Raw genomic sequence first — 57461 nt, forward strand, 5'->3', positions numbered from 1 at the left:
ACACCTACACGCCCAACAAGGACTGGAGCGGCCCGGGCACGGACAGCTTTGAAGTGATCGTGGACGACGGCAAGGGCGGCAAGACCACTACCACGGTGACGGTCGAGTTCACGCCGGAAGTGGACGTGAGCGATGACACGGCCAGCACCGGCTACGGCAAGCCGGTCACCATCGACGCGCTGCTCAACGACCACTTCGAAGGCGACAACGTCAAGATCACGCAGGTCGATGGCAAGGCCATCACCGAAGGCGGCGCTGCGGTGGCTCTGACCGACGGCAGCGGCAGCGTCAAGCTGGTGGGCGGCCAACTGGAGTTCACGCCCAAGGCGGGCTTTGTGGGTGACGCCAAGTTCAGCTACACGGCACAGACCGATGGCGGCACGCCCGAGACGGCGGACGTTACCGTGACCGTGAGCAAGCCACCGGTGTTTGTCGATCCAGGCGACCCGGGCGAGTCGCCGGTGACGGATTACACCTTCAGCTATGACGAGAACAGCCCCGTAGGCACGGTGCTGGGCCAGGTGAAGGCCATCGATATTGACAGCATATCGTTGACCTACAGCATTGACCCGGCCAGCGACCCTAATGGCTGGTATGCGATCGACCCACTGACTGGAGAGATCACGCTGACAGCGGCTGGAGCGGCTTCGGATGCCAACGACTTTGAGAAGGGTAGTAATAGCCAGCAGATCAAGGTGGTGGCGACCGATACCGAAGGTGGCAAGACCGAGATCACAGTCACGCTTCAGGAAAAGGATCTGAACGACACCGCCCCTGTGGTGGAGATAGCTCTTGAAGACAAGGTACTGCAGGTTGCGGAAGAAGCACTGCCCGGCGGCATCAAGGATGACCTGAGCAGCACGACCACAGCCACGGGCAAGATTAGCTTTACCGATGCGGACAAGACGCCGGACATCAATACCTTCTCGGTGGAGATGGAGGGCCCTGTGGACGGTAGCGTCAAGTCGGGCGGCGTTGATGTGACCTGGCACTGGGATGCCAGCACCAGCACGCTGACCGGCATGGCCGGTGCCAAGGAGGTCATGACCGTCAAGGTCGGTGCCCTGACCGAGGTTGGTGGTAAGTACGAGGCAAGCTATACGGTGACCCTCAAGGGCCCTCTGGATCATGCAGCCGGCGGTGGTGAAAATACGCTGGACCTGAACTTCAAGGCCATCGTTCACGATGGCGAGCACGACAGCGAAATCGAGTTTGCCGTGGAGGTCAAGGACGATGTGCCGACGCTCAGCGATGATGCCGAGCTGGCGATCAATCTGTCCAAGCTGCAGACCAATCTGATGATTGTGCTGGACCTGTCGGGCAGCATGAACTTCGTGGGCAGCGGCAATCAACAGCGTCCCAATGACCCGAACAACCGCCTGAATCTGGCCAAGAAGGCGCTGGAAGATCTGATCAACAAGTACGATGAGTATGGCGATGTGAAGGTCAAGCTGGTGACTTTTGGGGATGTTGCACGCACGAAGGCCTACGTCACTTGGATGAGTGCTTTGGACGCCATCGCGACCATCAAGGCTCTGACGGCTAATGGAGGCACATCCTATAAAGACGCTCTCGACAAGGTAATGGGCACTGATGGCTTTACTGACGATAGCGGCAAGCTGACCGGGGAGGGGGTGCAGAATGTCTCGTACTTCATCACCGATGGAGTACCTGCCCAGGGCCCGGTGTCTGAAACACAGCAGGCAACTTGGGAGGCCTTTGTGAGGGAGCACCACATCAACTCCGTGGGCGTGGGCTTTGGTGGTATTTTGGAAAAAGACATTCCCAATATCGACCCGATTGCCTATAACGGCGCTGAAGGAAGGGAGAGTACCGTCGTCGTGGCTGCCTCGGCGGAGGAGCTGAATTCCACGCTGCAGAACCTGATCCAGCTGCCCAGGCAGGAGGGCTCACTGCGCGGTGAACTCGACAGCACCGTGGAAGGATTTGGTGCGGACGGCGGCTTTGTCAATGTGCTCAATGTCGATGGCAAAACCTACACCTATCTGCCCGGACAGGATTTGCAGGTCACGGGCGGCGCCGTGGAGGGGGTGGACTACACCTATGACGCCGTCAAGCACATCATCACCGTCAAGACTGCCGCAGGTGGCTCGTTGACCGTGGAGTTCGATACGGCCAAGTTCATCTATGAGGGCAAGGCGCTGAGTTCCTATTGGGACAAGTTCGGCTACACCATTCAGGACATGGATGGGGATACCGCATCGACCGTCAAGGATGTGAAGGTGGTCTATGACGGTGTGGATCCTGGGCCCAAGCCTACGCCGTTTGCGTCGCCGATGATGGCCATGAGCCTGGACCTGGAGCATCTCGATGCCCTGCATGCGGATGCGGACGAGCCTGCCGCGCTGCCTGCGCTGCACGATGTGCTGCAGCCCCAGAGTGAGCTGGGCGAGGCTGCCGGCAACATCGCCGGCCTGAGCTCTGCGGATGCGCCTGCCTCACCCACCGCGCTTGCCATCGCGCCGCAGGACCTGGCCCTGTATATGCCAGCTCCGCTGCCCGAGGAGGAGTTGCACCAGCCGGTGCACGTTTGATATTTCATCAAACTTGATAGCTGCTAGCGCCTTAGATACGTCGTTTCAAGTATGAGTAATGCTTGAAACGACGTACTAAAAGCGCAGCAAGCTATATAAATAATAGCAATCAGAAAAACAAACAATCCGTGTCGCTGGCCTGCGTGCTGCGATGCAGAACGGTGATTGCGGCATAGCGCCGTGATGCCAAGCTGTGAAACAGCAACACGACTTACGCAAATCAGGTTAAGGCACGTGCTTCGTCTCAAGGACGCGGTCCTGGCGAATCCTGATCTGCGTAAGTCCCCAGCGATAGAGATAGCGATGGATATGTTGATCAAGTCCCCACTTCCTGTGCCTTCCATGCGCCAGGCCGCCGCGGCGGTCGCGCTGGTCTGCGCGATGGGCGCAGCCCATGCAGCAGAGCCTGCAAACCAGGCCAGGCCAGGCCAGGCTATGGATATGCGTGCAGCGGTACAGGCGGCTGTGGCATGGCACCCTGCCGTGCGTACGGCGCAGGGGCAGTTGCTGGGTGCTGACGAGGGAGTGGCCTCGGCACGCGCCGGCTACTACCCACAGGTCAAGGGCGGGCTGGGGGCGCAGGTGAACAACCGGGATGTCTACCCCTATACCTCGCGGCGTGTCTATGACGCCAGCGTTTCGGTGTCGCAGATGCTGTATGACTTCGGCAAGGTGGACAGCGCCGTGAAGCAGGCCGAGGCCAGCATCGAGGTTGCCCAGGCGCAGGTTTATCTGTCCACCGACGATGTGGCTCGCGAGGCTGCGCAGGCATGGGTGGAGCTGCGCCGCCAGCAGGCCATGGTGGCGATTGCCAAAAGTCAGCTCGAAGGCGTGGGTGCGTTGGCGGAGCTGGCACGGGAGCGTCAGCTCAAGGGCGCTAGCACCCGTTCGGACTTTATGCAGGCACAGTCGCGTATGGATGGCGCGCGTGGCCAATTGATCAATTACGAGGCGCAGGCACGCCGCTGGCAAGCGCGGCTGATGACTTTGACCGGGCTGCAGACGCCACCTACAGTGAGTGAAGCGAATACAGGAAAAGGCGGTGTGCCCGATGTTCTGCCCCAGGCCTGCGCTGCCGCTCAGGTGCAGCCCACGGCAGCGGTGCGCCGGGCCCAGGGACAGCGGGCGCAGGCCCAGGCCGAATTGAAGGCAGCCGATGCGCAACTCATGCCGACGCTGTCGGTGGATGGCTCGGCTTCGCGCGGGTTGAACGCTGCCTCGCGTCCGGCAGGTTACCCGGATATGGACATGCGCGTGATGTTCAATGTCTCGGCACCGCTGTTCGAAGGCGGGCGCAACCAGGCACGCCAGCGCGCGGCCGGCCATGCGCTGGAGGCCGCCGATGCGGCCGTGGCCAACGCCGAGTTCCAGGCGCGTCAGTCGCTGCGCGACGCGCAGGACCAGAGCCTGGGTCTGTTGGAGCGTCAGCCAGTGGTTGACCAGCGTATCGCCAGCATCCGCATCACGCGTGATCTGTATCGTGAGCAATACCTGCAACTGGGTACACGCTCGCTGCTGGATCTGCTCAACGCCGAGCAGGAATACCACGGCGCGCGCTTTGAACAGGTGGATAGCGCCCATGACCTGCAGCGGCTGGCTGTGGAGTGTTGGTACCAGAGCGGGCGGTTGGCCGATGAGTTCGCGCTGGATACCCGGCTGCGTGACCGGGGCCAGGGAGTGATGCGATGAACGGTACGATGAACCAGGTAGCTGCCGAGCAGGCAAGCGCCAAGCAATTGCCGCCATTGATGCAGGGCTGGCTGGACGCCGTGCTGGCAGTGGCAGCGCATTACCAGATCGATACCTCGCGCGAGCGTCTGCGTGTGGACGCAGCCTGGGCGGCCGATGGCATGTCTAGCGAGGATTTGCGCCACTGCATGCGCCAGATGGCCCAGCAGGCGGGTCTTGCCCTGACCGAGGTGGCTCCGGACCTGACGCGGTTGACGGCCTGGCGTCTACCCGTGGCCGTGCAGCTGCGCGGCGGGCAGGTAGCGGTAGTCACCGCCCTGACCGAAGGCGGCTTGCGCCTGCTGCTGAGCGGCGACGAGGGCGGCGAGAGCACGCACACGCTGGCCGAGTTGCAGCCCGAGGTGGAGACCATGGCGGTGCTGCGTCCGTTGCAGTCGGCACCCGATTCGCGCGTGGACAGCTACCTGCGCCCCGTGGAGCGTCACTGGCTGCGCGACATTGTGTTTGCCGATCTGCGACCTTATGGCCATATTCTGCTGGCTTCGTTCATCACCAACCTGATGGCCTTGGGCGGCATTCTGTTTTCCATGCAAGTCTATGACCGCGTGGTGCCGTCCCAGTCCGAGCCTACGCTGTATGTGCTGTTCGGCGGTGTGCTGCTGTCCATTGCGTTTGCCTGGGCCATGCGTGCCGCGCGCATGCACATTACCGACATGCTGGGCAAGCGGGCAGACCTGCGCATTTCGGACCGCGTCTTCGGTCATGCGCTGCGCGTGAAGAACAGTGCCCGACCGCGCGCCACAGGAACCTTTGTGGCCCAGATCCGTGAGCTGGAGCCGGTGCGGGAGATGTTGACTTCCACCACGGCAGCGGCCGTGGCCGACCTGCCATTCTTTGTCTTGTTCTGCTTCATCTTCTGGATGATTGCGGGTTCGCTGGTGTGGGTGCCACTGGCGGCCTTTGTGCTGCTCCTGGCGCCCAGTCTGCTGGCGCAAAAGCGTCTGCGCAAGCTGGCTCAGGCCAGCATGCGCGAATCGGCGCTGCGCAATGCCATGCTGGTGGAGACGGTGCAGGGCATTGAAGACATCAAGCTGCTGCAGGCCGAGCCGCGCTTTCAGAATCAGTGGAACCACTACAACGCTGTGAATGCCGAGTCGGGCCTGAAGTTGCGGGCGTTGCTGCATCATCTGAGCAACTGGATGCAGACGGTGCAGGGCAGTGCTTTCGCCTTTGTGGTGTTCTTTGGCGCTCCCCAGGTGATGCGCGGCGAGATGAGCACTGGCGTGCTGGTGGCGTCTTCCATTCTGGTCAGTCGCATGCTGGCGCCCCTGTCCAGCGTGACCGGTGTGCTCAATCGCTGGCAGCAGGCCAAGATGGCCAGCGATGGGTTGGACCAGCTCATGCACCTGCCCGTGGACCACGCGGAGGACGGCAGCCGCGTCCACCGTCCTGTCATCGAGGGGCGTTACGACTTCAGCGAAGCCGTGTTTAGCTACGACGGCAAGACCCCGGCACTGCAGGTCAAGAAGCTGCAGATCGCAGCCGGTGAGCGCATCGCCATCCTGGGGCGCAACGGAGCGGGCAAGTCGACGCTGCTGCAGGCGCTGTCGGGTCTGACCGAGCCCGTGAGCGGACGCCTGCTGTTGGACGACGTGGCGCTAGCCCACATAGACCCGGCCGACGTGCGCCGCGATGTAGGCCTGCTGACGCAGAATGCCCGCCTGTTCTACGGTTCGCTGCGTGAGAACCTGCTGTTGGGCGCTCCTCATGCCAGCGATGCGGAACTTATGACCGCGCTGCTGGACGCTGGCGCCTGGTCCTTCGTACAGACCCTGCCAACGGGGCTCGATCACATGGTCATGGAAGGGGGCTTGGGCTTGTCGGGGGGGCAGCGCCAGAGCCTGTTGCTGGCGCGCCTGCTGTTGCGCCAGCCACGAGTGCTGCTGCTGGATGAGCCTACGGCAGCGCTGGACGATGTGGCCGAACGCGATGTGATCGCCCGGTTGCGCAAGCTTGCACCGGGGCGCACTCTGGTCGTGGCTACGCACCGGCCCGCGGTGTTGCAGGCGGTGGACAAGATCATTGTGGTGGACAAGGGCCAGGTGGTGTTGCAGGGCGCGCGCGATGAGGTGCTCAAGCGCCTGAATGGCGGTGTCCAACCGGCAGCTCCACAGCAAAATGTTCGCGTCGTGCAGAGTGGGCGCATGAAGGTTGCGGTACAGCCGGTGAAAAGACTGGTCTCTGCAGAGGAGGGGCAGGAATGACGGAGACAGCAGTGCCCGGTGATACATCGAAGGCCAGATCTACAACAACACCCGCGATGACGGCTGAGTCCGCGCCCATGCTTTCGGCCATGCCCGGGTCTGCGCGTCGGCGCGCGGCCATGCCGGCCATAGGCGACTTCGACGAGGTACGCGCAAGCCACTCGGATCGCGTGGTTTGGCTGGTCACGGCCTTTGTGCTGGCCTTTCTGGCCTGGGCCTGGTTCTTCGAGATCGACGAAGTGTCCAACGGCGGTGGCAAGGTGATTCCATCCTCGCGCGAGCAGCGCATCCAGTCTCTGGAGGGCGGTATTTTGGCCGAGTTGCTGGTACGCGAGGGCGATATCGTGGAGAAAGGCCAGGTGCTGGCCAAGCTGGAGCCTACGCGTGGCGAATCCAGTGTGGAGGAGACGGCGGCCCGCTACCGCGCAGCCTTGGCCGCCAGCATACGCTTGCGCGCCGAGGTTGAAGGGCGCGACAACCTGCAGTTTCCTCAGGAGCTGGATGGTCATGCACAGCTCAAGGCTTCGGAGAGTGCACTTTTCCGTTCTCGCCGCATGGCATTGAGCGATACGGTGGCCGGTCTGAACCTGGCGCTGGCATTGGTGCGCAAGGAGCTGGGCATCACGCAGTCGCTGCAAGCCAGCGGTGCTGCCAGCAGCGTCGAACTCATCCGCCTGCAGCGCCAGGGAGCGGAGCTGGAGCTGAAGATCGCCGAGGCGCGTTCTGGCTACATGGTGCGCAGCCGCGAAGAACTTGCCAAGGCGGATGCGGAGGCGAAGTCCCTGTCTTCAGTGGTGCGCGGGCGTGCGGATTCACTGGATCGCCTGACACTGCAGTCGCCTGTGCGGGGCGTGGTCAAGAGCCTGCAGGTCACTACCATCGGCGGCGTGGTGCCGCCCAACGGCCTGCTGATGGCCTTGGTACCTCTCGATGATCAATTGCTGGTGGAGGCCCATATCTCGCCGCGCGACATTGCTTTCATTCGCCCCGGACAGGAGGCTCTGGTCAAGGTGACGGCCTACGACTACGCAGTCTATGGCGGCCTCAAGGGCCAGGTGGTGACGATTGCCCCGGATACCCAGCGTGACGAGGTCAAGCCCGAAATCGTCTATTACCCGGTTCTGGTGCGCACCGATTCGGACGTGCTTGTGAACAAGGCCGGCCAGCGTATGCCCATTGTGCCGGGCATGGTGGCAGCCACCGATATCCGCACGGGCCGCAAGACCGTCTGGGACTATTTGACCAAGCCGCTGAACAAAGCGCGCGAGGCCTTGCGTGAGCGCTGAAGCCCTGCAGCGCGTGACTTTCGATTTTGATGAAAGAGGATGCCATGAGCATGTTTGAATCCACCTTCCGCCTTTCCACTCTAGTGCTGGCTGCAGCCGCTTGCATTGCCATGCCGGTCGTGGCTCGTGACAATCCGGAGGATGCGGTCAGCAATCCCGACAAGCTGCAGTATTCCGACGTCAATATGCGCTATGCCGATATGAAGAAGGACTTCGTCCGCGACGGCGTGCTGGCAGAGCAGCTCGAAGGTGTTCGCGCCATCCAGCCTGGCATGGCCCAGGACAAGGTGAAGCAGACGCTGGGCGCGCCTCTGACGCAAACTACAGGCCCGAGAGGCCAAGAGTGGGACTACAACTTCAAGCTCCGTCAAGCGCAATCCGGTAACCTGCTGGTGTGCCAGTACAAAGTGGTGTTCGATGAGGCCGGAGCCGTACGCGAGTCTGTCTGGCGCCGCCGGCAATGCCAGCAACTGATGCAGCGCTGAGGCGCTGTTGGAACGCTTCCAACTCCGTCAACATTTGTGTAGTGGTGTCTGGCCGGTGGCCATATATCCAGCTCTATGTGTGAGCGAGCGCGGTCACTCTAAGCATCAGCGAAGCCAGGTATTTCATCTATACGGAGCCAAGGCTGATGGCTGTGGGATCTATCGTTCTGCGACGTCGGCAGAGGTGCTCAAGCGCGTGATCGCCGGTATCCGGAGCATGTGAACTGCGCTTTGCCAATTGACGGGCATTGTCTGCTGCTCGCCCGATCCCCCGTTGGTTGGTCTTCAAGAGCGGCTCAGGGGGCGGTGTCTGTGGGGAGATGATCAATTGAAGGAAGCGGATAGAGGCCTGGATTGGGTGATGTCGGCAATCCAAGCATTGATCATCGCAACTCGGCTGGCAGCAATGGGGCAGTTGCTGCCGGTGGTCAGATCACGCATGCCGGTCATCGCATCGCGCAATACTGGTCAAGGAAGACCTGCGACCCCAATAAGGCCCCTATAGGCATCAGCGAGCGATGAACTGCAAACGAGCTTCCCGCGCTGCTGGAGATTCGCGCAGCAATTCGTTAATCACTTCTTCGCGTGTTTTACCGGGACCTGCAGGGGAGGCAAAGTTGGGGAAGTTGCTTTCTCCATACGACAGGCGGCCGTTTTTCATCGCGTCTGCAGTTTCGGCCCTGACTTGATCACGTGTTTTACCGGGACCTGCAGGGGGGGCAAAGTTGGGGAAGTTGCTTTCTCCATACGACAGGCGGCCGTTTTTCATCGCATCTGCAGTTTCGGCCCTGACTTGATCACGTGTCGTCTGGCTCACGAAATGTTCCGGATGAATAGTCACACCTTGCTCGTTATTGGCTGGGTGTTCGTGGGCTGCCGAAGCCATCCCCGGCATGGCTAGTACAGCTACTGCTGCTGCGGTTGCAAATACGGACGCGATGGAGAGAGGACGTCGAGACATGGTGGCAGCTCCTAAGAAAGTCAGTGAAACACAATCTCCCAGGCCTTGAGAAAGGTAAGGAGGAGATGTGTGGATCTTAGAAATCCGACCCCAACAGAAGCGGGACAGCGAGGTGACATTGTTGTCAGCTTCTTCTTTTGCCGACCTGGACTGTCCTTTAGGCAGGTAGGCATGTCCGGTCCATCTTGGTGAACGAGCCCCGCATGGGGGACTGTCGCCTCTTTTGAAAAGCGGGTGCAGGTCACCAGGCTACCCGCACCCGCGGTATCGGCACCGGTTTTAGAACGTATGGCGCAAGCCTATGCCAAAGCCAGTCTGGTTGACGCCAGGCAGCGGTGTTCCACCAGCTTGAGCGCTACTTGCTCCAAAGGCAGCATTGCCGCTGTTTTTCATATAACCCAGCGATGCATAGGCCGCAGTGCGCTTGGACAGGTTGTAAGTACCGCGCAGTACCAGCAGCTGACCCTTGTCCACGTTGTCCTTGTACTTGAGCTGGTTGTACTGGGCGTCCACGGTCCATTGACCAAGGGGGTAGGTCACGCCCACAAACCACAGGTCGTTGCGCGGCGATGCGATATAGCCGTCATTCTTGCGACGCATATAGCCACCACCAATCTTTGCGCCACCAAGCTTCACATAGCCGTTGAGCATGGTGCGCTTGTCGATTTTGTCGCTGCTGCTCAGCCCCGCGAAAGCACCGGGGCCGCCGCGCAACTCGTCATGCGCCAGAGCTGCCCCCCATGCCGCTGTGTCGTACTTGAGCATGGCCGACCACTCGCGACAGGTCTTGGAGTCGGTGCTGCTTTCTCCCGCGCAGTTGGTTCCGCCGGGGCTGGGGCCCGCATTGACGGCGTCGCGACCAAAGCTATAGGTTGCGCCGATCGTCAGGCCCGAGAACGTGCCTTTGTAGGAGATCGCATTGTCGGCACGTGCATTGGGAAAGTAGTTGTCCAGACTGGCCATGCTGTGCAGGCTCGGACCGATCACGTCAGCGTCGAGTACGGACCAGAACAACATGGTGTACTGACGGCCCAGCCCCAGCGACCCCCAGGGGCCATTGAGGCTTACGAAGGACTGGCGGCCGAAGCCGCGACCGCCCTGGTTGAGAGCTCCGCTGTCGGGGCCGATGCCCATCTCCAGCGTGAAGGATGCGCTCAATCCTCCTCCCAGATCCTCGCGGCCGCGAAAGCCCAGGCGTGATGGAACGCTGCCCGAGAGATTGGGCATGCGCGTCAAGGTGGCGCTGCTTGCGCCCACATGGTTCATGGTCTCCACGGCCGTGTCCATGATGCCGTAGATCTGCACCGACGATTGTGCATGGGCAAAACCTCCCACCCCTAGTAGCGCAACAGCGCCTGCTATTTTTTTCAGCATGAATGTCTCCAGTTTCTAATTTCGTTTAGTTATTTGCATGCGTGGCTTGATACGATTGGTTTTTGGGTCTTAAGCCTCCTTCCGGGTCTATGGAGAAAAGCGCTTACTTCTGCAGCGACCGGAGCCATTCCCGGCATTCGGACGCAGCCGCCACAGGCCACTCCACACAGATCGTCTTGTCCAGCTGACGTACCTCTACGCGTATGAGCTGGCCGGAGTTGCGCGTGTTGCGGGCAGCGCCGAAGATGCGCGCCCACCAACCGGCATCAGGGCTGGCGTCCTCGGTGCTCGCCGTGATCGCCGTATCCATGGAGTCTCGCGGCACCGGGCCGGGAGCCGGGGCTGGCGCAGGATCGGGCGAAGGAACAGGAGCCACTTCTGGCCGGGTGACGGCCTGCCTGGCCACTGAAGGCGCAACCGGCGTCAGCGAAGGTGCACCGGGCGCATCGAGAGCCTGGCCACCGGCCTCTATGCGCGCCGCCAGATTGCTGCCGAACTCCTCCCACAGGCGATCGGCCTTGGTCTTCATGACCGACAGGCCAAAGGCGCCCAGGCGGCCCAGCACATCCACCTGGACCTTGATGCGCAAATCCGTGCCGCCGTTGGCAGCGGGCGTCAGAAACACTTCGCTGGTCTGCTTGAGCGAACTGGCCACCGAGGCATCCTCGCCGGTGCCTTCCACGCGCATGTATTCCGGTGCGTTCTGCTCGACGATCTTGGTCTTGAGCTTGAACTTGGCGCTGATGAAGGAAATCTTCTGGTGCATCTCCGCCACGTATTCCGTGGGGCTGATGACATCGATGGACTTCATCCCGGGCACGGCGCCGGCCATGATCAGGGGATTGAGGAGCAGATCCCAGACCTGCTGGGGAGGGGCCGAAACGGTCAGTTTTTTCTCAATTTCCATGATGCATCTCCTGTGCTGCATGCAGCACGGATTCCACGATTTGGGTGTAGCCGGTGCAGCGGCAGAGGTTGCCGCTGAGGCCGTGGCGCACTTCCTCGCAGCTGGGCTGGGGCGTGTTCTTGAGCAGGTCGCAGGAGGCCATGATGAAACCCGGCGTGCAGTAGCCGCACTGCAGCCCGCCGCACTGCATGAAGTTCTTCTGCAAGGGATGCAGCTCGTCCCCTGCGGCCAGCCCTTCGATGGTGGTGATGCTGCGTCCGTGGACCTGCACGGCCAGCATCAGACAGGATTTGATGACCTCGCCATCCAGCAACACCGAACAGGCGCCGCAGGTGCCGGTTTCGCATCCCCGCTTGGTGCCTGTCAGATGCAGGTCGTCCCGCAAAAAGTCCGATAACAGCCGCCGTGACGTCAGCTCGACGCTATGTTGCTCGCCGTTGATCTGGCATTCGATGCGATGCGTGCTCATGCGGTAACTCCTTCATTGATATCGATTCCGAACAGCGTGGCCACTGTGCGGCGGGTCACCGTGCGCACCATTTCTCGGCGGAACTCGCTGCTGCCCCGCAGGTCAGAGACCGGTTGGATGTCCTCGGCCACGATGCTTGCGACCTCTGAAGCGAGCTGTGCATTCACGGTCTTGCCGCGCAAACAGTCTTCGGCACGGCGCAGCCTGGTGGGAATGGGCGTGGATGCCCCAACGGCCAGACGTGCCTGGTGACATATCTGCCCTTCTCTTTGCACGACCAGGGCCACGCTGACCAGGGGACGGTGCTCTGCTGCCGTGCGCAGAAAGCGCGTGTATTCCCCCTGGGTGCCGGGCGCCTGCAGCGGCACCTGGATTTCCAGAAGCAGCTCATCGGGCTCCATGGCAGTGGTGTAGTAGTCGACCAGGAACTCTTCCATCGACAGCACGCGTTCTCCGCGTGTGCTGCCCAGAACGACCGAGGCGTCGAGGGCCATCAGACAGCCGGGCGGGTCCGTGGATGGGTCGGCATAACAGAGATTGCCGCCAATCGTGCCCTGGTTGCGCACCTGCGGATTGGCCACTTGGGCGGCCATCCGGGCTAGCACCGGTGCATGCGCTTTCACAATCTCGGAGCGAGCCACATCGATATGGCGGCTCATGGCCCCGATACGCAGACCTTGGCGCGGATCAACATCGATGCCATGCAGCCGGGGCAGCCCTGCCACCGAGATCAGGTGCGTGGGCGCAAGCATGCGTTGGCGCATGGCCAGCATCAGCGCCGATCCGCCCGCGATGATGCGTGCATCGTCGCCGTACTCGGCCAGCATCTGGCTGGCCTCCGCTACCGAGCGGGGCTCGGAAAAATCAAATTCACGCATGGCTTGCTCCTTGCTGCTTGTCGCGCCATGCAGCCAGCACTTTTTCCGGGGTAATGGGCAGATCGGTGATGCGCACGCCTATCGCGTCGTAGACGGCGTTGGCTATGGCTGGTGCGCCTGGCAGGATGGCGGTCTCGCTGGCCCCCTTTGCGCCATAGGGGCCGTTGGGATCGTTGGATTCCACAAGGCCGCCACGCAGCATGGGAACCGCATCGGCGGTGGCCATGTTGTAGTCCGCGAAATTGCCGTTTGCCAGGCGCCCGCCCTCGTAGTGCAACTGCTCATACAGCGTCCAGCCGATGGCCTGAACGGTGGCGCCATTGGTCTGGCCGTGAATTGCAATGGGGTTGAGCGCCTTGCCGCAGTCATCGGCGACATAGCTGTCGATGATGCTGACCTGGCCGGTCTCGATATCCACCTCGACTTCGACGGCCTGGGCGGCGTAGGAGTAAGCAGCGGCAATATTGCCGTAGAGCTTGTCGTCATGCATGACGGTCTTGGGGTCCCAGGTCCCGGTGACCTGGATGCCACCTCCGCCATGGCGCCAGATATGCTGGCGTGCCAGTTCGGCCACGGTGCTGCGGCGTTCAGGCTCCGCGCTCACATAGACGGCGCCGCCTTTGAGCGTCAGCGCATCGAGCGGCGTATCAAGGCGCTCGGCAGCCAGGCTCAGCAACTCTTGTCGCGCCTTGCGCGCGGCGATGATGGCCGCATTGCCTCCCGACATGGTGACGCGTGAAGCCAGAGTGCCCACGGCCACCGGCGAGACATCGGTATCGGGCGCAAGCACTTGAATATCGGCCAGAGGCAGGTCCAGTTCATGGGCCACGATCTGGCTGAGCATGGTGCTCGCCCCCTGGCCCATATCGCATTCACCGCTGATGAGGAAGACGCGACCGTCTTCGTTGATCTTGATGACCAACGTCGATCCATCCCAGTTGCCTATGGTGCGGTTGCCGCTCACATGCATGGCCGCCGCCATGCCCACGCCGCGACGCTTGATGCCACTGACCTTGGCGCATTGGCGTTTGTGGGTCCAACCTATAGCCTCGGTTGCCATGTCTATGCATTCCCGAAGCCCGGTGCTGCCGATATGCCAGCCGTGAATCGAGACATCACCGGCCTTGAGCGCGTTGATCTTGTGCACCTGCACCGGGTCCAGGCCCAGTTTCTCCGCCATGGTGTGGATATGGCTGTTGAGCGCAAACTGCATCTGGGTTCCGCCAAAGCCCCGGAAAGCACCGCGTGGCGGATTGTTGGTGTAGTACAGCGTCGCTTCCGAACGCACATTCGGATTGCTGTGCATGTTGTCGCTGCGCATGGCACTGACGTGCATCACATCACCGGCAAGGCCTGCATATGCACCGCATTCGGCAATGATGCGAACCTGCTTGGCGACAATGCTGCCGTCCTTGAGCATGCCCAGCTTGAGGGTGATGCGCTCGGGCACGCTGGCGCATGCGGCCTGGAAGTCCTCCAGGCGGTTGTTGACCAGTCGCACCGGACGCCGGGTATGCAAGGCGAGCAGGCCGGCAAGCAACTGGTTGTCGTCCTCTACGATCTTGCCGCCGAAGCCGCCACCGGTCGCCGCCTGCACCACGCGCACGCGGGAAATGGGCAGACCGAGGGTCATGGCCACCTGCATGCGCACCAGATTCACTGCCTGGGTTGAGGTGTAGAGCACAAGCCGGCCATCGGGGTCCAGCGAGGCCACAGTGGCCATGGGCTCCATATAGCCGGGGTACTGAGAATGCGTGGTGTAGGTGGCTTCGTGGATCAGATCCGCGACGGCAAAGCCTGCATCCACATCCCCGCGCTCGAACTGGATATGGTGGCCCACATTGTTGCGCCCTGGATGGATGCCGAAGGCTTCCTCATCCATGGCTTCCTCGGGCGTCAGAATGGCGGGTAGTTCTTCATACTCCACCCGGATTAGATCCAGCGCGTCGCGTGCGATCTCATCGGAAACAGCGGCCACCGCGGCTACCTCTTCGCCGCAATAACGCACCACGCCTTTGGCCAGAACGGCGCGTTCCTTGTGATGCGCCCCCCAAAGATTGGCGGGAGCATCCTCGCCGGTCAGAACCGCCTTGACGCCAGGCAGCGCGCGCGCCTCGGTGGTGTCTATGCGAGCGATGCGCGCATGCGGGTAAGGGCTGCGCAGAACCTTGCCGTGCAGCATGCCGGCAAGCTTGAGATCTCCTGCGTAGATGGCCCGGCCAAGCACCTTTGCCTTGGCCGTCACCTGTGGAGTGTCCATGCCCAGCGTGGATTGAGATGAAAGAGCAGATGTCATATCCGTACCTCGCGGCAGAAGGCCCGGGTCGCTGTGGACCACGGGCTTGTGCCGCGTCAGTCATATAGAGGTCAGTTCGAATCGCCCAGGCCTGCGCCTGCGCGATTCATCGGTTTCACTCGGCCACGATGCCGAGTTCCTTGATGGCCTTGCCCATCACCATGTACTCGCGCTGATTGAGATCGCTGAGCACCTTGGGAGAGCCGCCGGCTGGCAGGGCTCCGAAGACGGCGAGCTTTTCCACGACTTCGGGCTCTCGCAAAATGGCATTGAGGTGCTCGTTGAGCAGATTGATCACCGCTGCCGGAGTCTTTTTCGGCGCAAAGAAGCCGTTCCAGGCGCTGACCACCACATCTTTGTAGCCCAGCTCGGTCAATGTCGGCACCGCAGGTGCAAGCGATGAGCGCCTGGTATCGCCGATGGCCAGCGCCACCAGCTTGCCGGAGTCCAGATACTGGCGCACAGGCCCGAAAGTGACCCAGGCAGTATCGACATGTCCGGCCACGACATCGGTCACCGAGGGGCCGACGCCGCGGTATGGAACATGGGACAGCTTGACGCCAGCGGCCTTGTTCAGCCATTCGCCGGCGATGTGCATGGGCGAGCCGGCGCCCGGACTGGCATAGGAGACGGAGGCTCCACCCTTGGCTCTGGCAATCAGTTCGGGCAGGTTTTTGACGCCCAGCTTGGGGCTCGTGACCAGCACCAGGGGCTGGGTGGCGGTGTTGATGATGGCTTCGTAACCGTTGAGTACGTCGTAGGCTGCAGCGCCCGATAGCTTCATGACCAGGGGGGCGGTGGTGAAGGGGTTGGGAGTGAACAGCAAGGTGTAGCCATCGGAGCGTGCACGCCCCACCATGCCGTTGCCTATCGCCCCGCCAGCACCCGGGCGGTTGTCGATCAGCACTGTCTGCTTGAGTCTGTGACTGAGCTTGTCGGCAAAGAGGCGGGCGATTGCATCGGTATCCCCGCCTGGAGGGTAGGACACGATCACCGTGATGGGCTTGCTGGGATAACTTTCTTCGGCAAGCACCGGCTGCGCAAGCAGCGTGCCGCAGGCAAGAGCGGTAAAGCAAAACTGGCGTCTATCAACTGACATGGTCGCCTCTCCTTGGGCCGTGGGTATAAATCTTGTGTGCAATCTCAATTGTTTCATTAATGAAACATTGGATCTCAAGAGAAACAATGGAAAGGAGTTATACGCTTGTAGTTGATCGATCAAATTGCTGTTTTCACTATTGACATCTGATTTTGTTATTTAAAGTGAAACAATGGCGCATGGATAAAAAAACATGCGAAACGCCTTGGTCGCACCTCAATGCGCAGGGCGATGGGCTGACGGTGGACGACTTCATCACCACCTTGATGAGCCAGGTGGGAAATGCTCTGCGGCGCACGATTACCGTGCCCTACGCCGAGAAACACGATCTGACGGTCTCGGAGTGGCGCCTGCTGGCCTTGATTGCCCACGCCAGACGGCTGGCCTTCTCGGATCTGGTCATTCAGTCCACCTCGGACAAAGCCTTGGTGAGCCGCGCTCTCAAGCGGCTGCAAGCCAAAGGCCTGGTGGATCTGCAGGGTGAAGGCAATACGCCGCGCAAGAAGATTTTTTGTCAGGTCACCGAACAGGGCGAGGCCCTGCATGCGCAGGTCATGCCCTTGGCGCGTGCCAGCCAGGCTGCTGCCATTCGGGCATTGCCTGAAGATGAGCGCAATGCCATGTACAGCGCGCTGATGCGCTTGCGTGCACATTGCGAGAAAGCAGGCGCTTTGACCAGCGATGATGAAGCAGGTCTGGAATAGTTCCTGAGGCCCTGTGTTGGATAGCCGCCTGGATGCTGTTGCAACACATATAGACGCACGAAATTCCGCATGCTGCAGGCGGGGTCATCCGCATATTGCATGTGTTTCGCCGGTTGATGCGCCATTTTGAGAATGAGGGCCTGGGCCAGCAACCTCCAAAGCCGCTGCCGGCAGTCACAGGCCCACACCTTCTCGCCTGCTTCCGAGGCAGCTCGTCACCGTCCTCGGACATGTCTTGCAAGTCTGCAGCGCTGGGCAAGATCCGGATCCGCCATGGCAGGATGCACTCTCGCAGGCACCTGTCATCTTGCTCATGGATAGGGGCAGGCCCATGCAATGGGCCAAGCAACGCATGGGCGCCTGCCAGCCATGCACCATGGCTTTCCGCCAGATGCCGACAGCGTCACGATGCCCGCTCCAGACCGGACCATAGGCCCCAGAGGCGCTGCGCAGGGCAACACTGCCAGGGTGTGCTGCCGCTCAGATGGAACAGGCAGCGGGCTAGGCCGTCAAAGCAACTTGCCACGCGTCATAGCCATAGACCCAGTCGGCATTGCCTCCGGCACGCAGCCAGTTATTGCCCCGCGAGCCGATCTGGATCTGACTGGTGCGCTGCTTGCGCATGGCCTCGTAGTTCTGCAAGGCTTGCGCAACGCCTTCGGAACCCTGCACTGCATCAAGATTGCGGGCCAGCACCACGGCATCTTCGATCGCCATGCCGGCACCCTGGGCCATGAACGGCATCATGGGATGGCTGGCATCGCCGAGCAACGATATGCGGCCCTGCGACCAGTGCGGCAGCGGGTCGCGCTCATACAGAGCCGTCTTGAGCACGCTGTCACACGCATCCAGCAAGGCCCGTGCATGTGGATGGAAGCCTGCATAAAAGCCGCGCAGTTCGGTCACGCTGCCCTCGGTGGTCCAGGATTCCTCATGCCAGGATTCCTGCGCCGTGGTGGCGAAGATGAAGGTGTCGCGGCCCTGATTGAGCGGAAAGGTCACGATCTGGCTGTCAGGAGTCGGTCCCCACCATTTGGTGAAGGCACCGATATCGGGAACATGGCGCACGCGCTCGGTTGGCACCACGGTGCGAAACGCCACCACACCGGTAAAGCGCGGGCTCTCTGCGCCAAACAGGGATGTGCGCACCACCGAATGAATTCCGTCCGAGCCTATCAGCGCGTCCAGTCCGTCGACTCGCGCGCGGTCGGAAAATTCCACAGCAACACCGGCATCGGTTTGCACAATCCGGTTGACGTGTTTGGAGAACTTCACCTGCTCATGGGGAAAGGCATCGGCCAGCGCAGCCAGCAGGTCGGCGCGATGGATGGTGAGTTGGGGCGCACCGTATTGACGCTCGGCCTCATTGCCCATGGTCAGGCGCGATGTTTCCTCGCCGTTGTCCCAGGTGCGGCTGATACGGTGCGTTGGACGGGCAGCCGAAGCCCGTACGGCAGCCGCAATGCCGTCGCCCAGTCCGTCTAGCGCGCGTACAGCATTGGGCGTCAGATTGATGTCGGCGCCCACGCGCAGGTATTGCCGGCTCTGCTCGAACACCGTCACCTCGTGTCCGTTGCGGTGCAGCGCGTTGGCGGCGGCCAGGCCACCAATGCCGCCTCCCACAATGCCTATTTTCAATCGTGTCTTGGACATGTTTGCTCCTTGATATGGGTATGGTTTGCGCGTTCCGGGCTGCGCTGGTCGCCCGCTTCCGGTGCCAGCCAGTGTCGACAAGGCCGCTTGTCACGTGAAGCGCAAAGCATCCATAAAATGGCACAAATCGTCCGGAATCCTCCATGAAACAAAGTAGCGACCATTTAAGCGACGTGCTGGCCATCTGCCGAGCCGAGCGCGCAGTGACGGCCAGCTTTTCATTGGGTGAGCCTTGGGCGCTCGCGTCTGAAGGAGTGCCAGGGACCATGATCCGCGTCGCCCAGGGGCAGCCGTATTGGCTGCAAGTACAGGGCCAGTCACCGTTGCAGGTCTTGCCTGGCGATCTGGTGGTGCTGCCGCAGGGCAGTCCGCACGTAATTGCGTCGGACCTCGCGCTGGCTCCGGTTCCGTTCGCACGCATGATCGAACGCTTTGCCCAGGGTCCAAAGGACGAGAATCCTCTGACGTTCGAGCATGGCGGAGGTGGGGACCAGACCCGCATCGATTCGGTGCTGCTCTGGATATCGGCCTACTGCCGGCACACCATATTGACTCTGCTGCCGCCGCTGCTGCACATACCTGCAGCGCAGGCCGCACCGCCGGCCATGCTGGGCAGCATGCTGCAGACTCTGATAGAGGACTCGCTGGCGCGACGCGCTGGCTGGCGTTTGGCAGCCGCGCGCTTGGGTGAGCTGGTCCTGATCCACTTGCTCAGCAACCATTTCGCCGCACAGCAGCAGCGTGGTCAAGGCTGGGTGCGCGGCCTGGCTGATGTACAGATTGCCAGGGCCATGGCCGCCATCCATGGTCGCCCCAGCCATGGGTGGACTTTGCAGGCCCTGGCCAGGGAGGCGGCCATGTCGCGCTCGCTCTTTGCCGAAAAGTTCAAGACGCTGGTTGGAGAGTCGCCCATGGCCTATCTGCAGCAGCAGCGCATGGCACATGCCGCCCAGCAACTGGAATCGGGTTTGCCGCTGGCCCAGATCGCCGAGGATTGCGGCTACGAGTCAGAGCGCGTTTTTGCTCGCGCCTTCAAGCGCTGGTGCGGTCTGCCGCCGCGCGCCTATCAGCGCAACACCAAGGCGCTCAGAAACGAATTCGCTGCGCTGAAATGAGGTTCTCCAGCCGCTTGCGTGCGGCACCTCAATCAAGCGCAGTCTGCCTCGCCAACTGCCCTCGCAAACTGAAGAGCAGGTGCCCTTGACACCTTCGCCTCGGATTTCATAGTGGCGGCTGGACATTGTTCGCATTGCCTGTCTGTTCAATAACGATAGGTGGCAGTCAGCAGGAAGTTGCGGCGTTCGCCGTAGAAGCAGTCGCCGCGCGACAGGCATTGGGTGATCACCACCTTGTCGCCGATATTGTTCGCATGCAGGGCAAGGCGCCAGTCGCCAGCGTCATACGCCACCATCGCGTCTGCCAGCAGGGATGATGGCGTGTCAATGGCAGAAGTGCCGCTCCACTGCGGTCCGAGATAGCGCACGCCCGCGCCAACGCTCCAGCCGCCGCGGCCCTGGGCCGCAAAGCGGTGCATGAGCCAGCTCGATGCCATATGGCGTGATACCGCGGCCACGCGCTGCCCCTGATCACCAGCGTTGCTGCGGCTGATCTTTGCGTCGGTATAGGCGTAGGCCAGTGTCCAGTCCCAGTTTCTGGCCAGGCTGGCGATCAGCTCGGCTTCAAAGCCCTGGGTTTTGACCTCGCCCAGCTGCAGGCTGTTGAGAGGGTTGGCAGGGTCATTGGTCTTGCGATTCTGTTCACGCAGGCCGTATACCGCGGCATAGCCAGAGATGCCTTTGCCCTCGGGAATCCATTTCACACCGGCTTCCAGCTGCTTGCCGCGTTGGGGCTTGAACGGCGTGCCGTAGAAGTCCACACCGCCCAGTGGCTGGAAGGATTCCGTATAGCTGACATACGGTGCCCAGCCGCCGCCGGCCTGGTAGGTCACGCCCAGGCGCTTGGTGGTGGCAGAGTCGTCGGCAGCCGCTGCCGGGCGACCTTCGGTCTCGGTTTTGGCCTTGTCGTGACGCAGGCCCACCGTCGCGGTCCAGGGGCCCCAGCGCAACTGATCTTGCAGATAGAAGCCGAGCTGGCGCTGTGCCACGTTGGGCGCACGTACCAGCTGGGAGGCCGAGGGCGGCGTGAACGTGCCATACACGGGGTTGTAGACATCCAGGGCTGTGCCTGGTCCGCGCCAGTTGGACTGGTTGCTGGTGTTGCGCTGCCAGTCCATGCCGGCCAGCAACTGGTGTTGCACCTCACCGGTCTGCAGCAGGCCTTCGAGCTGCGTGTCGACCAGCAGCATGCGTCCGCCGTTGATCTGCCATACGGCATCGCGCTGTACGGTGCGGCCATTGGCGTCAAACACCGGACGTGCAGGGCGGCCGGTGGCTGCATTGGCTGCAAAGCTGGTGTAGAGCGTACGGTAGTCCACCTCGCTGATGGTGCGGCGCAGGTTCTGGCGCAGTGTCCATTGCGAGTTCAGGCGGTGGCTGAACAGATAGCCAAAGGATTTGTTTTCGGAGTCGTACTTGTCCCAGCCTGGTTCGCTGATAAAGGTGCGGGTAGGAATCTGTCCGTAGGGGCTGGGCAGGCGCGTGCCCTGCCAGGGAAAGAACTGGGTGATGGAGCCGCTTCTGTCCTTCTGGTACAGGGCTTGCAGCGTCAGCGAAGTATCGGTGCTGGGACGATAGGTCAGGGAGGGCGCAATCACCACGCGGTCGTCCTTGACATGATCGACCTGGGTGTTGCTGTCGCGGCCCACGGCCACCAGGCGATACAGCCACTTGCCTTCCTCGTCCATGGCGCCGGTCATGTCGCTGGCAATCTGCTTGCGGCCGTGGCTGCCCAGCTGTATCTGCACCTCACGCATGCGCTCGGCCTGGGGGCGTTTGCTGGTCAGGTTGAGCACACCGCCCACGCTGCCCTGGCCGTAGAGCACGGAGGAGGGGCCGCGCAGGAATTCCACGCGCTCCAGCGTGTAGGGCTCGACCTTGATGTTGTTGTAGGTGCCGTAAGTGCGTAGCAGCCCGTCCTGGTACTGACTGACATCACCGCCGCGGGCCTTGAAAGAGTCCACGCGGTTGTCGAAATAGCTGGAGTTGATGCCCGCTGTGTAGCGCGTGGTTTCGCGCAGGGTGGTCACGCCCTGGGCTTCGAACTGGTCGCGCGTGACCACGCTGATCGATTGGGGCGTTTCGATCAGGGGCGTATCTGTCTTGGTGGCCGAAATCGCCCGCCGTGCGACAAAGCCGGTGACCGGGCCTGTGGCGGTTTCGCCGGCCAGGCTGTCTTGCACGGTAACGGGGGCCAGCATGACTTCGGCACTGCCGTCTGCGCTGGGTGCGGGAAGCGAGGTCTGTGCCTGAGAGCCCAGGCTCAGGCAGGCCAGGGCGCTGAGCAAGGTCAGCGATGCTCGGCTGGGGACGCCGGGGAATGGGTGGTTCATGGTGCTGTTGTCAAATAGATGGTCACGGACAATGACCACCAGGGGTGGTCGGAGCGGTTGCTGGAGTGAACGGGAGGCTCTGCGTCAGGGCTTGACGGCGGACGGCAGGGCGGGGGAAGGCATGCCGTCCTTGACGCTGAAGCTCAACGTGGTCACATAGCTGGCCTCGCCATAACTCTTGCCTTGCGCCTCGCCGCCTTGCTTGTCGCTGTGATGCACTTCGGCCACGTACAGGCCCTTCCAGGGCAGGGCAAAGTTGACCCGGCCTTGCTCGTCGCTTTGCGCCTCGCGCGACCAGCCCGAGGGGGCGACGATTTGCACTTTGGCCTTGGGCAGTGCCAGACCGTTGAAGCTCACCATGAATTGGCCCGGCTGGCCCGTGGGCACCAAATCCAGGGCCTGGGCATTGACGGCCACGGCCTGTGCCGGCGTTGCCACCCAGCGGGCCGCAGGTACCCACAGCAAGGCTGGCTCATTGCGCTTGCTGCGGTCGATCAAGGGATAGGCGGCGCTGGCAAAAAGGGTTTGGGCCTGGCTTGCCGCGTTGTAGCTGAAGCCCGTGGCGTTTCGCTGGCCGCTTAGTTGTTGCGTGCCGCCGGCTGTTTGCTGGGCCAGCGTGGGCGTGGCCAGGAATTTGTCCAGCGCCCCAGGCGAGGTCTCGCGCAGGTTGTCATTGAACTCACCAAAGAACAACTGGGCCTGGCCGCCATCGTTTTCCAGCCAGACTTGATGAGCTTGGGCTGTGCCCAGGCTGGCAAGCAGCAGAGTGGCGAGAGCACTGGGATGATAAAAACTGCGCACGAAAATCTCCTTGGATGCTGGATAGGTGAATGAATTGCTCTGAGCGAGTGAAGGTCTTCTGCCCGATATCCGGACTCAAGCGCCGGCCCGGACTCCAAGAAAAGAGAGCCTGTTGATCTCTTGTATGGCCCTGTGCTCTTTCCTCGCACCTCTTGTTCAATCGATTGGCTACGGCCAGCCATGCAAGTGCCGTAGCGGTTGGTGCATCGCGATGCGCATGCAATGTCCTTGCCCGGTCATGATCGGGATTTCTTTCGCATCAATAGCTGCTTGGGTTCAGTCATTGATGCTCAGCGGCTCTCTGATTCGTGACCCCTGCGGGTTCTGAGTGCAGTCCGTCAAGGGCCGAGGCGGTCGAAGGTAAAAACCAGTACTCCCAGTGCCAGTGCCATCAAGCCAAGCAGGGGCAGGCGCTGCGCCTGCCAGGTCGCCATGCTGGTGGCAGCCAGAGCCGCCAGGCAAAGAGCGGCCGTCCACACCGTGGCCGACATGGCTGCGGTGGTTGCGCCCGCAAAGCCCAGAGCAATGCCCAGTGACAAGGCCAGCAGGATCCAGCCGGCTTGGAACAGGCGCTGGCGGCGCAGTACTGCGGCGGGAGCGTCACTCTCGACACCCGGCCAAGCGTCTTCATGATGTCGGTCCATGGCCAGGGCAAGAGCCGTCCAGGCGGCAAAGCACAACAGAAAGTCGAGCAGCATTGCTATGCCTCCTGCGCAGTGTTGTCGCCAGGGATCCGCTGGGAGCCGGGCTTTCGTCCGGGGGCAGCCGCGGCCTTGACGTGGGCTGCATGTCTGGCTGCGGGCTGGGGCCTGTGTTTCAGCAGATGCCGGGTGAGGGCGGCAAGCATCAGCCCCGTGGCCGCAAAACTCAGGTCCATGCCGGCCCAGCTCCAGTCCATGGCCGGCAGGCTGATGCCCAGATGAGTTGAAGTGGTCAAGGCATTGACCAAAGGCAATAGCAGGTATGCGGTGGCGGCCATACCCAGCACCAGCGCCCATCCTTCGCGCACGGGCCGGATCAGACCCAGCAGCAAGGCCAGCGCCCAGGTGCCGAAGAAGCAGGACAGTTCGGCATCGGGGCGGCCTGGCATCTCCAATGGCAGCAGCCGGTTGGCCAACAGATAGGCCGCGATCGCCAGCGGCAGGCCGCCCATGAGGCCGATATTGAAACTTGCCACCAGCCGTTCTCCAAAGGGCAGGGGAGCGGCAGGTGTCTTGCGCAGCGCCTGGGCGCGGCGCTTGACCGACCACAGTATCAGGCCCGAGGCAATCATCAGCGAACCCATGACGCCAAAGCCAAACAGCACCCAGCGCATCCCGATATCGGCGAAGCGCCCCAGATGCAGGCCATAGAGCACGCCATAGGTTTTGACGGCCGGGCTTTGCGGATCGACCTGGGTTTGCAGCTGGCCGGTGCTGCCATCGAAACGCAGCCGCGCTGGTCCGTATTGCAGCCTGTCGCCGTCGTGGCGGGTGATCTCCACCACAGGGCCCTGGCTGTCGCTGCGCACGGCGATGCTGCCGACACGACCGCCACGCCACAGCTGACTGGCCTGGTTCAGCATGGGGGGCAGATCCAGCATAGGCAGGGGTTCGGCCTGCGCGTTGCTGCCACGCCTGGCGCTTCGCGCGCCGGGAGCATCGCCCTGCAGTTCGGAAAAATAGCTTTGAGTGTCCGTTCCTTTCGCGCCAGGGTAGACGGCAGCGATGCCGGCCGGCATATACAGGGCGTGAAAAATCATCAGACCGCTGAAGGTGATCATCAGATAGAACGGCAACACCAGTACCCCCGAGACGTTGTGTGCGTCCAGCCAGGCGCGCTGCCCGCCCTTGCGCGGGCGAAAGGTGAAGAAGTCCTTGAAGATGCGGCGATGTGTGACCACGCCGGTCAGCAAGGCGATGAACATCATCAGCGTCGCCACGCCCACCACCCAGCGGCCCTGAATCGTCCAGCGGCCCTTGTGAGCGGTGCGAAGCTCGAAATGAAAGCGGTAGAAAAATTCTCCGCCGGCGGTCTCGCGGGCTTGCAGTGTCGCGCCGGTTTGCGGGTGCAGCAGCAAAGTCTCGAAGCGGCTGTTGGGCTTGTCGCGCCACAGCACATTGACGGCCGGCGTACGTTCATCGGGCAGACGCATGATGAAGTTGCTGACGCCTGGCGCGTGCCTGTGCAGCGCAGCCTGCGCACGTTGCGCAACATCACTGTCGGGTAGTGGCAGGCCATGAAGTTCGGGCCGCATCCACAAATTGAATTCGTTCTTGAAGAAGCTCAGCGTGCCGGTGACGAAGATCGCAAACAGAAGCCAGCCCAGAATCAGCCCCGACCATGTATGCAGCCAGGACATGGCCTGGCGGAAACCCTCTTGTTCGGGCTGGCGCGTGGTTCTGGCGCTTGTCTTGGTTTGAGGGTGAGGGGGGGTCATGCTTCCACTCCCAACCACAATGGCCCATACAGCGCTGCGCTTAGGGCTAGGGCAGGAAGGAGTACACCGGCCCAGGCAAGCCAAGCCGTGCGTGCATAAAAGGCCCAGGCGATCGCCATGGCATAGATCAGCCAGGACAGCAAGGTGGCTGTCATTACCGCCTCCACGCGGCTCATCAAGGAACTCAGCAGCAGACTCAGGGCAGCAGTACTGACTGCGGCCAGCGCATAGCCTCCAAGGACGGCAGCCAAACTGCGCGAGGCAACCGCAAGGCGGTAGTGAATAAGGGGCGATGTGGCTTTCATACCGCCTCCTGATGCGCTGGAGCTGGGCGGCAAGGATTGCCGCAGACAGGAGCTGCAACGACAAAGCGCGGGTGAATCACCCTTGGCGAGGAAAAGCAGGTATACGGAGAGCTCAGCATGACAGACAACCAAACGATGCAGTCGATTCGCTGGCTGGCTTGTGTCAAGAAATCATGCTGGCATGCGAAGAAATGTAAAGCCGATTATAGATATTGTTGAGAATGATTTTCATTCATTCCTGTTCGGCTTGCAAAAAAAAGCATCATCAGCTCTTTCGACCATCGGAGCATTGCCAGCATCAGCTGATGCCTCAAGACCTCCATGTAGCTCTGGCAGATTCATCGCCAAGGGCCAGGTCGGCATTCCCTTGAGCCATACATGGATAAGCATGGCATGTGTTTCAAATGAATACAATTGAGAATGATTCTCAGTAATTAAATTTGAACCGTACGGAAATCATGAGTCATGGTTGGTGTGCAAGCTAGTTCCTCTTCTCTTTTACACACGCTTTATTGCGACCACCATGGATGGCTGGTGAACTGGCTGAGGCGGCGAGTGCATTGTGTGCAGGATGCGTCGGATCTGGCGCAGGATACCTATATGCGCCTGCTCAGGCAGTGCCCGGAGGAGTTGCAGGAGCCGCGGGCCTTTCTCGCCACGGTGGCACGCAGCGTGCTGATCGATCATTGCCGGCGCATGTCTCTGGAGAGGGCCTATCTTGAAACCTTGGCCCAGATGCCAGAGCCCGTATGTCCTTCGCCTGAAGAGCGGGCCATTGTGCTGCAGGCATTGGAGCAGATTGATCGCATGCTGGACGGGCTGGGCGCCCGCGCGCGCAGTGCCTTTTTGCTGGCGCAGCTCGATGGGCTGACGTACAAGGAAGTAGCAGCGCGTCTGGGTGTTTCCCTGAGCTCGGTCGAAAAATACATGGCAGCTGCCTTTGCACACTGCTACCGCATCGTTTACCTGGATGCAGCGGCATGAGCGCAGGCCCGAACGAGCCGTCGCCGGAGGTGGTCCAGAAGGCCATTGCATGGCTGGTGCGTCTTCAGGCCGGCAGTGCATCTGCGGCCGTCTGGGATGAATGTCGGCTTTGGAGAGAGGCCGCGCCCGAGCATGCCCTTGCCTGGGAGCGGCTGCAGGGGATTCAGAGCCGCTTCGCGGCCATGCCCCCAGTACCGTCCGCTCTGGCGCAACAGACCCTGGATGGCGCGAGCAAGCACATGGGCCGTCGCAAGGCTATGGGCCTGCTGGCCATTGCGATGGGTACCGGATGCACCGTGCTGGTGGCGAATCGGCAATGGGGCGAGACCGCCTTGCTGGCCGATCTGCGTACCGGAGTCGGTGAAGTGCGTCGCTTGGTACTGGCCGACGGCTCGGTCATGTTGATGGACACTTCGACGGCCGTGAACCTGCGCTTCGATGAGGCCGAGAGACGCCTGGTTCTGATCAAGGGGCGTATCGCGCTGACCTCGGGGGCCGACAGCGAAGCGCAGCGTTATCGTCCTTTGTTCGTGCAGACGCCACACGGCCAGGTGCGAGCGCTTGGAACCCGCTTTCAGACGCAGGTGCAGGAGGATGGAACCCAGGTGCAGGTGTTGAGCGATGCCGTCGAGCTCAGACCTCAAGCGGCTTCGCAAGTCCAGCTTTTGCGTCAGGGCGAGCAGGCCTGGTTCGACGCCTTGGGAGTTCATGAGCTGAAGGCCGGCGACGGTGATGGCGACGCGTGGACGGATGGGCTGCTGGTGGCCCGAAGCATGCCGCTGTCGGTCCTCGTGGCGCAGCTCGGTCGATACCGGGCCGGGTATCTGGCTTGCGACGAGCGTGTGGCGCAACTGCCTATCTCCGGAGTGTTCAGTCTGAGGGACACCGAGCGCAGCCTGGATCTGCTGCAGAAAACATGGCCCCTGGAGTTGCGCCGACGCACGCGTTACTGGGTCACGCTGGTGCCGCGCGGCTGAAGCTTCCTGGCTGGTCGCACAAGGCACAAAAAAAATTTCAAAAAAGACATTACGGGTTTGGCGAGCTGCTTCGTCCTTGTTAACAGTAGCGCCGTGAAAAAGACCTCCATCTGGCGGGTCTGACGCGGCGGCTTTCAGAAAGGACTTATCCATGCTCCCCCGTCGCCTGCCACGCATGCGTGCACCAGCTCCTGGGCATCCCGCCGCACTTGCCCTGACCGCTGCCGCAGTCAGCCTTGCCTGGGGCACGCTGGCGCCGGTGGCTGCACATGCGCAGATCGCGTCCCAGGTGAGCAACCAGGCGTTGCGCTCGTATTCGATTCCCGCAGCTCCGGTGGAAGCGGTGCTGAATCAACTGGCCCGTGAGGCTCAGGTCATGATCGCGTTTGATCCGGCCCTGGTGCAAGGCAAGCAGAGCCGAGGATTCAAGGGCATGGCAACGGTTCAAGGTGCGCTGGATTCGCTGCTGGAGGATCATCCGCTGCAAGCGCAAAGCGAAGGGCCGGGCGCATGGCGTGTTCGGCCGGCAGTTGCCCGTTCCCAGAAAGCGGCGCAAGGCGCACGGGCCGGTGTGCAGGAGCGCAACCTGGACGAGGTGCTGGTCGTCGCGAAAAAGGACGCGCGCCAGCAGGTGTTCGAGACGGCTGCCTCGGTGGCCGTGGTCACGCGCGAGGAGATCGACCGTTTGCCACCGCGCAACACTGCGGATGTTCTTGCTGAGGTGCCGGGTGTCTACACCTCGCAGAGCCGCAGGGATCCTGGAGTGTCGGTGAATATTCGCGGCATGCAGGATTTTGGCCGGGTCAACGTGATGATCGACGGCACGCGCCAGAACTACCAGCAAAGCGGGCATGGCTCCAACGGCTCGGTGTATCTCGATCCGGAAATGCTGGGCGGTGTGGATATCTCCAAAGGACCGACCTCCACGGTGGGCGGCGCAGGGATGATTGCGGGGGTTGTCAACTTCCGCACGCTCGAAGCAGACGACCTGATAAAGGACGGCAGCACCCGCGGCGCCCGGCTGAATCTTTCGAGTGGCAACAACGGCTATCACTTTGCCGGCAGTGCGGCTCTGGGCCTCAAGCCCCGTGAGGATCTCGATCTGGTGATGTTGGTCAGTCGCAAGAAAGTCGGTGAATTTGAAAAGGGCCGCCGCGGATTCATGACCGACGATGTGGATGGTCAGGTGCATGGCGTGAGCCAGCTGACCTCTCAGGATCAGACTTCGGTATTGCTCAAGAGCACCTGGCGTTTCGCGCCTGAACAGCAGCTCAAGTTCAGCTATATCGGCATGGATGCGAAGTTCGGCGAGAAGCCGCAGTCGGCCAGTGGCGGGGGCATTCTCAACCATGTTCGCACCGACACCTTGCTGGCCAACTACGCGTGGAACCCGTCCGCAAGCGCTCTGGTGGATCTCAAGTCCAGTCTCTACTACACCCGTACCCGCAATCAGGCGCATCGCTATGCGGGCGGCACGCTGGATCCCTATGCCTATGACCTGCAGTACCAGACCAGTACCGTGGGGGGGACGCTGGAGAACACCTCCCGCCTTCAGTGGGGAGCCAGGGATGCCGCGCTGGTCAAGACCGGAGCGGAGTTCTTCCACGACTGGACCGACCCACAGGCACAAGCGCTCTCAGTGGGGGCGGATGCCGGCACGACGGCGCTGTATGCGGGCTCGACCCCGAAAGGCAAGCGCACCGTTGCCAGCCTGTTCGGCGAACTCAACTGGATGCACAGCGACTGGCTGGAACTCACGGGGGGCCTGCGCTATGACTGGTACGGCATGCAGGGGGACGGACGCATGCGCGTCGGCTCGCTCATCAACCCGCCAGGCGTGCGCCCCCCGTCGACGGCGCTGTACACCCGCTTCAAGGCCGATCGCAACGATGGCGCTTTCGCACCCCGCCTGGCGCTGGCCGTCAAACCGGTGGAGCCCATACAGCTGTTTGCCAGCGTGGGCCGGGGCATGCGTCCACCGGCACTGACGGAGGCGCTGATGTGGGGCCAGCATACGGGTAGTCTCTTTCCCTACTACCCCAACCCGGATCTGCGCGCAGAGCGTTCGCGCAACTGGGAGGTCGGCGCCAACGGCCTGTTTGACGATGTGCTGAGAAAGGGCGACAAGCTGCGAGTGAAAGCGGCCTGGTTCAACAACAAGGTCAACGATTATGTGACGCTCGCGCGCATCATGTCGCCCATCGATACCGCTGGGGGCGGCCTGCTGGGGCCCTATGCCTACGTGAATCTGCAGGACCCTTTTCGCAGCAAGGGCCTGGAGCTGCAGGGCGACTATGACAACGGCCGGGTCTTCGGCAGCCTCAACTACACCCACATGCTCGTCAATACCGGCAAGGGCGGTTATGACTCCTTCCCTCTGGGCAGTCTGACGGGCTACCCCAACAACAATCTGGGCCAGTCGGGCGACGCCAACATCTGGTATGTGCTGCCGCCCAGAAAGACTGCCAGCCTGAGCGCCGGTGTGCGTCTGCTCGACAAGAAGCTGACGCTGGGGGGGCGCATGCGCTTTCAGTCTCCCAGCACCAACAGCAGCGTCTGGACCACGCAGGGCGAGCGCTACAACCAGAAATCCTGGCGTCTGTTCGACCTCTGGGCAAGCTACGAAATCACTCCCAACGCCACCTTGCGTGTGTCCATCAACAACCTGCGCGACCTGAATTACTCGGAGATGCAGGGCGGCAGCTATTTCATCGGCCCTGGTCGTACCGCCATCGCCACCCTGTCCATCCAGTTCTGAGTTTCGGCCCGGGCCTGCGCCTTGCCGTCGTTTCCATCCATCTGTCCGTCTTTTCCCAAAGGTCCATGTGATGTCCTTTTCCGCTCTTCATGGCTGGCCGCAGCATTGGCCCGCCGCAGCCTGCATCGCCGTGGCGCTTTGTGCCGCCATGCCGTCCGTCGCGCAGACCAAGGTCAGCGATGCCCGGTTGACCATGCTCACCTCCTTGCGGCCCGCCGGCGACGACGTCACCACGCCCGACGGAACGATTGGCTGGCCCGGTGCCCGTTACCCCACCTCGCCGCCTCTGTATGCGGTACGCCCAGGTTCGAGTGCCGGCTATTTGTTTGGCGGTTTCAACGGCGGCGGGCCATCGGTCCTGTCCTCGCAGATGTATACCGCGTTCGGCATGTACACCATGCGAGCCGGGGTCTCAGTCTATGAGCGCGTAGCCTATAACCCGGCCAATGATCTGCATGGTCGCATCTCGGGCACGCCGGTGCGCGCATCCGATGGCAGTCTGTACGCGGTGATGACGACTATCAACGGCCAAAAGAATGCGGGCAAGAACCAGTCCAGCGATATTTCCTATTCGCCTGCCGTGGGCCTGGGCGTCATTGTCCGTACCGACTATGACGGAGCCAATTCCGCCTTGGTGCAGGGTACGCGCGGTCAGCTGTATTCGCCCAATGGCGCGCTGGTCATCGATGCGCGGGATAACCTCTATGGCATCGACAAGGGGCCCAAGGGACAGGGGCGGATTTTCAAGCTCCATATCGCCTCCGGCAAGGTAAGCACGCTGCATGAATTTGCCGCCGGGCCTTCGGGCATGCGCCAGACGGCAAACGACCTGATTCTGGGCAAGGACGGCGTGCTGTATGGCGTGACCGCATACAACCGCGGACTGCCGCTGGCACCGTCGACGCCGACCGCAGCGACCACGCCCACGGGAACGCTCTACCGCATCAATGCAGCTGACGGCTCGGGTTTTGCCGTGCTGCACACCTTCACGCTTGCCGAAGGTGAAATCAACATCCATGACAACGCCAACAGCGAAGGCTTTGTGCTGTATCCCAGCGGCATTCCTTACGAAGCGGGGGTGACGGCGGGCGGCGACGTGACCAATCGGACCATGGGCTCAGGTCAGGAGCACAGCCTGTCGTCGCTGATTGATGGTGGTGACGGCTATCTCTACGGGGGGACTTCGGTCGGCGACTGCTATGTGCATGCCAACAGCAGCATCACCGGTACCTGGATCAAGAGTATCTCGCGCGACAACCCGTCCTGCGGCTCGCGCAAATGGGCGCCTAGCACCACCCTGAGCTACATCAAGGATTTGCCCTATTACGACGGACCCAAGCCCTATGGCGCGCTGTATCGCATTGCCAAGGCGGGCGGGCCGCTGCAGATACTGCATACCTTCAGCAATGCCGATGGCGCCACGCCGCGCGGCCCCATGGCTTTGGGGGCCGATGGTGCCATCTACGGCACGACCATGTCCGGTGGCGGCAATCTGTGCGCGCCGTCCAGCGCGGCGGCCAATTCCGAAGTCGGCTGCGGCGCGGTCTATCGCATACGGCCGGCAAGCATTGTGGTGAATGGCGAAGGTCAGGTAACGCAGAGCGGTTTCGAGCTGGTGCACTCCTTCTCCGGTAGTGACGGGCGCAAGCCCGTAGGCTTGCGCACTGGCTCCGACGGCCGTCTGTATGGCGTGACGGCCATGGGCGGCCACTATCTGAACAGTGCGGGCCTGACCGTGGCCACCGATTTCGGCACCGTTTTCCAGCTCGCGGTGGATTCGGCCGAAACCCCGCGTGCCGATGCCAGTCTGGTGGCTAGCGCCGGTGAGATCAAGGCCGGTGAAACCGTCTCATTGACCTGGATCACCAATAACGCCAAGCAATGTTCTGCGGCATCGACAGCAGGCGACTGGGTGGGCTCCGTGGCCACACAGGGCAGCGTCGAGCTACGTCCGGCCCGGGGCACCTATCGCTACACCCTGACCTGTGATGTGGCAGGCGGTACAGCAGGTGCCCAGGTTTCTGCTGCCGCCGTGGTTTATGTCAGCACCCCGGCAACCGCCGAAGACGGCAATCAGGTGTCCTACGGCAATGGCGGCGGCGGGCCTTTGGCTTTGTGGCTTTTGGCTCCCTTGGCGGGCTTGGCGGTCTACCGCCGCCGCACACAGCGCTGCGTGGCACGCAACTCCCAGGCGCTCGGTTGAGCGTGTCCTTTTCTCATCGTTTTTTACACCAGGAAAGTCAATGGCCATGAATTCAATCCAACCCGCTCTGCGGCGTGTTGCACGTGTCGCAGTTCCCGCTCTGGCACTGGCTCTACCCTTGGCGCATGCCATGGCTCAGACGCTGCCAGCCGCCTTCAAGCCCACGGTGCTGCACAAGTTTGGTGGCGAGAACAAGGGAGGTGCCAAGCCGGCCGTACCACCGGTGCTGGCTGCTGATGGCCGCCTCTATGGCCACACCTTCCTCGGTGCCTCGCCGAGTGCTGGTGCGTTCTGGGGGCAGGGCACGGTTTATGGCCTCGACACCACGGGCGCCAACCACCGCTTCGAACTGCTGGGCAGCATCTACCAAGGGTCGACCCCGCTGGTGCCTACGGCCGATGGTGGCTTTCTTGGCGCTGGCAATGGTGCCGTTCCCCCGGGCGGCAATTTCTGGGAAACCGCAGCCGTAGTCTTCAGTATCAAGGACGGCAAGGCTGTGGCGCTGCCCGCACCCAGCTTCAAGCCGCTGGGAAGCATGGCACTCGACACCGCAGGCAATCTCTACATGGGCTCGGGCGAATCCGCATCGGCTTGCGGCGTGAATACCACAGCCAATATTTTGTGGCGCATGAATGCCGATCGCAGCTACTCCAAAGTAGTGGATTTCTGCCAATACGAGCAGCAGCAAGGCAACAAGCAGTTGCATCCCAAGGGCGGTGCGCCGGTGGCCAGTGTGTGGAGCAGCAAGGACCAGGCCTTGTATGTGCTGACCGGGGTGTCGGCCGATGGCGTGGTGGACAGTACGCTTACCACGGATTACCAGGGGCGCTCGGTGGGAACGCTGGTCAAGTTGAGTAAGGCGGCCATCGAGGAAGGCGTTGCCGGAAAGGGCGCGCTGGATTCGTCCAAGGTCGAACTGCTGCACACCTTTATGCGAGCCCGCGATGGTGAGCCAACGGCCAAGGGTGCGCGTGTGGTGGGCATGGTCGAGGTCGGTGAATGGTTGTACGGCACGACGCAATTCAATGCGCCTACGGCGGGCAATGCAATGGACAACCGTTACGGCGGCACGATCTGGCGCGTGAAGAAATCGGACCCCAAGAGCTTTGCCGTCGTGCACTATTTCCGCGGCGCTGGCACTGTGGGGCTCGATGGCACGGCGCAGGCCGACGGTAGCGCTCCATCCGGTCCGCTGGTTCTGGCCGCAGACGGCAATATCTACGGAACGACGGCCACCGATGGTTCAACCATGAACACGCCCAAAACCGGCCTGGGCACGCCGTATGGCGCGGGAACTCTGTACCGCATCAAGGTTGGAGCCACCGCCGATCACGCGGACGACAGCTACGAAGTCCTGCATCGTTTCGACATGGGCAGCGAAGGCGGAAGCTTGACTGGCCTGAGCGCCGGTGCGGTCGCGGGTGGTGTGCAAAAGCTCTATGGTGCGGCCAACGTCGGTGGTGACGGCCAGCCGGTGACGACGACGGCGACCGCGCCCGGCAATGGCACGATCTTCTCCTTTGACGTACCCCTGCCTACAGCGTCATTCAGCGAAGCGCTGACCGCCTCTGTGGACACGGCTGCTGTGGGATCCTCCATTCACCTGAGCTGGTCCACCACCCAGGCCAGCAGTTGCACGGCCAGCGGTGCCTGGAGCGGTGCTCAGCAGACCAGCGGCAGCAAGGTGCCCGTGGTATTGGCGGTCGAGGGGGAGAACAGCTTCAGCCTGACTTGCAGCAGCCAGAACGACGGCCAGCCCGTGACTAGCAAGGTCACGGTGCAGGGCACCGCAGTCACGCAGCCCGGAACGGGTAGCGGCGGCAGCACAGAGACGGGCAACAGCAGCAATGGCGGCGGCGGCGGAGGTCCTTTGAGCGCCTGGCTGCTGGCGCCGTTGGCGGCACTGGCCTGGGCACGCCGTCGCAGCTTGAAGTCCTCGCCGAACTGAGGCAAAACCTGGAGCAAGGCGACTCCGGGCTGGACCAGCCCGGAGCTGCTCCGACATCGAATTGAAGTCAGGAAACACCATGAATCTGCAAACCAGCCCCTTGAGCGGGGCCCGACTTTCCCAGCGTCTCAAGACGGAGACCGCGCAGCAGCATGAGCGCATGCATGAGCTCATGGAGCAAGGCAATCCATTTGCCGATCGCGGCAGCTATGCGCGCTTTGTCGCTGCCCAATACCTGTTCCAGCGTGACGTGGAGCATCTGTTTCAGGATGCCGCCGTCAAGGCAGCAGTCCCTGACCTGGAAGCGCGCGGGCGTCAGGAGGCTTCGCTGGCGGATCTGGCCGATCTGGGGGCAGAGCTTCCGCAAGGAGCACTGGGCAGCGAGGCCGTAGGCATGCCCGAGGCCCTGGGGTGGCTGTATGTTTCGGAGGGCTCGACCCTGGGCGCAGCCTTTCTGTTCAAGGAAGCCAGGGATCGTCTGGGTTTGTCGGAGACCTTCGGGGCCCGCAATCTGGCGGCCTATCCGCAGGGCCGGGCCTTGGCCTGGCGTGCGTTTGTGGCTTCGCTCGACGCGCCGGAGCTCGGCGATGCAGCAATCCAGGACAAGGTGATTGCCGGTGCCAATGCTGCCTATGACCGCTTTGGCAGCTTGCTGGAGCGCTATTTTCCGCAGCCTGCAGCCATCGATGCCTGAGCACTGCTGCGTACCGTGGTAACTGGAACGCATTGGCGCAGAAGCGGCCGCTCAAGGCCTTCAACGGCCGGCTCGCCATGGCGCTGGGCGATGGCAGGAGGGCTGCTCGGAGGCACGCTGTGCCTGCTGGCCTTTTTTCCCGCACACTGGCTTGCGGCCCAGGTCGCCATGGCGAGTGGCCAGCGCATCGTGCTGCAGGACGCGCGTGGCTCGGTCTGGAAGGGGTCCGCAGTGCTGATGCTGGCGGGCGGAGCGGGCAGCCATGATGCGCAAGCCTTGCCGGGGCGGTTGAGTTGGAGTCTGCATCCGGCACGCAGCAGCGAGGCGCAGGGCCTGAGCCTGCAGGACTGGGGTGTTGGCGTCGCCGTTGAGCATGCTTGCTGTCAGCGACAAGTGGCGCAGCTGCGCTGGCTGCCCTTGAGACGGGTGTTTCAGCTGTCAGGGCTGGACTGGCAACTGCCGGCCCAGCTGCTTGCGGGCCTGGGGACTCCCTGGAACACGCTGGGCCTGGACGGCCAGCTTCAGCTGTCCTCGTCCTTTCTTCAATGGCCCGAGAGCCTGGAGACTGACTCCATGCAGGGGCGTCTGGAGTTGAAGGCCTTGTCGCTGTCTTCCCGGCTCTCCACGTTGCGCCCGCTGGGCAGCTATCGCATGGCACTTGTCGCTCAGCGCGCAGGCGCGGGTCCGGTCTTTGAGCTGCAGACGCTGCAAGGTGCGCTGCAACTGAGCGGAAAAGGCCAGCAGCTTGCGGGCCGGTGGCGCTTTCAAGGACTGGCCGGGGCCGAACCCGGACAGGACGCGGCGCTGGCCAATATATTGAACCTGATAGGAAATCGCGGCGGCGATATCGCATGGAGTATCGTGCGTTCTCCGCCTCCCTGATCCATGACAGAACCATCTTCATCCGCCGACTTCCCGACCCCAAAGCCAGAAGAATTGCATAAGCGCCTTTCCATGCCCCTGCGTTGTCTTTTGATGGTCTTCGCTGTTCTCTGCGTGATATTGGGCCTGATCGGTGCCGTGGTGCCCGGCATGCCTACGACCGTGTTTATCCTGATGGCCGCCTGGGCGGCGGTACGCAGCTCGCCCAGGCTTCACGGCTGGCTGTATGCCCATTCCCTGTTCGGCCCCATGTTGCGCAACTGGGATGATGGCGGGCAGGTAAGCCGTCGCGTCAAATGGATGGCCAGTGCCAGCATGGTGTTCAGCTCTGCGCTGATCTTTCATGTCGCCGAGAACCCGTGGCTGAGCACATCGGCGGTGGCAGTCATGGCCTGCGTGCAGATCTGGCTGTGGCTCAGGCCCGAGCCACAGGCATGAAGTCCGGCCCGGGAGCTCTCTCGCCAAGGCAGTGCGCTTTGCTGATGTGCATGGTGATGGCGCTGCTGCAAGCCATGCCGGCTGCATGGCGAGGACTGCTGCGCTATGAGACAGCGGCACTTGCCGATGGGCAATGGTGGAGGCTGCTGTCGGCTCACTGGGTGCATCTGAGCTGGGCTCACGCCGCAATCAATGCCTGCGGCTTGCTGCTGTGCTGCTCTTTCGCGGATGCAAGCTGGACGGCAAGGCGTCTGCTTGCCTGCATGGGCTCTCTGGCCGTTCTGGTCTCTTTGCTATTGTGGTTCACCTCGCCTCAGGTGAGTGACTATGTCGGCATGTCGGGCCTGCTCTACGGACTGATTGTCTGGATGCTCCTTCCGCAGGCCCTGCTTCACCGGGATCTCGCGGCCGCCACCGTGCTGCTGCTTGTCATGGGCTGGCTGGCCTGGCAGTCCTGGGCCGGCCCCGATCCGCGCGAACAGAGATTGATCGGTGGCTATATCGTCACCCAGGCGCACTGGTTCGGACTTCTGGGTGGAATCCTTGGCGCATTGAACAGCTGCCGCAGCCAGTTGGTTCAGCGATGAACCGCTGCCGCGAACTGTCAGCCGCCGCGATGCGATGCTGGCGACCTTGGCCGATGCCTTGAGCCTGCCGCCAGCATGGGCTGGCTCCCTGGAACGTCTGCGACGGTATCGATTCCGAACAATTGCCAGCATTGGCCTGCAGACTTCGGAGTTGCAACGCACAATGGCATCCTGTGTTTTTTTATCGTCGTGATCATGTCCGATTCCTCTGCGGCTTTGCCAGTCAGTCTGACACCTTCCATGCGCGATGTGCTGCGCCGCATGGAGCGAGCCGCGCGCACTCCCATGTACCAGCTTGGTGCTGAGGCTGCCAAGGCAGCCTATGAAGCTGGCGCCGGCGTACTTGAAATACCCAAGCAGGCCTTGCCACGTGTGGAGGACCTGCAGGTTCCCGCACGCGACGGAGCGAATCTGCCTGCCCGCCTTTATGCACCGGTGGTCCGCGATGACGCCCCCGCTGCGGGCCTGCCTGTGCTGCTGTATCTGCATGGAGGTGGCTTTACGGTAGGCAGTGTGGCCACGCATGACCAGCTTTGCCGTCAGCTCGCGCACCTGGCGGGTTGCATGGTCGTGTCGCTGGACTATCGCCTTGCGCCGCAGTTCCAGTTTCCCGTCGCGCATGACGATGCCTGGGATGCGCTGCAGTGGCTGGCGGCCCATGCGGAGAGCCTGGGGGCGGATGGCAGCCGCATGGCTGTCGGCGGCGACAGCGCCGGCGGTACGCTGGCGGCAGCCTGTGCGATCGAAGCACGCAACACCGGCCTTAAGCTTGCCTTGCAGCTGCTGATCTATCCCGGCACCACGGCGCACCAGGACACTGACTCCCATCGCCGCTTTGCCCATGGATTGGTGCTTGAAGAGCCGTCCATCACCTGGTTTTTCGCGCAATATATTGCCAACCCCCAAGACCGCGAGGATTGGCGCTTCGCGCCCTTGCTGGCGCCCGATGTCGACCATGTCGCACCCGCCTGGATCGGTCTGGCCGAGTGCGACCCTCTGGTGGACGAGGGCGTCGAATATGCTGACAAGCTGCGCATGGCGGGTGTGCCTGTGGATCTGGAAATCTACAAGGGCGTGACCCATGAGTTCGTCAAGATGGGCCGCGTGATTGCCGAGGCGCGTCAGGCGCACCGGGATATGGCGCAGGCCTTGCGCGGTGCGTTTGAATTGAATTGAAACAAGAGTGAGAACCATGAATCGACAGGACTTTCGCAGCTTTACCCGTATCGAGGTGCGCTGGGCCGAGGTGGACGCGCAGAAGATCGTCTTCAACGCCCACTATCTGATGTATGCCGATGTCGCCATCACCAACTACTGGCGTCAGCTGGCCATTCCCTATGAGGCCGGATTTGCATCGCTGGGCGGCGAGTTGTTTGTGAAAAAGGCCAGCACGGTCTATCACGGCTCGGCCACTTTGGGCGATGTGCTGGATGTCGGCATCCGCTGTGTCAAACAGGGCAATACCTCGCTGCAGTTCGAGGCAGGCATCTTCCGAGGCATGGAGCTGCTCAACACCGTGGAGCTGGTCTATGTGTTTGCCGACGCGGCGACGCAGAGCCCCAGGCCCGTGCCCCAGGTCTTGCGGGATCTGCTCACGGCCTATGAAGCTGGACAGGAGGTCGTCTCGCTGCGCTCGGGCAGCTGGAACGATCTGGGGCGCGACGCCGAGCGCCTGCGCCTGGCCGTGTTTGTGCGCGAGCAGGGTGTGCCGCGCGAGATCGAGATCGACGAGTTCGACCCTGTGGCGCGCCATGTGGTCTTGTTCAACGGCCTGAACCAGCCCGTGGCCACAGGCCGGCTGGTCAGCGATGCACCTGGCGTGGCGCGTATCGGGCGCATGGCCGTGGATCGCAGCGTGCGCGGCGGCCGCTGGGGGCGCATGGTGCTAGAGAGCCTGATCGATGCTGCGCGCGAGCGCGGCGACAAGGAAATCGTGCTGCACGCGCAGCGCCATGCCGAAGCCTTCTATCTGCGTGCAGGCTTTACGCCGGTAGGCGAGCCTTATGAAGAGGCCGGCATTCCCCACATCACCATGTGCAGGGTGCTTTGAAACTTCTGTTTTGATGGCTTGCAACGCCTGTTGTGTAAGCGTTCAGGCCTGATTTGATGCTTTGTTCCAAGGAGCGTCCATGGCAAGAATCATGACCGTCCTCAGTCTGATCGGGGTGGCGGCCGCCGCCTATGTGGCTTGTCGCTACGGGGTTTTCTGAGCTCGTTCGGGCGAGGGCCGGGACAGAGGTGACCGAGCGGCTGAAGGTGGGCGCCGCCCGCTGGCAGGAGCGCTCTGCGGCGGCCTGCTTCGCAGGCCTTGCCGCACGCAGGCTCGAGCCCTGTCCTTTCTCACCTGCGTGCTGACGGAATTACTGCAGCTGATCCTTCAGCGCGGTGATGGCCTTCTGGGCGCAGGCTTCGTCCAGATGGCCGCCAGGCGCACCGGCCACGCCAATGGCACCAATGGTTTCATTGCCGATCTTCAGCGGCACGCCGCCGCCCAGCACCAGGAAGCCGGGGATATTCGCCATGCCGGCTGCATCGGGATTGGACTGAATGGCTTTGGCGATGCCGCTGGTGGGGTTGCGCGACGACGCCGAGGTGAAGGCCTTGGCGCGCGAGGCTTCAGCGGTGTGAGGACCGGCACCATCGGCACGCACCATGGCCAGCAGCACGCCCGAGCGGTCCACCACCGAGGCGCTGACGTTATAGCCTTCGGCGCTGCAGGCCGCCACGGTCTGCTGGGCCAGTTGCACGGCGGTGGTGCTGGCAATGCTGCGGGTAGAGGCGGTCGCTGCAAAGGCGGTGCTGGTGCCGGCCATGGCGGCGGCCAGGGTCAGGGTGCCGAGGGCGATGTTGCGCAGGCGTTGGTTCATGTCAAAGTTCCTTGTGGATGGGTGAACAAGCAATGACAGAACTGTAAGAACGGCTGTCCTCGGCGCCCATTCGCAAGGCAACGGATGGCCATCGGTAATCCTACCGAGTCGGTTCGCTCACAAGGCCGCAGTCAGCAGCAGTCTTGTCTGTTCAGCGACCGATCCCGTGCCCAGCTTTTCGGCCAGCTTGGCGCGGTGCGTGTCCACGGTACGCACCGATATATCGAGCGCCGCTGCGATCTCCTTGCTGCCCAGGCCCTTGGTGATCAGCTCCAGCACCTCGCGCTCGCGCTCGGTCAGGCCGCGCAGGCTTTGCCGGGCCTCGTTGCGTTCGGCCTGCTGGTCCAGCCGGGCCTGCGCCGACTCGATGGCCTGCAGCAGGGTCTGCTCCTCGATGGGCTTGGTCAGAAAGTCGGTGACCCCCGCCTTGAAGGCACGGCGACAGGCATGCAGATCGCCGTGGCCGGTGATCACGATCGTGGGCCAGTCCACGCCCTGTGCCATGAGCTGCTCGTGCAGCTGCAGCCCGGACATCATGGGCATGCGCAGGTCGGTGATCAGGATGCCGGGCTGGCTGCGATCCAGATGGGCCAGGCAGTCGGCGGGAGATTCAAAACAGGTCACGGGCAGCTCATAGGTCTGCAGCAGCAGATGCAGAGCGTTGCGCACCGACGGGTCATCATCGATCAGATAAATCATGAGCAGGCAAATCGGTTCTATCCAGCGGCAGATGCATGACAAAGCGGGCGCCGTGCGTGCCGGGCACATATTCCAGACGCCCGCCCATGCGTTCCATCAAGGTGGCGCACAGCGGCAGGCCCAGCCCCATGCCGTCGGACTTGGTGGTGAAAAACGGCTCGAAGATGCGCTGTGCCGTGGCCGCAGTCATGCCCGGGCCGTTGTCCTGCACCACGAGCAGGGCCTCGCCACCGTTTTGCTCCAGCGCGATGCTGATGGCTGCTTGCGCATCCTGAGTCTGGCCAAGCGCATCGAGCGCATTGCGCACCAGGTTGTGCAGCACCTGCTCCAGCGCCACCGGGTCGGCCCAGGCGCTGCAGGGCTGCAGCGGCGCCTGCCACTGCAGCGCCACCTTGGCCTGGCGTGCCGGGCCTTCCAGCAGAAGCAGGGCCTGATCGACGACCTGGGTCAGATCCAGTCTCTGCAGCTGGCTGGGGGCGTTGCTCACATAGCTGCGCATGCGTTCCAGAATGGCGCCTGCGCGCCTGGCCTCGCGCACATTGGCCTGCAGGGCAGTCGCCAGCAGCTCGCTCTTGCCCAGCTCGTGGGCGCGCAGCGCGGCCTGGCTCTGGCTGAGCAGGGCGGTGACGGGCTGGGCCAGCTCATGCGCGATGCCAGAGGCCATCTCTCCCATGCCATTGACGCGCGAGGCATGGGCCAGCTGTGCTTCATTGGCCAGCAACTGGGCACGCCGCTGGTGGCGCCTGGCTTGCTGGCGGCTTTGCCAGACCAGGTGAACCGCACCGACCAGCGCGGCGCTGATGAGGGCGCTGATCAGCACCATGCTCCAGCTCACCAGGCTGCGGGGGCGGTTGAGCAGTTGCACCTGCAGAGGCTGGTCATAGCCGGCGAGTGTGAATTCGCCAAATTTGTGGCTTTGCTGCAGCTGCGCTGCCGGCTCCAGCAAGGTGTGGTCATGAAGGCGTATGCGCAGCCCGCTGTCATCCGGCAGGACTTTGTCATCCAGCAAGTGGGAGGAATCAATGCGAACGCAGAGCCAGCCTTTGGGGTCTGCTATCTTTTTTAGGAAAAGATAATGGCCCGGATGCAGGGAGTCAGGCAGGCTGGCGCTGGCTCGCGGCGCCAGAGGAGCGGCAGTCTGCGCCACTGCCGGGTCCCGGCAGCTGCCTGTGGCGGGCGTGGCCGCAGTGACCAGCTGAATTTCCTGGACGCGCGGGTAAATGGTCTGCACCGATTGCGCAATATGCTGCAGAGCCGATGACTCCTTGGCCGCATCCAGCGGTGCCACCGCAGTGAGAGCGGTAAGGTGGGCCTTGTGCTGAGCTACTTTCTCCAGCATCTGGCGTTGCACGGTCTGGGTCAGCTGCAACTGCTGCTGCTGCTGCCGGGCATGAGCCTGCCACCACTGCAGGGCCAGGATCAAGGCGCAGAGCAGCCCCCAGGCCAGGGCCAGCAGCCAGCGGTGGCGGTAGTCCGGGGACGAGTTGCTCATGCGCCGAAGTGTAGCGGTGACCGGGCAGGCAATGCCGGGCCCGCAGTAGTGCGGGCCCGAGACGTTCAGATATCCGCCAGCAGCTCGTAGGGCAGGGGTTGGATCTGCAGCGCAATGCCCTTGCCCGCATCGGCGCTCTGGCCTTCGGCCAGCGCCGCATGGGCAAACAGGTCGTCGCGGGTGGAGGAGGCAATCTGCATCGAGACGATGGCATCCCAGCCGCCTTGCGGAGCTGCTGCAGCCTGCACCACGGAGCCGGTTGCCTGCTCGAGGTCTTCAGCGCTGAAGACTTCCTGGCCTACGCTCAGAGCCTGCTCGGCATGAACCAGATAGGCGCGACGCTTGAGCGTGCCGCGGAACTGGCTGCGGGCCACCACTTCCTGGCCGGGGTAGCAGCCCTTCTTGAAGTTGACGCCGCCCAGGGATTCGTAGTTCAGCATCTGGGGCACGAAGGCATCCACCACCGGCGCCGACAGCGTGGCCACGCCGCTTCGGACTTCGGACCATTGCCAGAGGTCTTCGCTCAGCAGCTGTCCTTCGGGGGCTTGGCCCGCAGGGCCGATCCACAGCGCACGCTGGTTGCCTGCAGCGGGGTAGAGCGCCAGCACATGGGCATCGCCTTGCTGCTTGAGCGTCCAGGCCGCTGCATTCTTGCCGGCAAGCTGCTCGGCGGCCTGACCGGTCAGGCCGTAGAGGGCGAAGTCAGCCGTCGCATCGCTGAGCTTGCACTGGGCGCGCAGCACAAACATGGACAGGCGCTTGAGCGTGGGGGCCAGCAGGCTGCGGTCACAGATCAGCACGATTTCGTCAGCGCTGCGCCTGAAGCCGATGAAGCTGGCCAGCATACGGCCCTTGGCCGTGCAAAAAGCCGCGAGGCGGGCCTGATCGAACTTGAGCAGCGCGAAATCGTTGCTCAACTGGCCATGAAGAAAGCTGGCTGCGTCGGCGCCAACGGCGCGGATGACACCAAGGTGGGAAATGGGGGTAATGCCGTTCAGGGGCAGCGTCTTGGGCTGGGTCATGGCTGAATTATGATCGTCGCTCTGTGTACTGATGGATCTAGCCTGTGCGTGCCCTTATTCGAGCACTGATATTTTTGCTGTTGCTGGCTGCCCTGGCGGCAGGAGGCGCCTGGTGGTGGCTGAACCAGCCGCTGCAGCTGTCCGAACCCAATCTGGAGCTGGAGATCGAGCCCGGCACCACGCCGCGTGGCGTGGCGCAGAACGTGGTCAAGGCCGGGGTGCAAACCGATGCGCGCCTGCTCTATGCGTGGTTTCGCTTCTCGGGCAAGGACCGCGCCATCAAGGCCGGCAACTACGAACTGAGCACGGGGCTCACGCCCTATGTGCTGCTGCAAAAGCTGGCGCGGGGCGAGGAAAGCCTGCGTGCGCTGACTCTTGTCGAAGGCTGGAACTGGCGCCAGGTGCGCGCAGCGCTGGCGCGCGAGGAATTCCTCAAGCAAGACAGCGCAGGGCTCAGTGACGAAGCCGTGATGACGGCACTAGACCGAGCGGGCGTGCCGCCCGAGGGGCGTTTCTTCCCAGATACCTATACCTATGCCAAGGGCAGCTCGGACATGGCCGTGCTGCGCCGTGCGCTGCACGCCATGGATCGGCGCCTGGCCGATGCCTGGGCCATGCGGGCGGCCAATACCCCGCTCAAATCGGCTGATGAAGCCTTGACCCTGGCCAGCATCGTGGAAAAGGAAACCGGGCGCGCTGTGGACCGCGCTCAGATTGCCGGCGTTTTCTCCAACCGCCTGCGCATAGGCATGCGCCTGCAGACAGATCCTTCGGTCATCTATGGCGTGGGGGCCAGCTTTGACGGCAATCTGCGCAAGCGCGATCTGCTGGAGGACACGCCCTGGAACACCTATACCCGTGCAGGCCTGCCCGTCACGCCGATTGCCATGCCCGGCAAGGCCGCGTTGATGGCGGCCGTGCAGCCCGATCAGACCAAGGCGCTGTACTTTGTCGCCAGGGGTGACGGCACCAGCCATTTCAGCGCCTCGCTGGACGAGCACAATAGGGCCGTCAACCGCTATCAGCGCGGTCAGTAAGCAATCTTTGAGGGCGCAAGGCCGTGGCCTGTGCCCTGTGTCGAATCAAACAACTGGTGCCGCCATGCGCTGCACTAGAGGAAATATCAGTGAGTACAGCTTTATCCAAGGGTCTGTTCATCAGTTTTGAAGGCATCGATGGCGCGGGCAAGTCCTCGCATATCGAGGCACTGGCCCAGGCTTTTCGCGACCAGGGCCGGGTGGTCACGCTCACACGCGAGCCCGGCGGTACGCCGCTGGCCGAAAAGCTGCGCGCCCTGATGCTGCATGACGCCATGGACCCGCTGACCGAGGCGCTGATCGCCTTCGCTGCACGGCGCGACCATCTGGTGCAGGTCATAGAGCCGGCTCTGGCGCGTGGCGAGGTGGTCATCAGCGACCGCTTCACCGATGCCACTTTCGCCTACCAGGGCGCGGGCCGTGGCTTCAGTTGGGAGCAGCTGTCGGCGCTGGAGCGCATGGCGCAGACCGGCACGGCGCTGCAGGCAGGGCAGGCCCCGGATTTCATGCGCGAGCCCGACATGACGCTATGGTTTGACCTGCCCGCCGAAGTGGCGGCCGAGCGCCTGGCCACGGCCCGTGTTCCCGACCGTTTCGAGGCCCAGCCTGGCGAGTTCTTTGCCCGGGTGGCCCAGGGCTATGCCGAGCGCGCCCGGACGGCACCTCAGCGCTTTGTGCGCATTGACGCCCATGCCAGCCGCCACGCAGTGTGGCAGCAGATCACCCAGGCCGTGGTGCGCAAGGGTTGGCTGGCCATCATGGTGGGCAGCAAGCCATGAGTGCATCCGATCTCGAAGCACCCTGGATCGCCGCGCAGCGTGGCCGCTTGCTGGCCCAGCGTGGTCATGCCTGGTTGCTGCAAGGACCTTCGGGTCTGGGCCAGTACGCTCTGGGACTGTCACTGGTGCGCGCCTGGCTTTGCGAGCAGCCCTCGGCTCAGGGCGCTTGCGGCCGCTGCGCCAGCTGCCATGCCATAGAGGTGCGTGCCCATGCCGACCTGTGCGTGCTCATGCCCGAGGTGCAGATGATGGAGCTGGGCTGGCCGCTGCCGGAAAAAGCCCAGGCCGACATCGACGACAAAAAGCGCAAGCCCAGCAAGGAAATCCGCGTGGAAGCCATGCGCGATGCCGTGGAGTTCTGCCAGCGCACCAGTGCGCGCGGACGTGGCAAGGCCGTGCTGGTCTACCCGGCCGAGCAAATGAATGCCATTACCGCCAACGCCTTGCTCAAGACGCTGGAGGAGCCACCCGGAGACACCCGCTTCGTGCTGGCCAGCGAGGCCGCGCACCAGCTGCTGCCCACCATTCGCAGCCGCTGCCTGACGCACACCATGACCTGGCCTGCCGCGGCCGAGGCCGCGCAATGGCTGCAGGCGCAAGGGCTGAACGAGCCCGATGCCGCAGCGGCCTTGCAGGCTGCCGGCGGTCGACCCGGCGATGCGCTGCGCATGGCTGCGGACGCGGGCAAGGCCGCAGCCTGGGCGCAGTTGCCAAGGCAGCTGGCCAAGGGGGATGTGGCTGCGCTGGCGGCTTTTGCGCCGGTGGATGCCGTGCAGGCGCTGCAGAAGATCTGCCACGACCTGATGGCTCTGGCCGGCGGCGGCGAGCCCCGGTATTTCTCGCCTGCCGATCTGCCGGGCAAGCCGCTGCCCATGGCGCTGCTGGCCGAATGGTCGCGCGAGCTGGTGCAGGCGGCGCGCACTGCCGATCACCCCTTCAATGCCGGGCTGATGACGGAAGCCCTGGCCTCCAGGGCGCGGGCGGTGCTGATCTCGGGCAAAGCCGCCAGAGCCGCACGCTAGATAATGCGGCGCGGGTTTGGTCAAAATTTTCCCGGGTGTTAACCTCGCGATTTGCGCCGCCCGGCCGTCACAAGAATTCTGCTACCCACTATGAACGCAACTACCACCCCTCGTCCCAGCGTGATGCAGCTGGCGATCAAGGAGAAGGCGGCGCTGTATGCCGCCTATATTCCGTTGTTCGCCGAAGGGGGGATTTTTGTGCCCACGCAGCGTGACTATCGTTTGGGCGATGATGTCTACGTGCTGCTGACCCTGCCCGACGATCCGCAGCGCTACCCGGTCGCGGGCCGTGTGGCCTGGGTGACGCCCGAGCGTGCTTCCGGCAATCGCACCCAGGGCGTAGGCATCCAGTTTCCCAAGGATGCCAAGTCCGCCGAGCTCAGGGCCAAGATCGAGCAGATTCTGGGCACAGCCCTGAGCTCCGAGAAGCCCACTCAGACAATCTGATTATTAACACTGGCGCGCTCCCACATCAGAGACGCCGAGCAAGAGCCGTCTCGCAGCGATGGCGTCGCCCCCAGGGGGGAAGCGGCGCAGCCGCTCAGGAGTGGCCCAATTTCTATGTTTACCGATTCCCACTGTCACCTGAATTTTCCCGAACTGAGCGCCAACATCGCGCAGATCCGTGAAGCCATGGCTGCTGCCAAGGTCACGCGCGCGCTGTGCATCAGCACGACGATGGAAGAGTTTCCAGAAGTGCACCAGCTGGCGCTGGACTACGACAATTTCTGGGCCACCGTGGGCGTGCACCCCGACACCGAAGACATGACCGAGCCCAGCGTGCAGGACCTAGTGGAGCGTGCAGCACTGCCGCGTGTGGTGGCGATAGGCGAGACCGGGCTCGATTACTACGGCATGGAAGACCGCAAGGGCGGCCGCACGATTGCCGACCTGGAATGGCAGCGCGAGCGTTTTCGCACGCATATCAGGGCTGCTCAGATCACGCAAAAGCCGCTGGTCATCCACACTCGCAGCAGCTCCGACGACACCCTGGGCATTTTGCGCGAGTGCGGCGAGGCCGATTCCAGCACCCAGGCCGGCGGCGTCTTTCACTGCTTCACCGAGACGGCGGAAGTGGCCCGTGCCGGTCTGGACATGGGCTACTACATCTCCCTGTCAGGCATCGTGACCTTCAAGAATGCCCAGCACCTGCGTGATGTGGCGGCTTTCGTGCCACTGGACAGATTGTTGATAGAAACCGACAGTCCCTATCTCGCGCCCGTGCCCTACCGCGGCAAGACCAATAATCCTTCCTATGTGCCCTTTGTGGCCAAGCAGATTGCCCAGGTGCGCGGCATCTCCATCGAGGAGGTGGCTGCCGCCACCAGTGCCAACTTTGACCGCCTGTTCAAGGGCGTGACCTTGTCAGCGAACTCTGGAGCGAGTGCATGAGCCTTTTTGCTGCCCCATCGATTGCATCGTCATTGAGCCGCCGCCAAAGCCTGCGTTGGGCGGGTGCTGTCGTCGGGGTGGCGGGCCTGCCAGGGCTGGCCCTGGCCAATGACTACGAGGACTATTCGCGGGCGCTGGTCGGTGATAACGACCGCACCATGGTGAACCTGATCTTTCGCGGCTTCGACGCCAACACCCTGGATTCGCGTGGGCGGCCGGGGCTGGTGGCGGCCCTGCATCAGGACTCGCTCAAGGTCTTTGACGTGCTGCTCAAGGCGCCGCGCATCGATGTCAATCTGGCTTCGAGCCAGAACGAGACGCCGCTGATGATGGCCTGCATCAAGGGGCACCTCGATATCGTGCGCGAGCTGATCAAGCGCGGCGCGGACGTCAATCGCGAAGGCTGGGCGCCGCTGCATTACGCGGCCTCTGCCGATACGCCGCAGACGCTGGAAATCATCAAGCTGCTGCTCGAAGAAAGCGCCTATATCGACGCCGCATCGCCCAACGGCAGCACGCCGCTGATGCTGGCCGCCCAGTACAGCAGCGAAGCCGTGGTCAAGCTACTGCTGCAGGAGGGCGCGGACATCACGCTGCGCAACCAGCGCAATATGACGGCAGCGGACTTCGCCAGGCTGGTGGACCGGCAATACATGGTCGATCTGCTGGGCAAGGCGTTGCAGCATGAGCGCCGTACCCAGCCCCCGCGCGGGAGCTGGTAGCGGACGGGTTCAGCGCCGCTCACCGCTATTTTGATAGCTGCTAGCGCCCAATGAAAAAGGACTTCAGAGTTATTTGACTCTGAAGTCCTTTGTTCATATGCGGTAGTAGCTCTTAAATTTGAGGCTCGCCGGGGGTCGAGCTGCGCACCTGGTTGTGCAGGCGGGCATAGAGGCCGCCCAGCTCCATCAGCTGTGCATGCGAGCCTTGCTCGGCAATCTGGCCGCGCTCCATGACCACCACGCGGTCCGCATGCTCGATGGTGGACAGGCGGTGGGCGATCACCAGCGTGGTGCGGCCCTGCATGAGCCGGTTCAGGGCTTGCTGGACCAGGCGCTCGGACTCGTTGTCCAGCGCCGAGGTGGCTTCGTCCAGAATGAGGATCGGCGCGTCCTTGTAGAGCGCGCGGGCAATGGCCAGGCGCTGGCGCTGACCGCCCGAGAGCTGGCTGGCATTGTGGCCCACCAGGGTGTGCAGGCCCTGAGGCAGATTTCGCACAAAGTCGCCCAGATTGGCCGCCTCCAGCGCGGACCAGACGCGGGCCTCGTCAATATCCTTGCCCAGCGCCACATTGGCCGCGACGCTGTCGTTGAGCATGACCACGTCCTGGCTGACCATGGCGAACTGCTGGCGCAGCGTATTCAGGTCCCAGTCGGCCACGGGCACGCCTTCCAGCATGATCTGGCCGCTGGTGGGCGAGAAAAAGCGGGGCAGCAGATTGACCAGCGTGGTCTTGCCGGCACCGGACGGGCCGACCAGGGCCACCACTTCGCCAGCCCGGACATTCAGGCTCAGGTGCGAGAGGGCCGGAGCCTTGTCCGCGCCGAACTGCACGCTCACATCGCTCAGCTGCAGTGCGCCGCTGACCTTGGCGGTGGGCTTGAAACTGCCGCCTTGCTCGTCGGTGGAGCCTTCGAGCAGTGCCAGGCCACGCTCCAGTGCGGCCACGCCGCGCGTGATGGGGTTGGCCACATCGGCCATGCGGCGAATGGGCGCAATCAGCATCAGCATGGCCGAGATGAATGCGGCAAAGCCGCCCACGGTCACATCCTGCACGCTGGCCGAGCCGATGGCGGCGCCGCCTTCGCGGCTTTGCCACAAGGCGATGCAGAGAATCACCGACAGCGCAATCGCCGCCAGCACCTGGGTCAGCGGCGTCATGGCGGCCGAGGCGATGGTGGCCTTGGTGTTCAGGCCGCGCAGCTGACGGCTCAACTCGCCAAAGCGCGACTGCTGCGAAGCCTGGGCACCATGCAGGCGCACCATGCGGTGGGCCAGCACGTTCTCCTCCACCACATAGGCCAGCTCGTCGGTGGCCGTCTGGCTGGACTTGGTGATGCGATAGAGGCGACGCGACAGTGTCTTCATGACCCAGGCCACGCCCGGCACCATGAAGGCCACGATCAGCGTGAGCTGCCAGTTCAGATAGATCAGGTAGCCGAGCAGGGCGATCAGCGTGAAGCCGTCGCGAGAGATGCTCATCATGGCCTGCACCAGCTGCTGGGCGCCGGTCTGCACCTCGTAGACGATGGTGTTGGACAGCGCCGATGCCGATTGCCTGGAAAACAGGCTCATGTCGGCGGCCAGCAAGCGCTCGAACAGTTTCTGGCGCAGACCCAGCATGCCGTCATTGGTGATGCGTGCCAACGCGTACTGTCCCGTGAACTGGGCCAGGCCGCGAATGACGAACAGGCCGATCAGAAAGACCGGCACCGTCCACAGGGCAAGCGAGCCAGCCGTAAAGCCACTGTCGAGCAAAGGCTTGAGCAGTGCCGGCATGGCGGGCTCGGTTGCTGCCCCCACCAGCGTGGCCAGGATGGCCAGACCCCAGGCCCAGCGCTGGCCCGAAAAATAGGGCGTCAGGCGCTTGAGGCGCTGCATCAGCGGCAGCTCGGATGGATTGACGGGGGGTGCTTCAGCGGGAGCTGGGGCAGGGACGGCCTTGGCGGTCTCGCTCGGCGATGGGGACGGTGTGGCTTGCATAAGCGCGTGATTTTAGGGCTTGTGCTTTTGGAGTCCGCACGGATCTCAATAGATGAAATTCGGGATGAAGTTGTAACCAACTATGCCTGTTTGAATATAAAGCGCAAGCCTGCGGCAGAATCGGCGGGGGGATTGCCTCTGCGCTCATGCAGACTCTGGCATGCTCCCGATCTGAAAGTTTTGTGGCACTTGCGTTTGATCACCCTACTGAGCACGTTCTTACATCAGGAATCCGTCAGTGTGTGTAACATTCGCGCTTGTGTTTGTACCGGGCAATTCCGGAAATTTTGATGGCTGCCAATGACTATTGACCGACTTCCATCCCTGACAACCTGGGCGGCAGGGCCGCGCGCTTCCCGTAGAGCCATGCTGGCAACGTTAGCCGCCACGCCGGCCCTTCCGGCACTGGCCCAGTTCAGGGTTGAGGTAACAGGCGTGGGCCTGACACAGTTGCCGATCGCAATTGCCCAGTTCAAGGGAGAAGGCTCGGCCCCACAGAAGATTTCCGCCATCATCCAGGCCGACCTGGAGCGCAGCGGACAGTTCCGCGGCGTGGATGCCTCAGGCCTGGCGCTTGACGAGACCTCGCGCCCCGATGTGGCCCAGTGGCGCCAAAAGGGTGCCGATTCGCTGGCGACCGGCAGCATCACGCGTCTGGCGGATGGCCGCTGGGATGTGCGCTTTCGCCTGTGGGATGTGGTCAAGAGCCAGGATCTGGGTGGTCAGGGCTTTGCAGTCACCACCGGCGATCTGCGCCTCGTGGCCCACCGCATTGCCGACTACATCTATGAAAAGCTCACGGGCGAGAAAGGCATTTTCTCCACCCGCATTGCCTATGTGACCAAGGCCGGTGCTCATTACCGCCTGTGGATTGCCGATGCGGACGGCGAGAATGCACAATCTGCGCTGTCCAGCCCCGAGCCCATCATTTCCCCAGCCTGGGCGCCCAACGGCACGCAACTGGCCTATGTGTCCTTCGAGTCGCGCAAGCCCGTGGTCTACGTGCACGATGTTGCCAGCGGCCATCGTCGTCTGCTGGCCAACTTCCGCGGCTCCAACAGCGCTCCCGCCTGGTCGCCCGACGGCAGCCGTCTGGCCGTGACGCTGAGCCGCGACGGTGGCTCGCAGCTCTATCTGCTCAGCGCCCAGGGCGGTGAGCCCCGCCGTCTCATGCAAAGCAGCGGCATCGATACCGAGCCCTGCTTCTCCAGTGACGGCCGCACCATTTACTTCGTCAGCGATCGTGGCGGAGCACCTCAGGTCTACAAGGTCTCGTCTTCGGGCGGCAGTGCCGAGCGAGTGACCTTCACGGGCAACTACAACATCTCGCCCGCCATCAGCCCTGACGGCAAATGGCTGGCCTATGTCTCCCGCGTGGGCGGTGGCTTCAAGCTCCAGGTCATGGATCTGGCGACAGGCACCGTGAACTCCGTCACGGACACCACGGCGGACGAAAGCCCGAGTTTTGCGCCCAATAGCCGTCTGATTGTTTACGCCACCATTCAGGGTGGCCGTGAAGCGCTCATGACCACTACGCTGGACGGCAAGATCAAGGCACGTCTGGCAGGTGCAAGTGGAGACATACGTGAGCCCGACTGGGGCCCGTTCCAAAAACACTGATCAGAAGTTTGCTTTCCCTCTTTCTTTCTAGTGATGAAGTCCGTTGTGGACTGTTCGGAGAAATCTCATGTTGACTATCAAACGTCTTTCTTTGGCTTTGGCTGTGACCGCTCTGGTCGCTGGTTGCAGCTCGGGCGTCAAGCTCGACGACAAGCCTGTTGACGGCTCGCTGTCGAGCCAGGGTGCCGGCTCCAATGGCCAGGGCCAGAGTGGCGTGTCCGGTGTGGACCTGACAGGTTCGGCCGCCTCCAAGGCCGGCCCTCAGGGCGTCAGCCGCATCGTGTATTTCGACTTTGACAGCTACTCTGTCAAGGCCGATGCACAGCCCCAGATCGAAGCCCATGCCAAGTTCATCAAGGCCAACCCTGCTGCCAAGGTGCAGCTGGAAGGCCATACCGACGAGCGCGGCGGCCGTGAATACAACCTGGCCCTGGGTCAAAAGCGCGCTGAAGCCGTGCGCCGCTCTCTGGGCCTGCTGGGCGTGAACGACGCTCAGGTTGAAGCTGTGAGCTACGGCAAGGAAAAGCCCGCTGCTGAAGGTCATGGCGAAGACGCTTACGCCCAAAACCGTCGCGTTGAAATCAACTACCGTTAATGATGAAGCAGGCCTTGTTGACTCTCCGTCACGCAACGCTGCCTCGCTTGGTGGCTGCAGGCCTTCTGGCCGGCTCTGCCGTCAGCGCCCATGCAGCCCTGTTTGGTGATGACGAGGCGCGCCGCGCCATCATCGAACTGCGCCAGCGCGTTGACAGCCTGCAGCAATCGCAGGAGCAAACCCGCCGCAGCCTGCTGGACTTGCAGTCGCAGATCGAGTCGCTCAAGTCGGACCAGGCCAAGCTGCGAGGTCAGAACGAGCAACTGACACGCGACGCCGCAGAGTTGCAGCGCGGCCAGAAAGATCTGGCCAAGGGCTTTGACGAGCGACTGCGCCAGTTCGAGCCCGTCAGCGTGACTGTGGACGGCGTGGAGTTCACTGCCGATCGCAATGAGCAGCAGGAATTCGAGCAGGCTCTGGGCATGTTCCGTTCGGGCAAGTTCCCCGAGGCCGGTCAGGCCTTCGCCGCTTTCCTGCGCCAATGGCCCAAGAGCGGCTATACGCCGTCGGTGCGCTTTTGGCTGGGCAACTCGCAGTACGCCACGCGCGACTACAAGAATGCCATCGCCAATTTCCGCTCGGTCATGACCAATGCGCCCATGCATGCTCGTGCACCCGAAGCGGCCCTGTCCATCGCCAACTGTCTGGTGGAGCTCAAGGACACCAAGGCAGCTCGCAAGACCCTGGAAGAGCTGCTGCAAGCCTATCCGAACTCGGAAGCCGCAGGGATTGCCAAGTCCAAGCTGGCGACACTCAAATAATGGCCGAATATTCTCAGCCTCAAGCGGAAACAGCGCCCCAATCCGGCGCTGTTTTTTCTATGGAAGAAGCAGATGTGCAGCGCCGCTTTGGCGGTTTGGAGCGCCTCTACGGCGTGCAGGGGGCAGCCCGGATTCGTGCGGCCCATGTGGTGGTGGTCGGTGTGGGCGGAGTCGGCTCATGGACGGCGGAGGCTTTGGCGCGCAGCGGCGTGAGCCGCTTGACTCTGATCGATATGGACCATGTGGCCGAGTCCAATATCAATCGCCAGATCCACGCGCTGACCAGCACGGTGGGGCAGGCCAAGATCGATGCCATGCGTGATCGTATCGCCGAGATCAATCCAGCCTGCGAGGTCAATTGCATCGATGAATTTGTCGATCCAGACAACTGGCTGCAACTCTTGCCGGCCGATGCCGATGCGGTGATAGATGCTTGCGATCAGATCAAGGCCAAGGCCGAAATGGCGGCGCATGCGCGCAAGACCAAGCAGTGCTTTATCTCTGTTGGTGCTGCAGGCGGCAAGCGCATGGCCCACTTGGTGGACATTGCAGACCTGAGTGCAACGACTCATGATCCGCTTCTATCGCAGCTGCGCTACCGATTGCGCAAGCAGTATGGCGCTCCCAAGGATGGCAAGCGCATGGGGGTGACTTGTGTGTTCAGCCGCGAGGCAGTTGCACCCCCTGATGCGTCTTGCTCGATCGAAGGCGGTGATGGCAGTCTCAACTGTCACGGCTATGGCTCGGTCGTGGCTGTAACAGCGACCTTTGGTCAGTGCGCAGCAGGCTGGGTACTTGATCAATTGGCTCGCAAACCCAGCCAGTCCAACGAATCCAACTAATTCAAGAATTAGGCAAAGAGCCTGGAAAAATAGATTACAATAACGTCATTCCACTGATTAGGCAACTACTGCTTTTGATGTGTGGCAGGGTCTTTAGCTCAGTCGGTAGAGCAGCGGACTTTTAATCCGTTGGTCGCGAGTTCGAATCTCGCAGGACCCACCAAAGATAGCAAGGCTCCGTAGCGATACGGAGCCTTTTTCTTTTGCTATCAATTAAGCAGCAAGAATCAAATTCAAGCTGCTTTTCTTTTGGCTGGTGTGCGGATTTTTTTGCCAACCAACGCAACAGCGGTCTGAAGAGTCTGGGTCGCAAGGTGGCTGTAGCGCTTGGTGCTGACTGCCGACTTGTGCCCTAATACCCCGCCAACTGTGTAGAGATCAACTCCGGCGTTGATCATCTCGCTCGCCGTGCTGTGCCGCAAGTCGTGCAGCCTGGCATGACCGAACCCAGCCGCCCGGGCGCCAGCCTTGAATGCCTTGCTAACCGTCCATTTTGTCGGCTTCACCGGCCAAAGGGTGGGGTTGCGCACGATGTGGGCGACTCGGGGGTGAATAGGAACAGCGCGGGGCTGCCCGTTCTTGGTGTGCTGGCTGCTCAGCTCAAACACATCGCCGCCGTAGGCAACCTGGGCCAGTCCCACCTCGGCCGCCCGCATTCCACTATAGAACGCAATGCGGATAGCGGCCCTCTCCTTGCCGGGCCGGATCTTAGAACAGATCTTGAGGAACTCGGCGCGCCCCAGGTAGACATGACGCTCGTTGCGCACCTTCGGCATGCTGACGCGCTCTGCGGGGTTTCGGTCTCCAAGTCCATGGTGCTTCCATGCATAGCGGCAAGCCGCCCGAAGGTAAGAGAGCCGGTTGCGCACCGTTGCCGCAGACATTAGCTTCTTGTCGTCGCCCACAGGCCGGTAGCTGATGGCGATGGCTGGCAGAGCTGAAAACGGCTTCCCAGCATAGGCGCTGTAGCAGGCCTTGAGCTCACGCACTATGTTCTCATAGCTCTTGAGAGCCGGTGCGTGGTACTTCAGATAGAGCAGCACCGCATCTTCAATCAATGGCTCGGGCTTGCTGACACCAGTCGCAATCGAGTGGAGTCGCTTGGTCTCTTCGAGGTCGAACTTTTGGGCCTCGGCTTTGGTGTAGCCTTTTGGAAGAAGGCGGCTAGCCCGCTGCCGCTGGCCCGCAATAACCTGGTCGAACTCAAAGCGCCAACGCTGGTTGCGGGAGTCGAAACGGATCGGCATGATTTTTTGTATTCCTCTATGTCAGATTCTTCAAAGCGCACAGCACTACCGAATCGGTAGCAGTGCAGGCGCCCGGATTTTGCGAGTTCATAGACGGTACGCTCGCTAAGTCCGAGCATCCCGGCAACGGCTTTTGCATCAAGCATCTAGGCCTCCAGAATGAGAAAAGCCCGCAGCGGCGGGCTGGGTCAGTGATGTTTGCGAAACGCTTTGGTGAGGTGCAGCCCTTCAATGGCGTGACCGCGCTTGAGCAGCGCCCGACAAATGAGCGCTTGCTCGTTGTGACTTGCACTGGACTGGCACACCAGGCCCAGATAGCTGTTTCCGCTGGCGTAGACCTCATCTGCAGGCATGGTCTCGATTCGGGCCAGCGCCTGCTGCAGAGTCTTGGGGCGCGTCGTGCGGCGCCATGGGTAGATGGTCTGGCCCACGTAGTCAATGCCGCGACTGATGGGCTGCAGCACCGTCTTGCGCGGATTCAGGCGCAGCCCCAGGCTGGGCAGGAATGCACTGATGCTCGCCAGCGCGCCATTGAGCCACTGGGGCGACTCGTGTAGCAGCACCATGTCATCGACATAGCGCGTGTAGTGCCTGACCTTGATGCGGTGCTTTGCATGCTGGTCCAGCTCGTCGAGCAGCACATTGGCAAAGAACTGGCTGCTCAGGTTGCCTATGGGTAGGCCGCAGTAGGGTGCGGCATTGACAAGGCGCTTGTGCACTGGAACGGCGGCTAGTGTCTCTGGGCTGCCGCGCTGCACAAAGTCGGCGCGCGGATCGTTGAAGAGAATGATCTTGGCCAAGCCGCGCCACCAGCGCTCCGGGATCTGCTTGACCAACAGCGGCCAGACGATGCGCTTATCGATGGAGACAAAGAAGTTAGCCAGATCAATCTTCAGGTAATGCCCAGGCACCGACCAGTTTTGAGTCTGGCTTCGCACCTTAGCCTCTAGTCGTGAGGCTGCGTACAGTGTGCCGCGCCCAGGAATGCCGGCGCAAGAGTCAGCGATAAAGCGGCGGTGGAACCGATCGGCGATCTGGTTGTAGAGCAGATGGTGCACGATGCGGTCTCGGAATTGAGCGGCCCAGACTTCGCGCGGCCGTGGCCGGCTGATCGCAAAGCAGATGGATGGGCCGGGCCGATAGCTGCCATCCTGCAGCTCTTCATGCAGCTGCATGAGGTTGTGCTCCAGCGCCTGCTCGAACAGCAGAGCGCTGGCCGTGGTTCGTTTGTGCTGGCGGCAGTCGAAATACGCCTGCACCAGCTTCGCGAGCGAATAGCCAGTATCCATAAAGTTTCTCGGTGGAGTCTGCGGACGGGACGAACTCTGAACTCGTTGTTCCGGTTGTTGTTGTTCGTGTTTCCGTTCTCAAAATCGACGGCCCAGGTGTGCCGAGCTGGTCACGTCGGCCCGCTGAGCTTTCAGCGGGCAAACTGCGCGGGATCACTGCAGATGGGTCCGCTGATATCCCTGTTGCGCCTTTCGGTGGGCTTGTGGCCCAGCGGCTCGACCAGATTCCAAGGCGCTTTGGCCGGACTGCCTTGACGGTCCGGCAGCGTGCGCGCGTTCCGAGTGCCTCTGCCAGCCGGTGGCTTGTTTGCCGATGCTGTCCGTGATGGCGATAGCGCGGCTGTACTGATTGACCGAAATCAACCGTAGATCCACGGCCAGGCGCAACGAGAGATTGACGGTCTCGATCTCCATGCGCATGCGCTGCAGGACTGCGGCTTTGTCCACGCTGGTGTTGGCCTCGTAGGTGCGCATGACCAGCGCCATGCACCGGCGCCGCAGCTCGGCTCCGAAGTCGGCCTTGAAGTTCCTGGGCATGTTGGCCACCAGTAGAGTGACCAGCTTGCTCAGGTCATAGGTGGATTTGTAGATTTCGGTGTCAGTATGAAGTGCCATGCCAAGGCGGGCTACGCCCGCAAATTGTTAAATCGCTGAAGCGGGAAAACTGCGGACGGGACGAACTCTGAACTCGTTGGTCCGGTTGTCGTTGAACGTGTGTCCGCGCTCAAAATCGACGGCCCAGGCCCAGTGCTCACCATCCGGAGTGCGTGACCAGTACCAGCCGTCGGTATCGAAGAACTCGCGGCTGTTGATATAGGCCAGCATCAGGTCTTCTTTGTCGGGAGCGCGCCAGTCGCGAAAGCCGTTAAGCTCATCGCCTTCGGCCACCACCTTCTCCACCCGGCTGAATGGGATGTCGGTGTGGTCGAACTCAATGCCGCCTGGAATGACGACGTGGTGCACCAGGCCGTCGATCAGGCGGCTGCCGATGAAGATGCCGCCCTGTTCAGGCCAGGGCTGATTGATTGCG

Annotated in this window: 50 protein-coding genes, 1 tRNA gene and 1 pseudogene (1 of these 52 running past the window's edge); 29 read left to right on the forward strand and 23 right to left on the reverse strand. The window is 62.4% G+C overall.

The genetic code is table 11. The annotated features are described in order from the left end of the window. The 5 genes from P353_RS17010 to bamE all read left to right on the forward strand — a co-directional run. Positions 1–2555, forward strand: a 2555-nt coding sequence (locus tag P353_RS17010) for an Ig-like domain-containing protein (RefSeq protein ID WP_034372009.1), incomplete at its 5' end; no start/stop codon positions are given. A gap of 303 nt (positions 2556–2858) precedes the next feature. Beyond that, a complete protein-coding gene (locus P353_RS17015) occupies positions 2859–4244 on the forward strand; it encodes a TolC family outer membrane protein (RefSeq protein WP_034372012.1) in 1386 nt (461 codons plus the stop codon). Next, positions 4241–6508, forward strand: coding sequence for a type I secretion system permease/ATPase (locus tag P353_RS17020; RefSeq protein WP_034372015.1), 2268 nt, complete (start codon positions 4241–4243; stop codon positions 6506–6508). Before P353_RS17015 ends, P353_RS17020 begins: the two co-directional genes overlap by 4 nt. Before the next feature lie 77 nt (positions 6509–6585). Further along, entirely contained in the window at positions 6586–7794 is a 1209-nt protein-coding gene (locus tag P353_RS17025; protein WP_420093391.1) for an HlyD family efflux transporter periplasmic adaptor subunit, read from the forward strand. Between the two features lie 44 nt (positions 7795–7838). Then, entirely contained in the window at positions 7839–8279 is a 441-nt protein-coding gene (bamE, locus tag P353_RS17030) for an outer membrane protein assembly factor BamE domain-containing protein (RefSeq protein ID WP_232776620.1), read from the forward strand. 508 nt (positions 8280–8787) lie between these two features. On the opposite strand, the gene P353_RS28350 is transcribed toward bamE, so the two are convergent. The 7 genes from P353_RS28350 to P353_RS17060 all read right to left on the reverse strand — a co-directional run bounded on the left by P353_RS28350 (position 8788) and on the right by P353_RS17060 (position 16263). Next, the gene (locus tag P353_RS28350) at positions 8788–9240 is read right to left on the reverse strand and encodes a DUF4148 domain-containing protein (protein WP_080750596.1); all 453 of its coding nucleotides are present in this window, start codon (positions 9238–9240) and stop codon (positions 8788–8790) included. A gap of 279 nt (positions 9241–9519) precedes the next feature. Further along, a complete protein-coding gene (locus P353_RS17035) occupies positions 9520–10614 on the reverse strand; it encodes a porin (protein ID WP_034372020.1) in 1095 nt (364 codons plus the stop codon). A gap of 103 nt (positions 10615–10717) precedes the next feature. After that, positions 10718–11521 (reverse strand): CoxG family protein, encoded by an 804-nt coding sequence (locus tag P353_RS17040; RefSeq protein ID WP_034372023.1) that lies wholly within the window; start codon positions 11519–11521, stop codon positions 10718–10720. After that, positions 11511–11990, reverse strand: a complete 480-nt coding sequence (locus P353_RS17045) for a (2Fe-2S)-binding protein (protein ID WP_034372026.1) — start codon at positions 11988–11990, stop codon at positions 11511–11513. The genes P353_RS17040 and P353_RS17045 overlap by 11 nt, the downstream gene beginning before the upstream one ends. Further along, positions 11987–12868, reverse strand: coding sequence for an FAD binding domain-containing protein (locus tag P353_RS17050; RefSeq protein WP_034372029.1), 882 nt, complete (start codon positions 12866–12868; stop codon positions 11987–11989). Before P353_RS17050 ends, P353_RS17045 begins: the two co-directional genes overlap by 4 nt. Continuing rightward, the gene (locus P353_RS17055) at positions 12861–15164 is read right to left on the reverse strand and encodes a xanthine dehydrogenase family protein molybdopterin-binding subunit (RefSeq protein ID WP_034372032.1); all 2304 of its coding nucleotides are present in this window, start codon (positions 15162–15164) and stop codon (positions 12861–12863) included. Before P353_RS17055 ends, P353_RS17050 begins: the two co-directional genes overlap by 8 nt. Before the next feature lie 115 nt (positions 15165–15279). Beyond that, the gene (locus tag P353_RS17060) at positions 15280–16263 is read right to left on the reverse strand and encodes a Bug family tripartite tricarboxylate transporter substrate binding protein (protein ID WP_034372035.1); all 984 of its coding nucleotides are present in this window, start codon (positions 16261–16263) and stop codon (positions 15280–15282) included. A 179-nt stretch (positions 16264–16442) separates the two neighbouring features. Here P353_RS17060 and P353_RS17065 point away from each other — a divergent pair, with 179 nt between their 5' ends. Then, complete coding sequence (locus P353_RS17065; protein ID WP_034372038.1) at positions 16443–16967, forward strand: MarR family winged helix-turn-helix transcriptional regulator; 525 nt, start codon at positions 16443–16445, stop codon at positions 16965–16967. A 501-nt stretch (positions 16968–17468) separates the two neighbouring features. Here P353_RS17065 and P353_RS17070 read toward each other — a convergent pair. After that, the gene (locus P353_RS17070) at positions 17469–18620 is read right to left on the reverse strand and encodes an FAD-dependent monooxygenase (RefSeq protein ID WP_034372041.1); all 1152 of its coding nucleotides are present in this window, start codon (positions 18618–18620) and stop codon (positions 17469–17471) included. Between the two features lie 143 nt (positions 18621–18763). Here P353_RS17070 and P353_RS17075 point away from each other — a divergent pair, with 143 nt between their 5' ends. Further along, the gene (locus P353_RS17075; protein ID WP_034372044.1) at positions 18764–19735 is read left to right on the forward strand and encodes an AraC family transcriptional regulator; all 972 of its coding nucleotides are present in this window, start codon (positions 18764–18766) and stop codon (positions 19733–19735) included. Between the two features lie 146 nt (positions 19736–19881). On the opposite strand, the gene P353_RS17080 is transcribed toward P353_RS17075, so the two are convergent. From P353_RS17080 to P353_RS17100, 5 genes are all read right to left on the reverse strand, one after another. Further along, positions 19882–22068: a TonB-dependent siderophore receptor gene (locus tag P353_RS17080; RefSeq protein ID WP_052084917.1), complete on the reverse strand. Its 2187-nt coding sequence runs from the start codon at positions 22066–22068 to the stop codon at positions 19882–19884. Between the two features lie 84 nt (positions 22069–22152). Beyond that, a complete protein-coding gene (locus P353_RS17085; protein ID WP_034372049.1) occupies positions 22153–22869 on the reverse strand; it encodes a TonB-dependent receptor in 717 nt (238 codons plus the stop codon). 338 nt (positions 22870–23207) lie between these two features. Continuing rightward, positions 23208–23567, reverse strand: a complete 360-nt coding sequence (locus tag P353_RS17090) for a DUF3325 domain-containing protein (protein WP_034372052.1) — start codon at positions 23565–23567, stop codon at positions 23208–23210. Positions 23568–23569: 2 nt separating this feature from the next. Next, complete coding sequence (locus tag P353_RS17095; RefSeq protein ID WP_034372055.1) at positions 23570–25288, reverse strand: PepSY-associated TM helix domain-containing protein; 1719 nt, start codon at positions 25286–25288, stop codon at positions 23570–23572. Continuing rightward, positions 25285–25593, reverse strand: a complete 309-nt coding sequence (locus P353_RS17100) for a DUF3649 domain-containing protein (protein WP_034372058.1) — start codon at positions 25591–25593, stop codon at positions 25285–25287. The genes P353_RS17095 and P353_RS17100 overlap by 4 nt, the downstream gene beginning before the upstream one ends. A 465-nt stretch (positions 25594–26058) precedes the next feature. Between P353_RS17100 and P353_RS17105 the strand changes: the two genes are divergently transcribed. The 11 genes from P353_RS17105 (at position 26059) to P353_RS17155 (ending at position 39114) form a co-directional block, all read left to right on the forward strand. Continuing rightward, positions 26059–26577 carry a sigma-70 family RNA polymerase sigma factor gene (locus P353_RS17105; RefSeq protein WP_029158818.1) on the forward strand — a complete coding sequence of 173 codons (519 nt, stop codon included), beginning with the start codon at positions 26059–26061 and terminating at the stop codon, positions 26575–26577. Continuing rightward, positions 26574–27554, forward strand: a complete 981-nt coding sequence (locus P353_RS17110; protein WP_034372064.1) for a FecR domain-containing protein — start codon at positions 26574–26576, stop codon at positions 27552–27554. Before P353_RS17105 ends, P353_RS17110 begins: the two co-directional genes overlap by 4 nt. Positions 27555–27705: 151 nt before the next feature. After that, entirely contained in the window at positions 27706–30312 is a 2607-nt protein-coding gene (locus P353_RS17115; RefSeq protein ID WP_034372067.1) for a TonB-dependent receptor, read from the forward strand. 70 nt (positions 30313–30382) lie between these two features. Continuing rightward, positions 30383–32515 (forward strand): choice-of-anchor tandem repeat GloVer-containing protein, encoded by a 2133-nt coding sequence (locus P353_RS17120; protein ID WP_034372070.1) that lies wholly within the window; start codon positions 30383–30385, stop codon positions 32513–32515. A 46-nt stretch (positions 32516–32561) separates the two neighbouring features. After that, positions 32562–34463, forward strand: a complete 1902-nt coding sequence (locus tag P353_RS17125; RefSeq protein ID WP_034372138.1) for a choice-of-anchor tandem repeat GloVer-containing protein — start codon at positions 32562–32564, stop codon at positions 34461–34463. A 79-nt stretch (positions 34464–34542) separates the two neighbouring features. Further along, the gene (locus P353_RS17130) at positions 34543–35157 is read left to right on the forward strand and encodes a biliverdin-producing heme oxygenase (protein ID WP_034372075.1); all 615 of its coding nucleotides are present in this window, start codon (positions 34543–34545) and stop codon (positions 35155–35157) included. A 90-nt stretch (positions 35158–35247) separates the two neighbouring features. Next, positions 35248–36039 (forward strand): type II secretion system protein N, encoded by a 792-nt coding sequence (gene gspN / locus P353_RS17135; RefSeq protein WP_034372078.1) that lies wholly within the window; start codon positions 35248–35250, stop codon positions 36037–36039. Between the two features lie 93 nt (positions 36040–36132). Further along, positions 36133–36477 carry a YbaN family protein gene (locus tag P353_RS17140; RefSeq protein WP_080750597.1) on the forward strand — a complete coding sequence of 115 codons (345 nt, stop codon included), beginning with the start codon at positions 36133–36135 and terminating at the stop codon, positions 36475–36477. After that, entirely contained in the window at positions 36399–37064 is a 666-nt protein-coding gene (rrtA, locus tag P353_RS17145) for a rhombosortase (RefSeq protein ID WP_232776622.1), read from the forward strand. The genes P353_RS17140 and rrtA overlap by 79 nt, the downstream gene beginning before the upstream one ends. 195 nt (positions 37065–37259) lie before the next feature. Further along, positions 37260–38240 carry an alpha/beta hydrolase gene (locus P353_RS17150; protein WP_034372144.1) on the forward strand — a complete coding sequence of 327 codons (981 nt, stop codon included), beginning with the start codon at positions 37260–37262 and terminating at the stop codon, positions 38238–38240. A gap of 16 nt (positions 38241–38256) precedes the next feature. Further along, complete coding sequence (locus tag P353_RS17155; RefSeq protein ID WP_034372084.1) at positions 38257–39114, forward strand: GNAT family N-acetyltransferase; 858 nt, start codon at positions 38257–38259, stop codon at positions 39112–39114. Positions 39115–39424: 310 nt separating this feature from the next. On the opposite strand, the gene P353_RS17160 is transcribed toward P353_RS17155, so the two are convergent. From P353_RS17160 to P353_RS17175, 4 genes are all read right to left on the reverse strand, one after another. Next, positions 39425–39931 (reverse strand): GlcG/HbpS family heme-binding protein, encoded by a 507-nt coding sequence (locus P353_RS17160; protein ID WP_034372087.1) that lies wholly within the window; start codon positions 39929–39931, stop codon positions 39425–39427. 117 nt (positions 39932–40048) lie between these two features. Continuing rightward, the gene (locus tag P353_RS17165) at positions 40049–40630 is read right to left on the reverse strand and encodes a response regulator transcription factor (RefSeq protein ID WP_034372090.1); all 582 of its coding nucleotides are present in this window, start codon (positions 40628–40630) and stop codon (positions 40049–40051) included. Next, positions 40611–42122 carry a sensor histidine kinase gene (locus tag P353_RS17170; protein WP_034372093.1) on the reverse strand — a complete coding sequence of 504 codons (1512 nt, stop codon included), beginning with the start codon at positions 42120–42122 and terminating at the stop codon, positions 40611–40613. The genes P353_RS17165 and P353_RS17170 overlap by 20 nt, the downstream gene beginning before the upstream one ends. 65 nt (positions 42123–42187) lie before the next feature. After that, a complete protein-coding gene (locus P353_RS17175) occupies positions 42188–43144 on the reverse strand; it encodes a YgfZ/GcvT domain-containing protein (RefSeq protein WP_034372096.1) in 957 nt (318 codons plus the stop codon). Positions 43145–43188: 44 nt separating this feature from the next. On the opposite strand from P353_RS17175, the gene mltG reads away from it, so the two are divergent. The 6 genes from mltG to P353_RS17205 all read left to right on the forward strand — a co-directional run bounded on the left by mltG (position 43189) and on the right by P353_RS17205 (position 48096). Next, positions 43189–44181, forward strand: a complete 993-nt coding sequence (gene mltG / locus P353_RS17180; protein WP_034372099.1) for an endolytic transglycosylase MltG — start codon at positions 43189–43191, stop codon at positions 44179–44181. Positions 44182–44270: 89 nt separating this feature from the next. Continuing rightward, positions 44271–44960, forward strand: a complete 690-nt coding sequence (gene tmk, locus P353_RS17185; protein WP_034372102.1) for a dTMP kinase — start codon at positions 44271–44273, stop codon at positions 44958–44960. After that, a complete protein-coding gene (locus tag P353_RS17190) occupies positions 44957–45982 on the forward strand; it encodes a DNA polymerase (protein WP_034372104.1) in 1026 nt (341 codons plus the stop codon). The genes tmk and P353_RS17190 overlap by 4 nt, the downstream gene beginning before the upstream one ends. A gap of 90 nt (positions 45983–46072) precedes the next feature. Further along, complete coding sequence (locus tag P353_RS17195; RefSeq protein ID WP_034349187.1) at positions 46073–46429, forward strand: PilZ domain-containing protein; 357 nt, start codon at positions 46073–46075, stop codon at positions 46427–46429. 114 nt (positions 46430–46543) lie between these two features. Continuing rightward, a complete protein-coding gene (locus P353_RS17200) occupies positions 46544–47374 on the forward strand; it encodes a TatD family hydrolase (protein ID WP_034372107.1) in 831 nt (276 codons plus the stop codon). Then, positions 47371–48096, forward strand: coding sequence for an ankyrin repeat domain-containing protein (locus P353_RS17205; protein WP_034372110.1), 726 nt, complete (start codon positions 47371–47373; stop codon positions 48094–48096). The genes P353_RS17200 and P353_RS17205 overlap by 4 nt, the downstream gene beginning before the upstream one ends. 112 nt (positions 48097–48208) lie before the next feature. On the opposite strand, the gene msbA is transcribed toward P353_RS17205, so the two are convergent. Continuing rightward, on the reverse strand, positions 48209–50077 hold the full coding sequence (gene msbA / locus P353_RS17210) for a lipid A export permease/ATP-binding protein MsbA (RefSeq protein ID WP_034372112.1): 1869 nt from the start codon (positions 50075–50077) through the stop codon (positions 48209–48211). 300 nt (positions 50078–50377) lie between these two features. Between msbA and tolB the strand changes: the two genes are divergently transcribed. From tolB to P353_RS17235, 5 genes are all read left to right on the forward strand, one after another. Then, complete coding sequence (gene tolB, locus P353_RS17215; protein ID WP_034372114.1) at positions 50378–51697, forward strand: Tol-Pal system beta propeller repeat protein TolB; 1320 nt, start codon at positions 50378–50380, stop codon at positions 51695–51697. Positions 51698–51764: 67 nt separating this feature from the next. After that, on the forward strand, positions 51765–52292 hold the full coding sequence (gene pal / locus P353_RS17220) for a peptidoglycan-associated lipoprotein Pal (protein ID WP_034372118.1): 528 nt from the start codon (positions 51765–51767) through the stop codon (positions 52290–52292). Beyond that, positions 52292–53053: a tol-pal system protein YbgF gene (gene ybgF, locus P353_RS17225; protein ID WP_034372120.1), complete on the forward strand. Its 762-nt coding sequence runs from the start codon at positions 52292–52294 to the stop codon at positions 53051–53053. The genes pal and ybgF overlap by 1 nt, the downstream gene beginning before the upstream one ends. Next, positions 53053–53895 carry a tRNA threonylcarbamoyladenosine dehydratase gene (locus P353_RS17230; RefSeq protein WP_034372123.1) on the forward strand — a complete coding sequence of 281 codons (843 nt, stop codon included), beginning with the start codon at positions 53053–53055 and terminating at the stop codon, positions 53893–53895. The genes ybgF and P353_RS17230 overlap by 1 nt, the downstream gene beginning before the upstream one ends. A gap of 87 nt (positions 53896–53982) precedes the next feature. Further along, a tRNA-Lys gene (locus P353_RS17235) sits at positions 53983–54058 on the forward strand. A gap of 70 nt (positions 54059–54128) precedes the next feature. Here P353_RS17235 and P353_RS17240 read toward each other — a convergent pair. The 5 genes and pseudogenes from P353_RS17240 to P353_RS17255 form a co-directional block, all read right to left on the reverse strand. After that, positions 54129–55142: a tyrosine-type recombinase/integrase gene (locus P353_RS17240; RefSeq protein ID WP_034372126.1), complete on the reverse strand. Its 1014-nt coding sequence runs from the start codon at positions 55140–55142 to the stop codon at positions 54129–54131. A gap of 14 nt (positions 55143–55156) precedes the next feature. After that, positions 55157–55288 (reverse strand): annotated as a pseudogene (locus P353_RS30355) (helix-turn-helix domain-containing protein); the annotation flags it as partial. A gap of 42 nt (positions 55289–55330) precedes the next feature. Further along, positions 55331–56431 carry an RNA-directed DNA polymerase gene (locus P353_RS17245; RefSeq protein WP_034372129.1) on the reverse strand — a complete coding sequence of 367 codons (1101 nt, stop codon included), beginning with the start codon at positions 56429–56431 and terminating at the stop codon, positions 55331–55333. Between the two features lie 153 nt (positions 56432–56584). Further along, a complete protein-coding gene (locus P353_RS17250) occupies positions 56585–57046 on the reverse strand; it encodes a four helix bundle protein (RefSeq protein WP_080750599.1) in 462 nt (153 codons plus the stop codon). A 27-nt stretch (positions 57047–57073) separates the two neighbouring features. Further along, on the reverse strand, positions 57074–57461 hold the 3' portion of the coding sequence (locus P353_RS17255; protein ID WP_034372131.1) for a DUF1566 domain-containing protein. 14 nt of this gene lie beyond the right edge of the window; the window shows 388 of its 402 coding nt (coding positions 15–402); the start codon falls outside the window, past its right edge; its stop codon occupies positions 57074–57076.

The sequence above is a fragment of the Comamonas testosteroni genome, from assembly GCF_000761245.1.
Lineage (GTDB): Bacteria > Pseudomonadota > Gammaproteobacteria > Burkholderiales > Burkholderiaceae_C > Comamonas > Comamonas testosteroni_C.

What these genes read in the sequence shown, in the direction of transcription:
- P353_RS17015 (WP_034372012.1), top strand. Translation starts at nt 2,859, where the DNA reads ATGGATATGTTGATCAAGTCCCCACTTCCTGTGCCTTCCATGCGCCAG.
- P353_RS17020 (WP_034372015.1), top strand. Translation starts at nt 4,241, where the DNA reads ATGAACGGTACGATGAACCAGGTAGCTGCCGAGCAGGCAAGCGCCAAG.
- P353_RS17025 (WP_420093391.1), top strand. Translation starts at nt 6,586, where the DNA reads ATGCTTTCGGCCATGCCCGGGTCTGCGCGTCGGCGCGCGGCCATGCCG.
- bamE (WP_232776620.1), top strand. Translation starts at nt 7,839, where the DNA reads ATGAGCATGTTTGAATCCACCTTCCGCCTTTCCACTCTAGTGCTGGCT.
- P353_RS28350 (WP_080750596.1), bottom strand. Translation starts at nt 9,240, where the DNA reads ATGTCTCGACGTCCTCTCTCCATCGCGTCCGTATTTGCAACCGCAGCA.
- P353_RS17035 (WP_034372020.1), bottom strand. Translation starts at nt 10,614, where the DNA reads ATGCTGAAAAAAATAGCAGGCGCTGTTGCGCTACTAGGGGTGGGAGGT.
- P353_RS17040 (WP_034372023.1), bottom strand. Translation starts at nt 11,521, where the DNA reads ATGGAAATTGAGAAAAAACTGACCGTTTCGGCCCCTCCCCAGCAGGTC.
- P353_RS17045 (WP_034372026.1), bottom strand. Translation starts at nt 11,990, where the DNA reads ATGAGCACGCATCGCATCGAATGCCAGATCAACGGCGAGCAACATAGC.
- P353_RS17050 (WP_034372029.1), bottom strand. Translation starts at nt 12,868, where the DNA reads ATGCGTGAATTTGATTTTTCCGAGCCCCGCTCGGTAGCGGAGGCCAGC.
- P353_RS17055 (WP_034372032.1), bottom strand. Translation starts at nt 15,164, where the DNA reads ATGACATCTGCTCTTTCATCTCAATCCACGCTGGGCATGGACACTCCA.
- P353_RS17060 (WP_034372035.1), bottom strand. Translation starts at nt 16,263, where the DNA reads ATGTCAGTTGATAGACGCCAGTTTTGCTTTACCGCTCTTGCCTGCGGC.
- P353_RS17065 (WP_034372038.1), top strand. Translation starts at nt 16,443, where the DNA reads ATGGATAAAAAAACATGCGAAACGCCTTGGTCGCACCTCAATGCGCAG.
- P353_RS17070 (WP_034372041.1), bottom strand. Translation starts at nt 18,620, where the DNA reads ATGTCCAAGACACGATTGAAAATAGGCATTGTGGGAGGCGGCATTGGT.
- P353_RS17075 (WP_034372044.1), top strand. Translation starts at nt 18,764, where the DNA reads ATGAAACAAAGTAGCGACCATTTAAGCGACGTGCTGGCCATCTGCCGA.
- P353_RS17080 (WP_052084917.1), bottom strand. Translation starts at nt 22,068, where the DNA reads ATGAACCACCCATTCCCCGGCGTCCCCAGCCGAGCATCGCTGACCTTG.
- P353_RS17090 (WP_034372052.1), bottom strand. Translation starts at nt 23,567, where the DNA reads ATGCTGCTCGACTTTCTGTTGTGCTTTGCCGCCTGGACGGCTCTTGCC.
- P353_RS17095 (WP_034372055.1), bottom strand. Translation starts at nt 25,288, where the DNA reads ATGACCCCCCCTCACCCTCAAACCAAGACAAGCGCCAGAACCACGCGC.
- P353_RS17100 (WP_034372058.1), bottom strand. Translation starts at nt 25,593, where the DNA reads ATGAAAGCCACATCGCCCCTTATTCACTACCGCCTTGCGGTTGCCTCG.
- P353_RS17105 (WP_029158818.1), top strand. Translation starts at nt 26,059, where the DNA reads ATGGTTGGTGTGCAAGCTAGTTCCTCTTCTCTTTTACACACGCTTTAT.
- P353_RS17110 (WP_034372064.1), top strand. Translation starts at nt 26,574, where the DNA reads ATGAGCGCAGGCCCGAACGAGCCGTCGCCGGAGGTGGTCCAGAAGGCC.
- P353_RS17115 (WP_034372067.1), top strand. Translation starts at nt 27,706, where the DNA reads ATGCTCCCCCGTCGCCTGCCACGCATGCGTGCACCAGCTCCTGGGCAT.
- P353_RS17120 (WP_034372070.1), top strand. Translation starts at nt 30,383, where the DNA reads ATGTCCTTTTCCGCTCTTCATGGCTGGCCGCAGCATTGGCCCGCCGCA.
- P353_RS17125 (WP_034372138.1), top strand. Translation starts at nt 32,562, where the DNA reads ATGAATTCAATCCAACCCGCTCTGCGGCGTGTTGCACGTGTCGCAGTT.
- P353_RS17130 (WP_034372075.1), top strand. Translation starts at nt 34,543, where the DNA reads ATGAATCTGCAAACCAGCCCCTTGAGCGGGGCCCGACTTTCCCAGCGT.
- gspN (WP_034372078.1), top strand. Translation starts at nt 35,248, where the DNA reads ATGGCAGGAGGGCTGCTCGGAGGCACGCTGTGCCTGCTGGCCTTTTTT.
- P353_RS17140 (WP_080750597.1), top strand. Translation starts at nt 36,133, where the DNA reads ATGGTCTTCGCTGTTCTCTGCGTGATATTGGGCCTGATCGGTGCCGTG.
- P353_RS17150 (WP_034372144.1), top strand. Translation starts at nt 37,260, where the DNA reads ATGTCCGATTCCTCTGCGGCTTTGCCAGTCAGTCTGACACCTTCCATG.
- P353_RS17155 (WP_034372084.1), top strand. Translation starts at nt 38,257, where the DNA reads ATGAATCGACAGGACTTTCGCAGCTTTACCCGTATCGAGGTGCGCTGG.
- P353_RS17160 (WP_034372087.1), bottom strand. Translation starts at nt 39,931, where the DNA reads ATGAACCAACGCCTGCGCAACATCGCCCTCGGCACCCTGACCCTGGCC.
- P353_RS17165 (WP_034372090.1), bottom strand. Translation starts at nt 40,630, where the DNA reads ATGATTTATCTGATCGATGATGACCCGTCGGTGCGCAACGCTCTGCAT.
- P353_RS17170 (WP_034372093.1), bottom strand. Translation starts at nt 42,122, where the DNA reads ATGAGCAACTCGTCCCCGGACTACCGCCACCGCTGGCTGCTGGCCCTG.
- P353_RS17175 (WP_034372096.1), bottom strand. Translation starts at nt 43,144, where the DNA reads ATGACCCAGCCCAAGACGCTGCCCCTGAACGGCATTACCCCCATTTCC.
- P353_RS17190 (WP_034372104.1), top strand. Translation starts at nt 44,957, where the DNA reads ATGAGTGCATCCGATCTCGAAGCACCCTGGATCGCCGCGCAGCGTGGC.
- P353_RS17195 (WP_034349187.1), top strand. Translation starts at nt 46,073, where the DNA reads ATGAACGCAACTACCACCCCTCGTCCCAGCGTGATGCAGCTGGCGATC.
- P353_RS17200 (WP_034372107.1), top strand. Translation starts at nt 46,544, where the DNA reads ATGTTTACCGATTCCCACTGTCACCTGAATTTTCCCGAACTGAGCGCC.
- P353_RS17205 (WP_034372110.1), top strand. Translation starts at nt 47,371, where the DNA reads ATGAGCCTTTTTGCTGCCCCATCGATTGCATCGTCATTGAGCCGCCGC.
- msbA (WP_034372112.1), bottom strand. Translation starts at nt 50,077, where the DNA reads ATGCAAGCCACACCGTCCCCATCGCCGAGCGAGACCGCCAAGGCCGTC.
- tolB (WP_034372114.1), top strand. Translation starts at nt 50,378, where the DNA reads ATGACTATTGACCGACTTCCATCCCTGACAACCTGGGCGGCAGGGCCG.
- pal (WP_034372118.1), top strand. Translation starts at nt 51,765, where the DNA reads ATGTTGACTATCAAACGTCTTTCTTTGGCTTTGGCTGTGACCGCTCTG.
- ybgF (WP_034372120.1), top strand. Translation starts at nt 52,292, where the DNA reads ATGATGAAGCAGGCCTTGTTGACTCTCCGTCACGCAACGCTGCCTCGC.
- P353_RS17230 (WP_034372123.1), top strand. Translation starts at nt 53,053, where the DNA reads ATGGCCGAATATTCTCAGCCTCAAGCGGAAACAGCGCCCCAATCCGGC.
- P353_RS17240 (WP_034372126.1), bottom strand. Translation starts at nt 55,142, where the DNA reads ATGCCGATCCGTTTCGACTCCCGCAACCAGCGTTGGCGCTTTGAGTTC.
- P353_RS17245 (WP_034372129.1), bottom strand. Translation starts at nt 56,431, where the DNA reads ATGGATACTGGCTATTCGCTCGCGAAGCTGGTGCAGGCGTATTTCGAC.
- P353_RS17250 (WP_080750599.1), bottom strand. Translation starts at nt 57,046, where the DNA reads ATGGCACTTCATACTGACACCGAAATCTACAAATCCACCTATGACCTG.